Genomic DNA, 57,671 nt, shown 5'->3' with positions numbered 1-57,671 from the left:
GCCCGCCGACCGGCAGATCGCCGAGGTCCAGGGCAGCGGCGACGCCTCCCCTCTCGTGGGGCGGACCGTCCGGGTCGAGGGCGTGGTGACCGGCGGCTTCCAGGCCACGAACCAGCTCAGCGGGTTCTACTTCCAGGACCCGACGCCCGACGCCGACCCCGCGACGTCCGACGGCCTGTTCGCGTTCGCGCGGGCGTCGTTCAAGGACGTCAAGGTGGGTGACCGCGTGCTCGTCACCGGCCGGGTCACCGAGTTCAACGGGCTCACCGAGCTGTCCCCGGTCACGGCGGTGGACGTGTGCGGCACCGGGACGATCAAGCCCAAGGCCTACGACCTGCCCAGGGCCGGGGACGCGACCTTCGAGCCGTACGAGAACGTGCTCGTGACGTTCCCCGAGCCGCTGACCGTGACCGATCACTACAACCTCGGCCGGTACGGCGAGGTGACGGTCTCCGCGGGCGGCAGGCTCTTCCAGCCGACCGACCGGCCCGGCGTGAACCCCGCGCTCGACGCCCGCAGGTCGCTGCTGATCGACGACGGCTCCAGCGCCGAGAACCCCGCCACCATCCCCTACACGGCGCCGCAGGTCGTCCGGCTGGGCGACACCGCCGTGGGCGTGACCGGCGTGCTGACCTACGGCTTCGGGCAGTATCTGCTGGAGCCCACCAAGCAGATCGCCTTCCTGCGGACCAACCCGAGGCTTCCCGTGCCCCTGCCGGTGGGCGGGAACGTCCGCGTCGCGAGCCTCAACACGCTGAACTGGTTCACGACGCTCGGCTCGCGCGGAGCCGACACCGCGGAGGAGCAGCAGCGGCAGCTCAAGAAGATCGTCGCCACGCTCAAGGGCCTGAACGCCGACGTCGTCGGCCTCATGGAGGTGGAGAACAACGGCCAGACCGCCGTCAAGGCGCTGGTCGACGCCCTGAACGCCGAGGTGGGGGCGGGAACCTACGCCGCCCTGACCCATCCCTACCCGGGCTCCGACGCCATCCACGTCGCCGCGATCTACAAGCCGGCGAAGCTGACCCCTGTGGGGGAGACGCGGTCGTCCACCGATCCCGTCTTCCGGCGGCCGCCGCTGATCCAGACCTTCCGCCGGGCGGGCGGCGGGCAGCCGTTCACGCTGCTCGTCAACCACTTCAAGTCGAAGGGCTGTGACGAGGAGGCCACCGGCGGCGACGCCGACCAGGGCGACGGCCAGAGCTGCTACAACGCCGAGCGCGTACGGCAGGCCAAGGCCGTGCTCGGCCTCATCGACTCGATGGACCTGCCGAACCCCCTGGTGATCGGCGACCTCAACGCGTACGGCGAGGAGGACCCGATCCACACGCTGGAGAACGGCGGCCTGAGCAGCCTGTCCAAGCGGTTCGTCCCCGCGGCCCAGCGCTACAGCTACCTGTTCAACGGGCTGTCGGGCGAGCTCGACCACGCGATGGCCGGCAAGCAGCTCGTCAAGCGAGTGACCGGGGCGACCATCTGGCACGTCAACGCCGACGAGCCGCGCATCCTCGACTACAACCTGGAGTTCAACCCGCCGAGCCTGTACCGGCCCGACGCGTTCCGCTCCTCCGACCACGACCCGCTGCTGATCGGGCTGGACCTGCCCGGCGGCAAGCACTGACGACCCGCACGCGAAGGGGCCCCCGACGGGGGCCCCTTCTGTCCGTCAGAGGTTGGGATCGACGAAGTCCCGCTTGGTCTCCGGCGGCTCGCCCGGCTTGCCGCCCAGACGCGGATAGCGCAGGTCGAAAGCGGGCCGCTCGGAGCGGATCGGCGGGATCGACACGAAGTTGTGGCGCGGCGGCGGGCAGGAGGTCGTCCACTCCAGCGAGTTGGAGTGCCCCCAGGGGTCGTTCACCGTCACCTTCTCCCCGTGCCGTAGGGTCCACCAGACGTTGTAGAGGAACGGCAGGGTGGACAGCCCGAGCAGGAACGCCCCCACGCTCGACACCTGGTGCATCCAGGTGAAGCCGTCGTTCGGCGAGTAGTCGCCGTACCGGCGCGGCATGCCCTGCGCGCCCAGCCAGTGCTGGATGAGGAACGTCATGTGGAAGCCGATGAACAGCATCCAGAAGTGGATCTTCCCCAGCCGCTCGTTCAGCATGCGACCGGCGAACTTCGGCCACCAGAAGTAGAAGCCGGCGAACATCGCGAACACGACCGTGCCGAACACCACGTAGTGGAAGTGCGCCACGACGAAATAGGTGTCGGTCACGTGGAAGTCCAGCGGAGGCGAGGCCAGGATCACCCCGGTCAGCCCGCCGAGCAGGAACGTCACGAGGAATCCCACCGACCACAGCATCGGCGTCTCGAAGCTCAGATGGCCCCGCCACATCGTGCCGGTCCAGTTGAAGAACTTCACCCCGGTGGGCACCGCGATCAGGAACGTCATCAGCGAGAAGAACGGCAGCAGCACGCGCCCGGTGGCGAACATGTGGTGCGCCCAGACCGTGACGGACAGCGCGGTGATCGCGATGGTCGCGCCCACCATCCCGACGTACCCGAACAGCGGCTTGCGGCTGAAAACCGGGATCACCTCGGTGATGATGCCGAAGAACGGGATCGCGATGATGTACACCTCTGGATGGCCGAAGAACCAGAACAGGTGCTGCCAGAGGAGCGGGCCGCCGTACTGCGGGTCGTAGATGTGCGCGCCGAGCTTGCGGTCGATCTCCAGCGCCAGCAGCGCGGCGGCGAGCACCGGGAAGGCCAGCAGCACGAGGATCGAGGTGAAGAACACGTTCCACGTGAAGATCGGCATCCGGAACATCGTCATGCCCGGAGCGCGCATGCACATGATCGTCGTGATGAAGTTCACCGCGCCGAGGATCGTCCCGAGCCCGGACAGCGCCAGGCCCATCACCCACAGGTCCCCGCCGAGCTGCGGGGTGAACGGCGCGGTCGACAGCGGGGTGTAGGCGGTCCACCCGAACGTCGGCGCCCCGCCCGTGAGCGACGAGCCCAGGACCATCAGCCCGCCGAAGGTGAACAGCCAGTAGCTGGCCATGTTGAGCCTCGGGAACGCCACGTCGGGAGCGCCGATCTGCAGCGGCATGACCGCGTTGGCGAACCCGGCGAACAGCGGCGTCGCGAAGAACAGCAGCATGTTGGTGCCGTGGAGGGTGAACATCATGTTGTACTGCTGCAAGGTCACGAACTGCATGCCGGGCGCGAAGAGCTCCGCCCGGATGACCATGGCCTCCAGGCCGCCGACCAGGAAGAAGAAGAACGCGGTGATCATGTAGAGGTTGCCGATCACCTTGTGGTCCGTGCTCGACAACCACGAGGCGATCCGGGCACCGGGGCCCTTCGGGGCCGTCAAGTCGGTTGGCCGTACGGCGTGAGTCGTCATCCGGTCGCTCCTTCTACGTCAAAAAGGTCTCCTGCCCGACCACGCGAGGCTCATCGCGAAATGGAATGCTGGGATTGTCCGGCTGGTTATGCCCGCTGAAGAACGAGCGAAAGGAGTCGCCCATGGCGACCATCGAGGTAACCGAGAAGAACTTCAACGACATCGCCGACAACGGCATCGTACTGCTCGATTTCTGGGCCTCCTGGTGCGGCCCCTGCCGATCCTTCGCCCCGATCTTCGAGAAGGCGTCCGAGGAGCACAAGGACATCACCTTCGGCAAGATCGACACCGAGGCGCAGCCCGCCCTGTCGGAGGGCTTCGAGATCACCGCGATCCCCACGATCATGGCGATCCGCGACGGCATCGTGGTGTTCGCCCAGCCGGGCGCGCTGCCCCAGCCGGCGCTCGAGGACCTGATCAGGCAGTTGCGCGCGCTCGACATGGACGCCATCCGCGCCCAGATCGAGGCGGAGGCCAAGAACAGCTGAGACTCCGGGCCGCGCCGGGCCCGCTCCTGTGCGGACCCGCGGTGGTGCACGCGGCCTGCGTGCGCCACTGTGCGGTGCGGACCGCCTTTCGTCCGGCTGCGAAGACGAAAGCGCCGTCGCCCCGTCCGGATGATCGGGAGGGCGACGGCAGGATTCGGCGGGCCAGGATGCGGTGGGTGCGGTCTGGCGGGCGGACTCGGATGGGCGGTGCCGCTCAGCTCGAGCGGTACAGCTCCGCGACGCGGAAGGCGAGGTCGAGCGACTGACCGCGGTTGAGGCGGGGGTCGCAGGCGGTCTCGTACCGCAGCGCCAGGTCCTCCTCCACGATGGCGTGCCCGCCGCCGACGCACTCGGTGACGTCGTCGCCGGTGAACTCGATGTGGATGCCGCCCGGGTGGGTGCCGAGCGCGTGGTGGACCTCGAAGAAGCCCGCGACCTCGTCCAGCACGTCGTCGAGACGGCGGGTCTTGTGCCCGCTCGGCGCCTCGAAGGTGTTGCCGTGCATCGGGTCGCACACCCACGCCACGGTCGCGCCGCTCGCGTTGACCTTCTCCACCAGCATCGGGAGCGCGTCGCGGACCTTGTCCGCGCCCATACGGGTGATGAAGGTGAGCCGCCCGGGCTCGTTGTCCGGGTTGAGCTTGTCGATCAGCGCGATGGCCTCTTCCGGCGTGGTCGTCGGGCCGAGCTTCACGCCGATCGGGTTGCGGATGCGGCTGAAGAACTCGACGTGCGCCCCGTCGAGCTGCCGGGTGCGCTCGCCGATCCACACCATGTGCGCCGACACGTCGTACGGCTGACCCGTGCGCGAGTCGATCCGGGTGAGCGCCCGGTCGTAGTCGAGGATCAGGGACTCGTGGGAGGAGTAGAACTCGACGGTGTGGAACTCCTCGGGGTCGGCCCCGCAGGCCCGCATGAAGGCCAGCGCCTGGTCGATCTCCCGCGCCAGCTGCTCGTAGCGCCGACCCGCCGGGGACTCCGCGACGAAGTCCTGGTTCCAGGCGTGGACCTGGCGCAGGTCGGCGTAGCCGCCCTTGGTGAAGGCCCGCGCGAGGTTGAGCGTGCTCGCCGAGGAGTGGTAGGCGCGCAGGAGCCGGTTGGGGTCGGGACGGCGGGCCTCGGGAGTGAAGTCGAACCCGTTGACCATGTCGCCCCGGTAGGCCGGAAGCTCGACGCCGTCGCGGACCTCGGTGGGCTTGGACCGCGGCTTGGCGAACTGCCCGGCGAGCCGGCCGATCTTGACGACCGGGACGCGGCCCGCGTAGGTCAGCACGATCGCCATCTGCAGCAGCGTCTTGAGCTTGTTGCGCACGTTCTCGGCCGTCGCGCCCGCGAAGGTCTCGGCGCAGTCGCCGCCCTGCAGGACGAACGCCTCACCGCGAGCCACGGCCGCCATGCCGGCCTTGAGCTGGTCGCACTCGCCGGCGAACACCAGCGGGGGCAGGGATGCCAGCTCCGCGACGACCTTGTCCAGTTCGCCGCGGTCGGGCCAGTCCGGCTGCTGGGCCGCGGGCAGGTCACGCCAAGTGTCCAGGGCACTGGTCTCTGGGTTCGTTGCGCTCACGGAAACCAAGGTTATTGCACCACGTCCCGTGGGGCCTCATCCCTGTCCATTTGCTGAGATCTCTTTTCTCGCTCCGGAAGACGCACGTGCTCGGGAAGCACCCCGAGCCCGATGAACCGGGGCAGCAGCGAGCGCACCACCGGCACGCGGGTGAGGGCGGGGACGCGCCCCACGGGCCCGGAAAGGGCCGGCCGGATGAGCCGTTCCTGCACGACCCGCTGCGCGGTCTGCACGACGGCCGTGGGCACCTTCCTGCGTCGCGCCACCCTGGCGAGCAGCGCCACGGGAGCCCGGCCGCGCAGCAGGGCAGGCCCGACGATGTTGGCGGCCGCGACCGCGTCCTGCACCGCGAGGTTGATCCCGACGCCGAAGACCGGCGACATCGCGTGGGCCGCGTCGCCGATCAGCAGCAGCCCGGGCAGGTGCCAGCGCGTGAGCCGGTTCAGCTCGACGCTGAGCACGCCGGTCTCGTCGAAGCCGTGCAGCTCGGAGGTCCGGCCGCCGAGGAAGGGCAGCAGCCGTTCCACATCGCGGCGCAGAGCGTCGACGCCCTTCGCCTCGAGCGCGGCGAAGCCGCCCTTGGGGATGACGTAGGCGAGCTGCCAGTAGGTCTCCCTGTTGATGGCGACCATGAGCCGTCCTGCCGACGCCCGCAGGAACGGCTGCTCGGGATCGTCCTGCGCCCGCGGCAGCCGGAACCAGACGACGTCCATCGGCGCGCCGAACCGCCTGGGCGCCAGCCCGGCCGCCCGCCGCACGTCGGAGCGCCGGCCGTCGGCGGCGACCGTGAGCACGGCCCTGATCTCGTGCTCCTCGCCCCGTTCGTCGCGGTAGCGCACCCCGCGGATCGCCCCGTCCCGCCGTACGAGATCGACGACCGTGGCGTTCATCAGGAGGTGGAAGTTGGGATAGGCGCTCGCCTCGCGGGTGAGGAGGTCGAGGAAGTCCCACTGCGGGACGAAGGCGATGTACTGGTACTTACCCGGCAGGCGCCGCAGGTCGGCGATGGGCACCTGGCCGTCGTCGGTTTGGATGGACATCGCGTACGCCTTACGATGCGGCAGCCGATGGAAGGCCTCGGCCAGGCCGATCTCGTCCAGCACCCGAAGGGTCGAGGGGTGGATCGTGTCACCGCGGAAGTCGCGCAGGAAGTCCCCGTGCTTCTCCAGCAGAGTGACGTCGACGCCCGCGCGGGCCAGAAGCAGCCCGAGCATGACACCCGCGGGTCCGCCGCCCGCGATCACGCATGTAGTCTCCATAATTCATCACCCGCTGAAATCATCTCACGCGGAGGACGACGAGGCCAGGAGTGGGCCTACCGGAGCGTGGGCCGTACCGCTATTTTGTGATCAACAGAGTCGGTCTTGTGGGAGTCGTCATGAGTGCTCGTGTCAGCCGCCTGCCGCGCGTCGCGGCCGGGGCCATGGTCCTGTCCCTCGTGGCGTCGCTGACCGTCGGAGCCCCCGCGGCCCTCGCCGGGACCGGCGACTCCGAGCCGCACACCGGCAACGGGTGCGGCTCGCAGTCCCTCACGCTGGAGGCGTGACCTCAGACGTGCGCGTGGTTCCGGGACCCCGCGCGCAGCAGGTCCAGGCCGGCGGCCAGTGACCGCGTGGTGATGTCCCTGGTGCGGGCGTAGGCCTCCTCCGGGTACTGCCGCGGGCCGTCCTCCACCAGCATGATCAGGTAGAGGTAGACCCGGTAGAGGGCGATCCGGACGCGGGCGGCGTGGTCCAGCGTCAGCGGGCCGGCCTCCTGCCGGTAGCCCGCGAGGAGTGGATCGTCCTCGCGCAGCTCGCCGAAGATGGTGGGGGTGACGAAGTCGGCGAGCGGGTCGCCCCAGAACGCCCTCTCATGGTCGATGAGCGCCTGGACGCGCCCGTCGCCGTTCAGGAACACGTTGCCCGGCCAGACGTCGAAGTGCACCAGCGACGGGGTGGTGACCTGGTCGAGGACGTGCGCGTTCATGTGGACGAGCCCGACGATCTCCACGATCGTCGCGGGGAGCGGGGTGTTGTAGTAGACGGCGTCGTCGAGCAGGGCGCCGATCATGACGAGGAACGCCTCCCGCCACGTCCGCCCGGTCAGCCCGGCGTACTGGTAGCCGAAGGCACCCGTACCCGGGATCGCGTGCAGGCGGGCGAGGAGACGGCCCAGCTCGAACCGCAGCGTGCTCTCTTCCGCGGGGCTGACCGTCGTCCGGTTCCACGGCTTCCCGTCGAGCGCGGACAGGATGAGGTAGTCGCCGCCCACCACCGGGTCGTCGAACGACGCCCGGAGCAGGGCGGGCATCGGCAGCCCCACGGGCTGGGCGAGGTGGTAGACCATCGCCTCGGTCCGCAGCAGATGCCGCTCATAGGTCAGCAACCGCAGGCCGGGCGGAGGCCCGAGCTTGAGCACCACGTGACGGCCGTCGTCGAGGCCGAGTCGCCAGACGCTGTTCGCGAAGCCGTCGGTGAGTTCCTCCGACGAGGTCAGCCCGCAGCCCAGCGCGTCGCGGGTGATCTCCTCGAGCTGCGCGGGGGGTAACCGCCTTTTCGTCCTGCTGTCCATTCAGTCTTCCCGTGACGGAGTTACGGAGCGGTGAGCGCGATGGTCCACGTGGCCTCGTGCTTGTCCCCCGGCTGCAAAACGATCAGATCCGTGCCCGAGTTGAAGGCGTCGGGCGGGCAGGTCATCGGCTCCACGGCCAGTCCGCGATGGCCGAGCCCCGTGCCGGTGCAGATCTGGATCCACGGCATCACCGCCGGGTCCCAGGTGAGCTCCACCCCGCCCTCGGGGCCGAGCACGCGCACGCGTCCCTCCGTCACGCCGGTGAAGGCGTGGTCGACGGCGGTGTCCCCGATCACGTGCGGCGTCCTGAAGTCGTACGGCGTCCCCGCGACGTCGACCAGGTCCGTGGGGGCGAGCAGGTCGTCGGTGAGCAGCACCTTCCCGGCCGGGAGGCTCAGCTCGTAGGCGGTGACCTCCGGCCCGGCCAGCAGCCAGGGGTGCGGCCCGCAGCCGTAGGGCGCCGCAGTCTCGCCGACGTTCTGCGCCGTCAGCGTGGTCGACAGGCCCTCCTCGGACACCGAGTGCCGCACCTCCAGGGCGATCCTGTGCGGGTAGCCCTCGCTCGGCTCCACGAGGTGGGTCAGCCGTACGTGGCCGTGGTGGTCCTCGACCGACAGCAGCTCCGCGCACTTCCAGTCGAGGCCGGCGACGAGCCCGTGCAGGGAGTGCCCGCGGTCGGGCTCGTTCACCGGAAGGTGGCGGCGCTGCCCGTCGAAGACGTAGGTGCCGCCGACCACGCGGTTCGGCCAGGGAGCGAGAATGGTGCCGCTGTAGTACGGGACCGGCCCGCCCTCCGGCCAGCTCGTCACCAGATCGCGGCCCTCGTGGCGCAGCACGCGCAGCGCGCCGCCCCGCTCGCTGATCGTGGCCTGGTAACCGCCGCCGGCAAGTGTGTAATCGGGCACAGGGGAGTCCTCTCGCTTACGCGACGTCAAGAAGCGGGTCATCTGACGGTATGCAGGGACTTTATCCCGGCTCATCGCCCTTGATCCAAGCGGGGTAGCTCATTGGGAGAGCTGTGGGAGCGCTCCCATAGAGGGAAAAGCTAAGTCTTTTCGGCGGACGCGTCAACTTATTCGCGGGATTGTCGCGTAGATCGATGTAACAGCACCGATTTGCCGCAGACCGGTCATCGCATGCACGTGCATGGGCGACCGCCCACCGGTCCCCGCTGAAAGTTTCAGCCCCCGCACGACCCCCGCCCCCGTGATCTCGCAGCGTGCCGCACGCGCGGCACTCGGGCGGTTCCCGCACGTGATCTCGTAGTTCGCCGCACGCCCGGGCTCCGACCGGGCGTTTCCTGTTCGTGATCGCGCAGGGGAAGCGCGCGTGACCGCGCCGACCGGCCGGAACGCTTCCCCTGATCTCGCACTGCGAGATCAGGGGAAGCGTCCGCGCGGGTCGCGCGGCGGGGCGTCGCAGCGATCAGGTCAGGTGTGTCTGCCGGCCGGCCCGTGGCGGCGTGACAAACCGCACGATCACCCTGGGAGGCCGGTGGGGGGCTCCGTGGGCGTCAGCGCAGCTCGCCGCTCTTCACGACGTCGCGGTACCAGAGCGCGCTGTCCTTGGGGACGCGCTTTTGCGTCGTGTAGTCGACGTACACGATGCCGAACCGCTGGCTGTATCCCTCGGCCCACTCGAAGTTGTCGAGCAGCGACCAGACGTGGTAGCCCTCGACCTGCGCCCCGGCCTCCATCGCGCGGCGCATCGCGCTCAGGTGGTCGCGCAGGTACGCGATCCGCCGATCGTCGCGGACGCGACCGTCGGCGTCGACCCCGTCCACGGTGGCCAGGCCGTTCTCGGTGATGACCATCGGCACGCCGGGGTAGTCGCGCTGCACCCGGACGAGGATGTCGTGCAGGCCCTCGGGGTAGATCTCCAGCCACTCGGCCTGGGCCCGCTCGTGGACGAAGACCCGCTCGCCCTTGCCGTCCACGAAAACCGGGGTGTAGTACTGCACGCCCAGCACGTCGATGGGCTCGCTGATGACGTCGAGGTCTCCGTCGAGGATGTGGTCGGCCATCGGGCCGCGCTCGGAGATCCAGCGCAGCGTGTCCTCGGGATAGCGGCCCTTGAAGATGGGGTCGAGGTAGAGCCGGTTCTCGAGCCCGTCCTGGTGGCGGGCCGCCTCGCGTGCCTCCGGCGTGTCGTCGGCCGCGTAGGTGGGGTGCAGGTTGAGCGCGGGGCCGATGCGGCGTCCCGGGTGCCGCTCGTGCAGCACGCGGGAGGCGAGGCCGTGCGCGAGCAGCAGGTGGTGGCAGGCGACGAACGCGCGCGCGTCGTCCTTGAAGCCCGGCGCGTGCTGGCCGAACCGGTAGCCGCAGTCGACCACCGTCTTGGGCTCGTTGATCGTCAGCCAGTCCCTGATCTCCAGGGCGTCGAAGCAGATCCCGGCGTACTCGGCGAAGCGCTCGGCGGTGTCCCGATTCTCCCAGCCTCCCCGGTCCTGCAGCTCCTGCGGCAGGTCCCAGTGGAAGAGCGTGGCCATCGGCCGGACGCCGCGCTCGGCCAGCCCGTCGACGAGCCGGCGGTAGAAGTCGATGCCCTTCTGGTTGGGCTTGCCCGATCCCGTGGGCTGGATCCGCGGCCAGGCGATGGAGAAGCGGTAGCTGCCCAGGCCAAGGTCGGCGATCAGGTCCAGGTCATCGTTGTAACGGTGGTAGTGGTCGGCGGCGTGCTCCCCGCTGTCTCCGTCGCGTACGTTCCCGGGGACCGCGCAGAAGGTGTCCCACACCGATGGCCCGCGGCCGTCCTCCGTGGTCGCGCCCTCGATCTGGTAGGCCGCGGTGGAGGCGCCCCAAACGAAGTCGGCCGGAAACCGTGCGGGTGAGTTCATGGCTTCATCCCATTCTCGGTGAGGAAACGCGCGGGTGATTCGAGCGCCGTGCGGAGTTCGCCGAGGAACTCCGCGGCATCGCGACCGTTGATGAAACGGTGGTCGTACGCGAGGCCGATTGTGGCGGTCTTGCGTACGGCGAAGCCCGAGCCGTCCTGGACGACCTCCGAACGCGGCGCGGTCAGCGACAGCGCGCACGTCTGGCCGGGGAAGACGATCGGGACGGCGAACACGATGCCGTCGTGCGTGTGCAGGGTGAGCGTGATGGCGCCTCCCTGGAGGTCGCGTTCCCGGAACGACCCGGTGAGCGCCGTCTTGCGGAAGCCGACCAGGTCGGCGGCGATCTCGGCGAGCGGCCGGTTGCCGACATCGCGGACGACCGGGATGAACAGTCCCCGGCCCACGTCGACCGTCACGCCCACGTCGGCGGTGGCGGCCCTTCTCGCCCGCGGGCCGGGAGCGGGCTCCGCGAAGAACATCGGGAACCGGTCGAGCAGCCCGCCAGCCGCCTTCACCACCATCTCCGGCAGGCCGACCAGGGTCCGCAGCCGGCGGGTGAGGTCGCGGGCGAGCGACAGGACCTCGGTCACGTCGACGTTCATCGCGGTGAATGCCGCCGGAATCTCGCGCAGCGACCGCTCGACGACCTCGGCCGTCCGCTGCTGCGCCCGCGACAGCGTGATCCACTGTCCGTCGTCGTCCCCGTCGGTGCCGGTCGCGCCCGTGGTGTCGTCCGTGCCCGTGGTGTCGTCCGTGCCCGTGGTGTCGTCCGTGCCCGTGGTGTCCCCGGCGAGCAGCTCCTCGACGTCGGTCCGCCTGATCACCTTCCGGCCGAGGGCGTACACCCGCTCCATGGCGATGCCGTGCGCCTCGATCAGCTCGCGCGCGGGCGCGGTGACGACCACGCCCGAGACGTCGCCGGGCGGCGCCGGGGTCTGCGGCCCGCGCGGATTCTCGTCCGCGGCCTTCTGGACGGGCTCGTCCGCGCCGGCGGCCTCGTCCGCGGTTCCGAGCAGGCGGGCGATCACCTGCCCCGGCTCGCATTCGGCCCCCTCGTCGACCAGCCGCCGCAGGACGCCCTCCGCCGGGGCCTCGACCTCCTCGGTCGCCTTCGAGGTCTCCAGCAGCACGATCGGCTCGCCGTCCCGCACCGCCTGCCCGTCCCCGGCCAGCCACTCGACCAGGATGTAGGAGGTGTCGTTGTTGTTGAGCTTGGGTACGCGGAACTCGGTCACGACAGCGCCCCTCTCACCGCGGCCCGGATGCTGTCGGCCTGCACGAGCACCTCACGTTCCAGATGGGGGGCGGCGGGGATGACCCCGTCCGCCGAGTTTATTAGCGTGATCGGGCGGCGCAGCCGGCCCCACAGGCGCGGGTAGAGCGCCGTGGCCACCTCGGCCGCCCAGGTGCCGCCCTCGGTTCCGTCGTCGACGACGCAGACGTGCGGCGCGTCCTCCAGCCCCGGCAGGTGGGGCACGGGGTAGAGCTGGGCGGGCACCAGCAGTTCGCAGACCAGGTCGTCCTCCAGGAGCAGCGCCCGCATGGCGTCGAGCGTCCGGTGGACGAGCCCGCCATGGGTGACCAGCGTGCAGTCGGGGCGGCCCGCGCCGTCGAGGTACACCCGCGCCACGTCGTCCACCAGCTCGAACCGGAACATGTCGTCCGTGCGGTACATCTGCCGCGTGTACAGGACCTTGTCCTCGAAGAACAGGCAGGGCCGCCCGAGCCCGAACATCCGGGCGAACAGCTCGCCCGCGTCGTGGAACGGCGTCATCTCGAACAGGGACAGTCCCGGCACGCCGATGAAGTGCTTCTGCGGGTTCTGGCTGTGGGTCGGGCCGTAGCCGCGGTTGCCGCCCGTGGGGCAGCGCACCACGAGCGGCACCGGCACGGGCCTGCCGTACATCGAGGTGGACTTGGCGGCGAAGTTCGTGATCTGGTCGAACGCCAGCGCCACGAAGTCGGCGAACATGATCTCGACGATGGCCTTGTCGCCGGCCAGGGCCAGCCCGGCCCCGACCCCGGCGATCGCGCCCTCGCTCAGCGGCGTCGACCTCACGCGGGAGCCGAACCGGCCGGACAGCCCCCGAGTGATCTTGAACGCGCCGCCGTAGGGGTCGCTGACGTCCTCGCCGAGCAGGTGGACCGACGGGTCGGACTCCATCAGATCGTGCAGCGCCTGGTTGAGGTGCTCGGAGACCCTGGTCACGCCGCCCCTCCCGGCCGGGAGCAGGGCCGGGCGGAGACCTCGGCGACCACCCGCTCGACGAGCTCGCGCTGTTCCCGGTCGACCCGGGCGAACCGCTCGGGATCGGCCTCGGCGTACCGGTCGTACCAGTCGGACTCCCGGACCCGGCGGATCTCCTCCGGCGGGCGGGTGTCGTCGCCCTTGCTGTGCGGTCCGAGGCGGTGCGTGGCGAACTCGACCACCAGCGGGGACGGCTCGGCCCGCACGGCGTCGACCAGCGGGGCGAGGGCCTGCCTGATCTCGCCGACGTCGGTGGACGTGACGTGGTGGTGACGGACGCCGAAGGCCGCCGCCCTGGCGGCGATCGTGCCGGCCATCTGCGCGGACGTGGGGGTCGACTGGGCGATGCCGTTGTGCTCGACCACGACCAGCAGCGGCACCCGCCAGAGGGACGCCATGTTCAGCGCTTCGTAGACGGCGCCCTCGCCCCAGGTGCCGTCTCCGATGTACGCGCAGGCCAGCGCTCCCGTGCCGGCCAGTTTCAGGGCCACCCCGGTCGCCACGGGCAGGCTCTCGCCCTGCACCCCCGTGGACAGGAAACGCCGGTGGTAGATGTGCTGGCTGCCGCCGACACCCCCGCACAGGGCGCCCTCCCGCCCCATGATCTCGGCGAGCAGGCCGTGCGGGTCGGGGTGGCGGGCGAGGAAGTGGCCGTGGCCCCGGTGGTTGCTGAACACGAAGTCGTCGTCGCGGAGCAGGGCCGACAGCGCGACCGGGATGTACTCCTGCCCGAGGCAGGTGTGGGTGGTGCCACTGAGCACGCCCTGCTCGAACAGACGGAGCAGGGCTCGCTCGAAGTGCCGGATGAGGAGGAGTGAGCGGAGATCCCCGTCGTTGAGGGCATGCCGCGGGCTCCGGGCCGGTGCAGCGGTGACGATCACAGGTGGTCCGCTCCTGGTGCGTCTTCGGTCGAGGGCGCGCTCGACGCCGGGCCCGGCTGCCAGGGACAGGAGCGCCGGCATCCATGGACAGGAGCGCCGGCATCCATTGACAGGAGCGCCTTGTATCTGGGAGCGCTCCCACGGAGGGTAGGTGCGGTAAGAGGCCTTGTCAATCCCCGGCCATATGGCGAAATCGACGTATTACGACCGCATTGTCCGTGATCTGCGGCAATATCCTCACATTCCCCGCCTTGGGGCTAATAACGGACAGAAACTTCCATGACACTTGACGAACGAAAGCCCTGATCTCTAGCCTCCACTGCCGTGGGAGCGTTCCCACTAATGCGTCCGAAATGGGGGTTACCGGCGCGAGCGGCAGTGGATTCCGTGCCGCGCCAGGCACCAGGCAGGAAGCTCACCGGCGGTGATTCCGCCGCCGGGTCGTTGGCCGCCCGCGTCTTCGCATCGAATCGCCGGCGTACCGGGGCGCAGAGCGCACAGAGGAATGCCATGTTCTTAATGCAAATTTCAACCGAGGTGCCGGCGTCGTGACCCGGACCGGCCTCTCACCGGCCAAGCAGGCGCTGCTGGCACAGCGGCTCAGGGCCGGGAAAGCCGCGAGCGTCACCGTGCCGCCGCGCCCGGCCGGCACCCACCCGCCGCTTTCGCACGCGCAGGAGCGCCTGTGGTTCCTGGAGCAGTACGCCCCCGGCACCACCGCCTACACCGTCGCCTTCGCCGTCCGGCTGGACGGCGGTGAGATCGACGACGCGGCCCTGGAACGCGCCCTCATGGAGGTGGCCCGGCGTCACGAGACCCTGCGCACCCGGTTCGTCACCACCGATGACGGGACGCCGGAGATCGTGCTGGACGACGAGCCCCTGGTGGAGCTGCGGCTGGTGGAGCTGCGGCTGTCGGACGACCCCGCCACCGCGCGGGAGGTCGTCCAGGAGGAGCTGGGCCGGCCGTTCGACCTGACCACCGGCCCGCTGCTGCGGCTGCTCCTGGTCCGGCTCGGCGCCCTCGAGCACGTACTGCTCCTGACCATGCACCACACCGTCACCGACGGCTGGTCCTGCGACATCGTGATGGAGGAGCTGCTCGCCCTGCACGAGGCGTACCGGACCGGGACCGACGCCGGTCTCGCCGCCCCGCCCGTGCAGTACGGCGACTACGCGGTGTGGGAACGCGGACGGACCCACGAGGACGACATCCGCTACTGGCGGGAGCGGCTGGCCGGGTTGCCGCCGCTGGAGCTGCCGACCGACCTGCCGCGCCCGCCCGAGCAGGGATCGGCGGGCGCCGCCCACGACGTCGTGCTGGACCGTAAGCTGGTGGACGCGCTCACGGAGCTGGCCGCGGCGAACGGCGCGACGCTGTACATGACCCTGCTCGCCGCCTTCCAGGTGCTCCTCGGGCGTTACTCCGGTCAGGACGACTTCGCGGTCGGGTCACCCGTCTCGGGGCGCGACCTGCCGGAGCTGGAGCGGGTGGTCGGGCTCTTCATCAACTCGCTGCCGATGCGGGCCGACCTGTCCGGCGACCCGACCTTCGCCGAGCTGCTCGGCCGGGTGCGCGAGACGGCGCTGGACGCCTACACGCACCAGGAGCTGCCCTTCGACCGACTGGTCGGCGAGCTCGGCGTCGAGCGCGACGTCAGCAGGTCACCGGTGTTCCAGGTGATGTTCGCGCTGCAGAACTATCGGTCGGCGGCCCTGCGCACCCAGGGCCTGACCATGTCGGCGTACCCGTTCGAGGTGACCGCCAGCCGGTTCGACCTCGCGTTGTACCTGATGGACCAGGGCGACGCCCTCCACGGCACCATCACCTACCGCACCGAGCTGTTCCGGCCGGCCACCATCGCGCGCCTGGCGGAGTGCTTCGAGAACCTGCTGAGGTCGATCGTCGCCGACCCCCACGCCCGGGTGTCGGACCTCGAGCTGCTTCCGGCGGCCGAGCGCGACCGCGTGCTCGGGTTCGCGGGAGCGGCTCCCGAGGCCGAGGCGCCTGCGGCGGACGCGTTCGGCGGGGCGTCGGCGCTGCATGAGGTCGTCGCCGCGCAGGCGGCCCGCACCCCGTCGGCGACCGCCGTCGTCAGCGGGGACGACGCCCTCACCTACGCCGAGCTGGACGCCGCGGCCGACCGGCTCGCCCGGCGGCTGCGCGGGCTCGGCGTGCGGCGCGACGACCGCGTGGCGATCTGCCTGGAGCAGTCGACCGGGCTCGCGGTCGCGGTGCTCGGCGTGCTCAAGGCGGGCGCGGCCTACCTGCCGCTCGACCCGGAGCACCCGCGCGGCCGGCTCGAGTACGTCCTGGCCGACGCCGCGGCGTCGGTCGTCGTGACCAGCCCGGACCTGCACGACCGGCTGCCCGACGACGTGACCGCCGTGCACCTCGACAACGAGACGGACGAGGACGCGCCGGAGCCCGGTGAGCCCTGGGGACCCACGGCGCCGGGCGACCTGGCGTACGTGATCTACACCTCCGGCACCACCGGGCGGCCCAAGGGCGTCGCGGTGCAGCACCACGAGGTGATGGTCTACCTCGCCGGGGTCCGCGAGCGGCTGGGCGTGGAGCCGGGCTCGTCCTTCGCCCTGCTCCAGTCCCTCGCCTTCGACTTCGGCGTCACGGTCTTCTACCTGTGCCTGATGACCGGCGGCACGCTGCACCTGGTGCCCTCGCGCACCGCGGGCCCCGAGCTGGCGGAGATCTTCCGGCGGACCGGGATCGACTACCTCAAGATCACGCCGTCACATCTGGCCGCGCTGCTCGCCGACGCCGGGCCGGACGACCTGCTGCCGAGGAAGCTGCTGCTGCTGGGCGGCGAGGCGGCCCCGCGCGGCTGGGCGGCCGAGCTGGAGGCGCTGGGCCGCTGCCGGGTCGTCAACCACTACGGGCCGACCGAGGCCACCGTCGGCGTGACCACCTACGACGTCGCCCGGCTGCCCGCTCCCGACGGACCCGCCGAGGCGAGCGTGAGCCTGCCGATCGGCTCGCCGCTGCCCGGGGCGCGGGCGTACGTGCTGGACGAGCGGTTGCGGCCGGTGCCCGCCGGAGTGCCGGGGGAGATCTACCTCGGCGGCGACCGGCTGGCCCGCGGCTACCTGAACCGCCCCGGACTGACCGCCGACCGGTTCCTCCCCGACCCGTACGGCCCGCCCGGCGCGCGCATGTACCGCACAGGGGACCTCGGCCGGTGGTCCGGCACGGGCGATCTGGAGTTCCTGGGCCGCCGCGACCTGCAGGTGAAGATCCGCGGCTACCGAGTCGAGCTGGGTGAGGTCGAGTCGGTGCTGGCCGACCATCCGGACGTCGCCCAGGCCGTGGTCGAGCCGCGCGGCGAGCAGCTCGTCGCCTACCTCGTCCCCGCCGCCGGGAACGCGGAGAGCGGCGTGGACGGCGCACGGCCGGAGACCGCCGACGTGCGCGCGTGGCTGGCCGACCGGCTGCCCGCGTACATGGTCCCCTCGCGGTACGCCTGGCTCGACGAGCTGCCGCTCAAGTCGCACGGCAAGGTGGACCGCTCGCGGCTGCCCGAGCCGGAGGCCGACGTGGCGGCGGCAGAATACGTCGCCCCGGCGCCCGGCGCCGAGGAGGACGTGGCCCGCGTCTGGGCGGAGGTGCTGGACGTCGAGCGCGTGGGGGCGCTCGACGACTTCTTCGCCCTGGGCGGCCACTCGCTGCTCGCGATGCGGGTCATCGCCCGGCTGCGCAAGGCGCATCCGGACCGGCAGATCACGGTGCTCGACGTGTTCAAGCACCGCACCGTCCGCGAGCTGGCCCGGCTGCTCACGGCCGAGGGGGACGTGCCGCGCTCGCTGCTGCACCGGCTCACCCCCGCCGGGCCCGCCACCACCACCATGGTGTGCGTGCCGTACGGCGGGGGCAGCGCGGTCGTCTACCAGCCGCTCGCGGACGCGCTGCCGGACGACTGGGCGCTCTTCTCGGTGGCCGTGCCCGGCCACGAGCTGGGTGAGGAGGCCCGGCCGTTCGACGAGGTCGTCGTCGACTGTGTGGCCGAGATCTGCGAGATCATGGACAGGAACGGCGGCTCGCTCGTGCTGTACGGCCACTGCGGCCTCGGCGTCATGCTGTCCGCCGAGATCGCCCGGAGGCTGGAGGCGGACGGCCGCACCGTGGACGCGCTGTACCTCGGCGGCGTGTTCCCCTTCGCCCGGCCGGGCCGCGGCATGAACTGGCTCGGCACCTTCTTCGACAAGCTCACCAGCGACCAGCAGCGGGTCAACGCCCTGACCGCGGCCGGGCTCGACGTGGAGGACCTCGGCCGGGAACAGGTCAAACTGATCGTGCGCAACCGCCGCGAAGGCACCCGCGCCGCCGAGCGGTACTTCACGCGGATCTTCGAGGAGGGCGGCGGCCCGGCGCTGCGCGCGCCGGTGATCTCCGTGGTCGGCGAGCGCGACCCGGCGGCCGAGTTCTACCAGGAACGTTACAAAGAGTGGCACTGCCTGTCGGACGAGACGGCGTGCGTCGTCCTCGACGAGGCCGGGCACTTCTTCCTGCGGTATCGCAGCGACGAACTGGCCGAGATCGTCACCGGCACCCACGCCGCCCTCGCCTCCGGACGTACGGAGGGGATGGAACGGGACGAGGGCCGCACCTGGTGGTTGCAGGGCGTCTCGAGCCGGTCGGCCGAGGCCGGTGCCGAATCCGAAGCCGGAACCGGAACCGAGGCCGGCGCGGCGAAGGACGGCACGGACGGCGACGGCGGCGCGGCGGACACGCAGGTGCGCGTCGGCCCGCCGCCCAGCATGCGGCGCTTCCTCATCGTCGCGGCCGGACAGCTCGTCTCGATCACCGGCTCCGCGCTGACCGAGTTCGCCATCCCGCTGTGGATCTACCTCACCACCGGTTCGCTCGCCAGGTTCGCGCTGTTCTCCGTGCTCGGCCTGCTGCCCGGCATGCTCGTCGCCCCGCTGGCCGGCGCCCTCGTCGACCGGTTCGACCGGCGCAAGGTCATGATCGCCGGAGACGCGGCCGCCGGCGGCACCCAGCTCGTGCTCGGGCTGCTGCTGTGGACCGGCAACCTGCAGGTCTGGCACATCTATCCACTGCTGGTCTGCCTGTCCGTCGCGCTCACCTTCCAACGGCTGGCGTACGGCTCGGCGATCCCGCAGCTCGTGCCCAAACGGTTCCTCGGGCACGCCAACGGCGTCGTCCAGATGGCCACCGGCACCGCGCAGCTCATCGTGCCGCTGATCGCGGTCGGGCTGATGGCGGCGATCGGGCTGGAGGGCATCCTGGTCATCGACGTGGCCAGCTACGTCGTCGCCACGCTCACCATCGCGCTGATCCGCTTCCCGGCGACGATGGCCTGGAAGCGGCGGGAGAGCGTGCTCGCCGAGATGATGGGCGGCATCCGCCACTCCTGGGGCAACCGGGGCTTCCGCGCGATGCTGTTCTACTTCGCGGTGCTGAACATCTTCCTGTCCCCGCTGTTCATGATGATCTCGCCGCTGGTGCTGTCGTTCGGGTCGCTGGCCGAGGTCGGCCGGGTGTCGTTCGCGGGCGGGCTCGGCGCCTTCCTCGGTGGTCTCGCCATGGCCGCCTGGGGCGGCCCGCGGCGACGGCGGTTGTACGGCGTGCTGCTGTCCACGCTCGCCCTGTCGGTGTTCTGCCTGCTGACCGGGCTGAACCAGGACCTGTTCCTCATCGCCGTCGGCGCGTTCGGCATGTCGCTGTGCCTCACCCTGCTGAACGGCGTCTACGCCACGATCATCCAGGTCAAGGTGCCGCAGCGGTTCCACGGACGGGTCATCGCGCTGAACACGCTGGTCGCCTGGTCCACGCTGCCCATCGGGTTCGGCCTTGTCGCGCCGTACGGCGCGCAGGTCTTCGAGCCGCTGCTCGCCCCGGACGGGCCGCTCGCCGACACCGTGGGCGCGGTGCTCGGCACCGGCCCCGGCCGCGGAATCGGCTTCATGTACGCCTGCTTCGCCCTGGCGATCGCCGTCATCGCACTGGTCGGCATGCGGGTGCGGGTGCTGCGCCGGTTCGACACCGACGTGCCCGACGCCCTGCCGGACGACGTCGTCGGCTACCAGGCCCTGACCGAACGCATCGCGGCCGCCCGTAGGGACAAGCAGGCGGACACACGGGCGGACACACCGGCGGCCCGCGAGCCCGAGAAGGAGCACGCATGACGGGGACGACGGGGACGCGGGCGGTGCCCGCGCTCACCGTGCCGGAGCTGCTGCGGCTGCGCGCGGAGCAGGAACCGGACGGCGTGGCGATGATCGTCGAGGGACACGGGACGCTCACCTTCGCCGAGTGGGACCGCAGGTCGGCGGCGCTCGCCGCCGGCCTGGCGGACCGGGGGATCACACCGGGCGACCGGGTGGCCCTGCACTTCGGCAGCCGTGACTGGATCGACTTCGCCGTGGCGTTCTTCGGGGTGCTCAAGGCGGGCGCGGTGGCCGTGCCGATGTCGGACCGGCTGGCGCCGGCCGAGCTGCGCTACATGATCGAGCACTGCGCGGCGGCGGCGGTGCTGCTCGGCCGCGACCTCGCGGCGCCGGCGGAGCGTTCGTGGACCGCGACACCGGCGGAGCTGGAAGCCGGCGTCGAGCCGGAGACGGCGCAGGAAGGACCGCGGGTGCGGCCCGGCGACCTGGCGCAGATCCTCTACACCTCCGGCACGACCGGGCGGCCCAAGGGGGTCGGCGCGAGCCACGCCAACCTGGCCTACGGATGCGTAACCCAGCCCAAGCGCCGCAGGTTCGCCCACTCCCGCCATCTGCTGCACGCCTTCCCGATCGGCACCAACGCCGGCCAGACGATGCTGATCAACGCGCTGGACGCCCGGCCGGCCGTGCTGACCCCGGCGCGGTTCACGCCCGGCCGGTTCGCCCGGCTGATCGAGACCTACCGCCCCGGCACCGTGTTCCTGGTGCCCTCCATGGCGATCGAGCTGCTCGACGCCGGGCTGCACGAGCGGCACGACATGTCCAGCGTGGTGCTGCTGGGGTCGGCGGCGGCCGCGCTTCCTCCCGCCCTGTCGGAACGTCTGTCGGCGGCCTTCCCGAACGCGACCGTGACGAACTACTACACGTCCACCGAGGCCGCCCCCGCCCAGACGATCATGATTTACGACCGGACGCGGCCGGCCGCGCTGGGCCGGCCGGCGTTCGGCGGCTCGCTGCGCATCACCGACGAAAGCGGCACCCCGCTCCCGCCCGGGGAGACCGGCGAGGTCTGGATGCGCTCGCCCACCGCCACCCGGTCCTACTACGGCGACGCCGAGGCCAGCGCCCGGTCGTTCCGCGACGGCTGGGTGCGTATGGGCGACGTCGGTTACGTGGACGCCGACGGCTACCTCTACCTCGTCGACCGGGAGAGCGACGTGGTCAAGAGCGGCGCGTTCAAGGTGTCCACACTCCAGGTGGAGGCCGCGCTGCACGAGCACCCGGGGATCGCCGAGGCGGCCGTGTTCGGGCTCCCGCATCCGGTGCTGGGCTCCGTGCTGGGCGCCGCGGTCGTGCCCAGGTCGCAGGGGCGGCCGGAGAGCCCGGGGTTGTCGGAAAAAGAGGTGCGCGCCTTCCTGATGGACCGGCTGGCCTGGCACGAGCTGCCCGAACGGGTCCTCGTGGTCGACAGCCTGCCCAGGAACCAGTCAGGCAAGGTCATCAAGAAGGGGCTGCCCGCGCTGCTGGGCGACTCCGTGATCAGCACGACGGAAGGCAAGTGAGATGTCACCGACACTGGTCGGCGAGGGGGAGCAGGCGTCCCTCGCGCAGCACGGCATGTGGATAACGGAGCGGATGGGCTGCGGGGGCCGGGTGTACCACATGCCCCTGGCCATCCGGTTCGACGGCCCTCTCGACGTGGACCGGCTGCTGGCCGCCTGCCACGACGTGGTACGCGCGCATCCCCAGCTCGCCGCGGCCCTGGCGGAGCGGGACGGCGTGCTGCGCCTGGTGCCCGCCGCCGTTCCGCCGCCGATCGGGTTCGAGGACGCCTCCGGGTCCGAGGATGCAGGGCGTGAGCCCGGCGAGCTGGTCGAGCGCGAGACCGCGCTCGCCCTGGACCTCGGGACCGGGCCGACCGCGCGGTTCACCGTCTTCCGGCTCGCGCCGGAGCGGCACCTGCTCGTCTTCGTCGCCCACCACGCCGTCTTCGACGGCATGTCGAAGGACATCCTGGTGCGCGGCCTGGCCGACGCCTACGCCGGGCTGTCGTCGCCGGCCCTACCCGCGGCGTACGGCGAGGCCGTCGAGCGGGAGGACGCCCGGGTGGCCGAGCTGCTCGGCGACGCCGCCGCGTTCTGGCGCGACCGCTGGCGTGACCGGCAGGACCTGCGCCTCCCCGGGCTCTCCGGGGTCTCGATCCGCGCCGCGGCCGGCGAGGCCGTCGACTTCGCGCTTCCCGCCGACCTCGCCGTCGCCGCCGAGAAGATGGGCGTCTCCCGGTTCGAGCTGGTGCTCGCCGCCGTGCACACCCTGCTCGCGGCGTACGGCAACGAGGACGCCGCGGTGGCCGTCGACCTGTCGACCAGGACCGAGGAGACGCGGGGCCACATCGGCCCCTTCGTGAACGAACTGCCGGTGCCGGCTCCGGCTCCGGGCGGGACGTTCGCCGAGTTCGCCCGCTCCCTGCGCGAGGAGTTGCGGGCCGTCTACCGGTTCCGGCAGGTGCCGCTCGCGCGTGCCGTCGGCGGCGTGAGCCCCCGCACCGCGCTGACGCCGGTCTCGGTCAGCTATCGCAGGCGTGACGGGAGCGCGCCGCGGTTCCCCGGCGTGGAGGCGTCGGTGGACTGGATGTCGTTCAACCACGCGGTGCGCGGCACGCTGCACCTCCAGGTGGTGGACGCGCCGGACGGCATCGCCGCCCGGCTGCAGTTCAACCCGGCCGTCCTGAGCCGCTCCGGCTGCGAGACCGTCGCCGAGCACCTGCTCGCCCTGCTGCGCGCGGTGGCCGCCGCCCCCGACGCCGGCGTGGCCGACCTGCCGCTGCCGTCCCCGCTGGCCGGCGGCGCGGTCGAGCCGTCCTTCGCGCGGGCCGGGGAGCCGGCCGCCGCCTCCCGGGCCGGTGAGGCGGACGCCGCGCCGTACCTGGCGGAGGTGGGCGAGATCTGGCGCGAGGTGCTCGGCATGCCGGAGATCGGCCCGGACGAGGACCTGTTCGACCTCGGCGGGCACTCGCTGTCGATCACTCAGATCATCGCCAAGGTGCGCGAGCGGATGGACGTGGAGTTGTCCTTCGACGTGTTCTTCGACGAGCCGACGATCACCGGGATCGCGGCGGAGGTCGCCCGCCTGCGGGAGGAGGCATGCTGAGGGAGCGCGTCGCCGAGCTGGTGTCGAAGGCGAGCGGCGGCGACCTGGCCGTCGCCGACGTCCTGGAGGCGGACTGCAGCCTGCCCGCGCTCGGCCTCACCTCGATCGCCTACCTCCGGCTGATCGACCTGCTGGAGATTGAGTTCGACTGCGACGTCGACCTGGACGGCGGTCATCTCGACACGCTCGACGGCCTGGTCGAGCACATCGCGGGGCAGCGGACGTGACCGCGGGCCCGCCGACGGCGCAGGTCACCGGTCTCACGGCGCTGCCGCCGCGCACCGTGGAGTTCCGCGGCGCCCGGGGCGGGCAGGCCGCGCTGACCTGGGGCCAGCGGGGAATCTGGCGCTCCACCCAGTGGCTGGACGACGGCGACCCCTACTTCAACCTGGCCTGGACCCTGCCGGTGACCGGCACGGCCGGCCTGGACGCCGTGCTGCGCGCGGTGGGCCGCCTCATCGAGCGGCACGAGACGCTGCGCACGGCGTTCGTCCGGGACGGGGAGGGCGCCGGCGCCACCACCGGGGACACCGGGGACACCACGGTCCAGCGGGTGAGCAGGGAGGGCCGGCTCACGGTCGGCGTGTACGAGGCGGCGGCCAAGCCGATGAGCGCGGCCAAGGCGCTGGCCGCCGAGCTGGCCGCGACCGGGTTCGACTACGCGGCCGAGCTGCCGATCCGGTGCGCGGTGGTCTGCCAGCGGGGGCGGCCGCGCGCGCTGGCGCTCGCGTTGTCCCACCTCGCGCTCGACGGCTGGTCGCTGAACATGGTGGCCGCGGAGTGGCCCCGGCTGGTCGCCGGGGAGGACCTGCCCGGCCCGGACTGGCAGCCGCTCGACCAGGCCGCCTTCGAGCAGTCCGACCCGCCGCCCGGCGGGCAGGCGCTGCGGCACTGGCGGACCGGTCTCGCGTCCGCCCCGCGTTCGATGTTCGACTTCCCGGTTCGGGAGCCCGAGGAGCCGCGCTTCGTCCGCCACGGGATGGACTCTCCGGCGGCGGCCGTGGCCGCCGAGGCGCTCGCCGCCCGGCACGGCGTCACGACCTCCAGCGTGCTCACGGTCGCGAGCGCCGCGCTGCTCGCCGCCGTCACCGGGCACCCCACGGCGGCGATGCAGCTCATCGTGTCGAACCGGCACCACCCCGGGATGGAGGCGATGGCCGGGCCCGCCGCCCAGGACGGGCTGTGCGTCATCGACCTGGGGAACGGGACGTTCGCCGAGGCGCTGCGCCACGGACATCGCAAGACCATGGCGACGTACCGGAACGGGCACTACGACCCCGCGCTCGTGCTGGCCGCGTGGGAGGCGGAGGCGTGGGACCGCGGCGCCGACATCGACCTGGACGCGTTCTTCAACGACGTCAGGCAGGCGGGCCGCTGGCAGGGCCTGCCGCAGGTCGATCCGGGGGACGCCGCGGCGCTCGCCGCGCTGCGGGGCCGCACCAGGACGTTCTTCGTCGGCGCCTATCCCGCGGTCAAGGCGAGGATCTTCTTCGCCACCGGCCCGGCCCCGTCCAGCTGTGAGTTCTACGTGCTGGTGGACACGGCGTTCCTGCCGGGAGCCGTCGCCGAGCGGATGCTCGCCGGCCTGGAGGAGCTGCTGGTCCGGGCCGTCTCGGAGGAGGTGCCGCTGGACCAGGTCGCGAAGATCGCGGGTCTGGACCCCGTACGGCGCCCCGCCGGGTGGACGGCGATCGGCCACGACTGGGTGAGCCTGCCGGAGACCGAGGCGCTGCTCCGCCGGGTGTGCGGAGCCGAGGCCGCGGTCGTCGCGGAGAACCCCGGAGACGGCACCGGAGACGGCACCGGCGGCGGGGCGGCCAGGCTGACCGGGTATCTCGTCGCGCGTCCCGGGCTGGACACGCCCGACGCCGTCCACACCGCCTTCATGCGCGCCGCGGCCGGCCGGACCGACGTGCTCGCCCCCCACCACTACGTCCTGTGCCCGGAGCCGCCGGCCGGCCCCGCGGACTGGCCCGCCTGCCCCCGCCTTATCGAGGGCGACGGCCGGGCCCCGTCTTCCGCAATGACCCTCTTGGGAAGGTGACATGACCGACTCCCCGATGCTCGTGGTCGTCAACGACGAGGAGCAGTACTCCGTATGGTGGAGCGACCGCGAGCCGCCCGCCGGGTGGCGGTCCACCGGCTTCGCGGGCACGCGGCAGGAATGCCTGGACCACATCGAGACGGTGTGGACCGACATGCGGCCACGGAGCGTACGCGACCAGGGCACGCTGAGCGTACGCGACCGGGGCAGATGACCGCCGCCGAGCGCCGCGCCGCGCTGATCGAGAAGCTCGCCGGGCTGCCCCCCGAGCGCCGGGCGGCGCTGCTGCGCTCCCTCGGGGGCGCGTCTCGGGACCCGGGCGGGCAGGAGTGGCCGCTGTCGCCGGGCCAGGAGCGGCTGTGGTTCCTCAGCCGCTTCGACCCCGGCGACACCAGTTACAACACGCCCTGGTGCATGCGGCTGCGGGGGCCTCTCGACGTGGACGCGCTGACCGGGGCGTTCACCCGGATCGTGGCGCGGCACGAGGTGCTGCGTACCCGCTTCCGGCTGCGCGGGGACGCCCCCGTGCAGGTCGTGCTGCCGCCCGCACCGGTGCCGCTGGAGGAGATCGCGCTCGCGGCGGAGGCGGACCTCGACCGGGCGCTGAAGGAGTTCGTCGAGCGTCCGTTCGACCTGGAGAACGAGCCTCCTCTGCGGGCCGGCCTGGCCCGGCCGGGCGAGGACGACGCGGTCGTGTGCATCGTCCTGCACCACATCGTGATGGACGGCTGGTCGCTCGACGTGCTCATGCGCGAGCTCACGGAGTGTTACGCCGCCGGGCGCGAGGGACGTGAGCCCGAGCTGCCGGAGCTGCCCACGCAGTATCCCCGCTTCGCCGTGCAGGAGAGACAGCGGGACCACACCGAGGGCCTGGAATTCTGGACGCGCCGCCTGGCCGGCGCCCCCGCGCTCGACCTTCCGGCCGACCACCCCCGGCCGGCCCGGTGGTCCGGGCGCGGCGGACGCGAGCAGCTGCTGCTGCCGCCGGAGGAGATCACGCCGCTGGAGAAGGTGGCCAGGAAGCGGCGCTGCACGTCCTTCATGGCCCTGGCCGCCGCCTACCAGGCGACCCTCGCCCTGGCGTCGGGCCAGACCGGCTTCTGCGTCGGCGTGCCGGTGGCCGGCCGGTCCCGCAGCGAGCTGACGCCGTTGATCGGCTACTTCGGCAACACGATGGTGCTGCGCGCCGATCTGTCCGGCGATCCGTCGTTCCACGAGCTGCTGGACCGCGTGCGGGAGGCGACCCTGGCGGGGATGCGGCACGCGGAGGTGCCGTTCGAGCATGTCCTGGCCGCGCTTCGCGTCCCCCGCGACATCAGCAGGCCGCCGCTGTGCCAGGCCATGTTCAACCTGCACAACCTGCCCAAGGACGATCTGCTGGGGACCCGGATGGCCGACCTCGGCCGGGAGGTCTACACGGTCCCGCCCAGCCACACCAAGTCCGAAGTGTCGATGGACCTGTGGCGGGGCCCGGAGGGGCTGGGCGGCGTCCTCGACTACAGCAGCGATCTGTTCACGCCCGCGACCGCGCGCCGCCTCGTCGGCGGTTTCGCCGAGGTCGTACGGCGGGCCGGGGCGGACCCGGACATCCGGCTGTCCGCGCTGAGCGGCCCGTTCGCGAGCGTGTTCCCGAAGTGAAAGGTGCGTGAAAGTGAGTGACGCGGTGAGCGGCGTGACCATCCCTGATACGGCGCTCGCGCTGATCCGCCGGTGGCGTGACGCGAGCCCCGACGCGGTCGCGGTGAGCGGCGCCGGCGGCGTGCTGACCTACCGGGAGCTGCACGACAGGGTCGACCGGCTGGCGGCGCTGCTGCGCGCCCGCGGGGTCGGCCCGGAGGTCCCGGTCGGCCTGTGCCTGGAGCGCTGCCCCGGCATGGTCGTCGCCCTGCTCGCCGTGTGGCGGGCCGGCGGCGCCTACGTGCCGCTCGACCCGGGGTTCCCCGAGGACCGGCTCCGTTTCATGCGGGAGGACGCGGGCATCCGGCTGGTGCTGGCCGGGCAGGGGGTCGAATCCCGGCTGCTCGACGGCGTCCCCGACGTCGTCGAGCTGACGTGGGACGGCGTTCCCGCCGCGGGTGCGGCGTACGGCGACGCCGATGCGCCGGCCGACGGCGAGGTGTCGGCCGGCGGCGCCGTGGGGGACCTGGCCTACCTCATGTACACCTCGGGTTCCACCGGCAGGCCCAAGGGGGTCGCCGTGCCGCACCGCGCGGTGGTCAACCTGCTGGAGTCCTTCGCCTCCCTGCTGGAGCTCACCCCGCGCGACGCCTGGCTGGCGGTCACCACGCTGTCGTTCGACATCTCGGTGCTCGAGCTCCTCCTGCCGCTGGCGTGCGGCGCCCGGGTGGTGGTCGCGTCCGGGCACGAGACGGCGGACGGCCGCGCCCTGCGGTCGCGCGCCGTGACCGAGGCCGTCACGATCATGCAGGCGACCCCGGCGAGCTGGCGCATCCTGCTCGAATCCGGCGGGGTCCCCGCAAACGTCGCGACCCGGCTGTGCGGGGGCGAGGCGCTGCCCCGCGACCTCGCCGACGCCCTCCTCGACGGCGCCCTTCCCGACGGGGGCGCCCGGCTCTGGAACGTGTACGGCCCGACCGAGACGACGGTCTGGTCGACGGCCGGGCGGGTGGCCCCGTCACCGGCCCCCGTGGACCTGGGCGAGCCCATCGGCAACACGACGGTGCACATCCTCGGCCCCGACGGCCGTCCCGTGCCGCCCGGCGAGGCCGGTGAGCTGCACATCGGCGGCGCCGGCCTGGCCAGGGGATACCGCGGCATGCCGGGACAGACGGCGGCAAGGTTCCTGCCCGACCCGTTCTCCGCGGTGCCGGGGGCCCGCCTGTACGCCACGGGCGACCTCGCCACGATCGAGAACGGCAGGCTCCGCTACCTCGGCCGGGCCGACCAGCAGGTGAAGGTGCGCGGGTTCCGGATCGAGCTCGGCGAGATCGAGAGCGTGCTGCGGGCCGCGCCGGAGGTGGCCGGCGCCGCCGTCGGCGTCTGCGACGGTCCCGACGGGCTGCCGCGTCTGGTCGCCTACGTCGTACGCGCGGCGGGGGAGCCAGAAGGGGCCGACCTGTGGCCGTCCCTGCGCGACCGGCTGCGCCGCGACGTGCCCGAATACATGGTGCCCGCGCACCTCGTGGTGCTGGACGCCCTGCCGCTCACCCCCAACGGCAAGCTCGACCGCAAGGCCCTGCCCGTGCCGGAGTGGACCCGGGCGCGCAGCAGGCCCTACCGGCCACCGTCCACGCCGCTGGAGGAGGACCTCGCGGCGATGTGGGGGGAGGTGCTGGGCATCGCCGAGCCGGTGGGCGTCGACGACGACTTCTTCGAGCTGGGCGGGCACTCGCTGACCGCCACCCAGATCATCGCCAGGATCCAGGCGCGCTACGCGACCAGCGTGCCGATCGTGGTGCTGTTCGAGAACCCCACGGTGGCCGACCTGGCGGCGGCGATGGACCGGCTCGACGACGACGACCTGGACCTCGCCGACATCGCCGCGCTCCGCGACGAGCTCGACGGCCTCAGCGCCGAGGACCTGGCGGCCGTGCTCGACGAGATGGCGTCGGACGCATGAGGGCGCCCCTGTCGCCGGGCCAGGAACGGCTCTGGCTGCTGCAGAGGCTGGACCCCCGCGACGCCTCGTACACCATGTACACCGTCCGCCGGCTGCGCGGGCCCCTCGACGCGGACGTCCTCGAAGGAGCGCTCGCCGACGTCGTGGCCCGGCACGAGGGCCTGCGCACGCGGTTCGAGGAGGAGGACGGCGTTCCCTGGGCGGTCGCCGAGCCGCCGGGGGCGGGGTCCCTCCCGCCGGTCGAGCGCATGCGGGCCGACGACGAGGAGCACGCCCGGCGGATCGTCGCCGAGCGGGTGAACGCGCCGTTCGACCTCGCGGAAGGCGTGCCGTTGCGCGTCGCACTCATTGCGATCGGGCCGCTGGACCACGTGCTGTGCGTCACGATGCACCACATCATCGGCGACGGCTGGTCGCTGGGGATCCTGTTCGACGATCTGGCGGAGTGCTACACCGCGCGCCTGCGCGGGCGCGCGCCGAGCCTGGCGCCGCTGCCGGTCCAGCCGTCCGACTACGCCCGCTGGCAGCGCCGCCGCGCCGAGCGCGCGGTGCCGTACTGGCAGGAGCGGCTCGCCGATCCGCCGCCGCCCGACCTGCCCTGTGGAATCGGGGCCGGGGACGTCCGCGACGAGGATCGCGCGGGCTTCCAGATCGTCCGGGCGGGCCGGGAGATCGCCGGCGAGCTGGACCGGCTCGCCCGGGAGAACAGGACCACGCTGTTCACCGTGCTCATGACGGCCTACCAGGTGCTGCTGCACCGGCACACAGGCCACACCGACGTCCTCGTCGGCACGGCCGTGGCCGGCCGCGACCGGGTCGAGCTGGAGCCGTTGATCGGCTACCTCTCGCAGACCGTCGTGCTGCGCGGCGACCTCGGCGGCGATCCGTCGTTCACCGAGCTGCTCGGGCGCACCAGGCAGGAGGCGCTGACGGCGCTCAGCCGGCCCTCCGTGCCGTTCGAGCGGATCGGGTATCCCGCCGAGGCGCTGATGCCGACCATGTTCATCCTGCACAGCCAGGACCTGGGACCCACCCGGCCGTTCGGCGACCTGTCCGTCGGCTTCTTCCCCGACGGCTACCGGCAGGTCAAGCTCGGCCTGTACACCGAGGCGTGGCTCGACGGCGGCGAGATCATCGTCTCGTTCGGCCACGACGGGTCCAGCGGATCCCCGCATGAGGCGGAGGCCGTCCGCCGGCTCGCCGAGCGCTTCCTGCTCCTGCTCGAGTCGGCCGTGGCCGAGCCGCACCGCCGGATCTCCGAGCTGCGCGTGTGGACCGGCGACGACGAGGCCGACATCCGTGCGATGGCCGGGGACGGCGCCGACGACCCGGAGCCGGACGGCAGAGGACCGGCGGTCCCCGAGATGATCGCGGAGGTCGTCCGGCGCACGCCCGGCGCCGTCGCGGTGGTCTGCGGGCAGACCGAGATCACCTACGCCGAGCTGGACCGGCGGGCGGCACGGCTCGCCGCGGCGCTGCGGGCGCGGGGCGTGCTCCCCGGCGACGTGGTCGGCGTCTGCCTGCCCCGTTCGGCCGAGGCGATCACCGCGCTGCTCGCGGTCTGGCGGGCCGGCGCGGCCTACCTGCCGTTCGAGCCGGACGAGCCGGAGGAGCGGCTGGCCTTCTCGCTCGCGGACGCCGGGGCGACACATGTGATCACGACCCGGGCGCTGCCCGCCGGGCTCACCGCCGTCGACCCGCCGGCCGGTGAGGACGAGACGGCCCTCGACGGCCCGGGCGACCCCGATGACCTGGGCGAACCGGCGCGGACGCGTCCGGGTGACGTGGCCTACGTGATCTCCACCTCCGGCTCCACCGGCCGGCCCAAGGGCGTCGCCGTCGAGCACCGCGCCATCGCGGCCCGGATCCGGTGGATGCGCGAGGACTACGGCCTGGCGCCCGGCGACCACGTCGTCCAGTTCGCGTCGCTGAGCTTCGACACCCACCTCGAAGAGGTCTTCCCCACGCTCGCCGCGGGGGCGACCCTGGTGCTGCTGCCCGGCGGGGCGGCGACGCTGCCCGATCTGCTGGCCGCTCCGGGCGGGGATCGGGTCACGGTGCTCGACCTGCCCACCGCCTACTGGCATCACCTGGTGGAGGAGATCGACCAGATCGCCTGGCCGCCCGCGCTCCGCCTGGTCATCATCGGCGGCGAGCAGGCGTCCGGCGCCGCGGTGGCGCGCTGGCACGGCCGGTTCGGCGAGGGCGTCCGCCTGGCGAACACCTACGGCCCGACCGAGGGCGCGGTCATCGCGACCGCGGCCGATCTCGGAGCGACTCCGTACGGCAGGCCGCCCATCGGCCGCCCCATCGGCGCCACGACGGTCCACCTGCTCGACGCCGCCGGGGCGCCGGTCCCGAAGGGCGCGATCGGCGAGCTGGTCATCGGCGGCGCCGGGGTGGCACGCGGCTACCTGCGCCGCCCGGCGCTCACGGCCGCCGCCTTCGTCCCCGACCCGCTGGGACCGCCGGGGTCGCGCAGATACCGCACCGGGGACCGGGCGCGCTGGAACCAGGACGGCGCGCTGGAGTTCCTCGGACGGATCGACGGGCAGCTCAAGGTCCGCGGCTTCCGGATCGAGCCGGGCGAGGTCGAGGCGCGGCTGCTCGACCATCCGGGCGTCGGCCAGGCGTTCGTGACGGTCCACGCCGAGGAACTGGTGGCGTACGTCACCGGAACCGCGACGGGGGAGGAGCTCGCCGCGCACCTCGCGCGGACCCTGCCGCGTCATCTCGTCCCGACCGCCTGGGTCGTCCTCGACTCGCTGCCGCTCACCAGCCGCGGCAAGGTGGACCGGGCGGCGCTGCCCGCGCCGGTCCGGGCGCCGTCGGCCGGGCACGTCCCGCCGAGCACGGACGCGGAGGTGCTGGTGGCCGAGATCTGGGCGGAACTGCTCGGCGTCGATGCCGTCGGCGCGAACGACGACTTCTTCACCCTGGGCGGGCACTCGCTGCTCGCGACGAGGATCGCGGCCAGGCTGCGCCGGGCGACCGGGATGGAGGTCCCGGTTCGGACGATCTTCGAGCGGCGCACCGTGGCCGAGTTGGCGATCGCGCTGGAGGACCTGCTGGTGGCCGAGCTGGAGGACATGTCGGAGGAGGAGGCCGAGCGCCTGCTCTCGTCCGCCGGCGGCTGATCCGAAACGCCCGCCTGTGCTCCGGTCTCGCCCGGGCACGGGCGGGCGTGTACATCGGGCCGTGTATCGGGCGTGTAGCGGCTTGTTCCCGGCCCTGGCTAGCGTGGGCAGCGCCTGCCCGCCCCCGTCGTCGTTGAGGTGCGCCTCGATGTCCTATGTCCTCGTCGGCTGCCGCCTGCTGATCGGGCTGGTCTTCGTCCTGTCGGCGGTGAGCAAGATCCGGAGCCGGGCGGCGTACGCCAAGTTCCGGGAGGCCACCCGCTCGCTCGCGCCGGGGCTGCCTTACCGGCCGGTGGCGGCCTTCGTCGTGGCGCTGGAGCTCGCGGTCGCGCCGGCGCTGGCCTGGCCGGCCACCACCCCGATCGGGTTCGCCGCGGCGGCGGCGCTGCTGGCCGCGTTCACCGTCGCGACGGCCTCGGCGATCCGCCGCGGGTCCCGGGTCGACTGCCGGTGCTTCGGGCCGTCCGCGACCACGGCCGGAGCCGGCCACCTCGTCCGGAACGGCGTACTGCTGGCCGCCGCGACGGCCGGTGCGGGGCTGGCCGTGGCGGGGGTGCCACCGGTGGGCGCCCACCTCGCCGGGGTGGCGGTGGCGGTGGCGGCGGCCCTGCTGCTCACCACGCTGGCGGTGCTGGCCGACGACATCGCCGGCCTCTTCTCGGCTTCGCCCTGACCGGAGGTCCCGTTTCCATGCCGTTCCTGATCGCCCTCGTCGTCCTGGTCGGCGTCCTGTGCGTGCTCGACCTGTTGCTCACCCTCGGGGTGATCCGCCGGCTGCGCGTGCACGGCGAGATGCTCGCCGCGCGGCCGGCCGCCCAGCCGGAACCGATGCTCGCGGCGGGCGGGACGGCCCGGCCGTTCTCGGCCGTCACCGTGGACGGCGTGCCCCTGTCGGACACATCGCTCGCGGACCCGACCCTGCTCGGCGTCTTCTCCACGGGATGCCCGGCCTGCGTGGAGCGCCTGCCGCTCTTCGTCGAGCGCGCCCGGGCGTTCCCCGGCGGACGCGATCACGTGGTCGCCGTCGTCGTCGGTCCGGAGGACGCCGCCGCCGAGGACGTACGCGAGCTGCGGCCGGTGGCGCACGTCGTGGTCGAGGACCACGGGGGCGCGGTCGCCCGGGCCTTCCGGGTGACGGGGTTCCCGTCGTTCGCCCTGGTGAGCGGCGCGGCGGACGGCGCGGCGAAAGTGCTGGCGAGTGGCACGCTCCTCGAGGATCTCGGCGATCTCGACGCCGTCGCGGCCCGTCGATGAAGGGCGCTCCGACCGGCGGCGCCTCGGACGTGAACACGCCCCCCGGCGGCCGGGCGGCCCCGGGTTCCGGCTCCGTCACCCGCGCGGCGCTGGCGGCGGCCGGCATGGCGTGGCGGGCGGGCAGCCGCCTCATGGCCGGCTTCGCCGCGCTCACCGTGCTGACGGCGGCGGTGCCGGTGACTCTCGCCTGGCTGACGAAGCTGGCGCTCGACCGGGTCGCGGCCGGGCATGCCGCCGTCCCCTCCCTGGCCGGACTCGGCCTCGCCATGGCCGCGTGCGGCGTGCTGCTCACGCTCGCGCCGCAGGTCACCGAGTATCTCAAGGCGGAGACCGGCCGCAGGGTGGGCCTGGTCGCGCAGGACCGGCTCTTCCGGGCGACCGAACGCTTCGTCGGCCTGGCCAGGTTCGAGGATCCGCCGTTCCTCGACCGGATCCGCATGGCACAGCAGTACGGCGGCTCGACTCCCGCGATGGTCGTCTCGGCCGTGCTCGGTGTCGTGAAGGCGGTGGTGCTCGGCGCCGGATTCCTGGTGTCCCTCCTGGTCACGATGCCGTGGGCCGCGCTGGCGGTGATCGGCTCGGCGGCGCCGGCCCTGGCGGCGCAGGTGTGGCTGTCCCGGCGGCGGGTGGCGATGCTGTGGCGGATCGGCCCGGTCGAACGCCGTGAGCTGTTCTTCACCGACCTGATGCTCAACGTGCGAGCGGCCAAGGAGCTCCGGCTGTTCGGGATCTCCTCCTTCCTCAGGGAGCTCGTGAACGGGCAGCGCCGCGCCGCGAACGCGGAGCGGCGCCGGACGGACCGGCGGGAGCTGTGGGTGCAGGGCGCGTGCGGCCTGTTCAGCGCGCTGTCGGCGGGTGGCGGCCTGGTATTGGTGCTGGTCTCCACGGCCGACGGCGCCGTCGGCGTCGGAGACGTGTCGCTGTTCGTCGCCGCCGTGGCCGGGGTCCAGTCGGCTCTCGGCGGGCTCGTCACCGAGCTCGCCCTCGCGCATCGGCAGCTCCTCCTGTTCGACCACTACCTCGCGGTCCTGCGCACGGAGCCCGACCTGCCCGTCCCCGCGGTTCCCGCGGGGTCGCGGCCTCTGCGCGGCGGCATCGAGCTGCGGGACGTCTGGTTCCGCTACTCGCCCGGCCACCCCTGGGCGCTGCGCGGGGTCAGCCTCACCATCCCGTACGGCACGGCCGTCGCCCTCGTCGGGAGGAACGGAGCGGGCAAGAGCACCCTGGTCAAGCTGCTGTGCCGGATGTACGACCCGGAACGCGGCGCGATCCTGTGGGACGGCGTGGACCTGCGTGACCTGGATCCGGCGCAGCTGCGCCGCCGGATCGGCGCGGTCTTCCAGGACTACATGGAGTACGACATGACCGCGGCCGAGAACATCGGGCTGGGCGACCTGGACGCGATGCACGACCGCGACCGGATCGAGTCGGCGGCACGCCGCGCCGGTGTGCACGGGCCGGTCTCGGCGCTGCCCCGGGGCTACGACACGCTGCTTTCGAAGATCTTCTTCGAACCCGGGGACGAGGACCGCGACGTCGTGTCCGGCGCGCACCTGTCCGGCGGTCAGTGGCAGCGGCTCGCGCTGGCCCGGGCCTACCTGCGCGGTGAGCGTGACCTGCTGATCCTCGACGAGCCCAGCTCCGGCCTTGACGCCGAGGCCGAGCACGAGATCCACACGGGGCTGCGTGAGCACCGCAGGGGCCGGACCACCGTGCTGATCTCGCACCGGCTGGGGGCGGTCCGCGACGCGGACCACATCGTCGTGCTGGACGAGGGCCGGGTCGTCGAGGAGGGGACGCACGCGACGCTGACGGCGTCGGACGGCCTGTACGCCCGGCTGTTCACCATGCAGGCGCGGGGATACCAGTCCGAGCGGGTTCCGGGGTGAGCCGGATGGCCCGTGCGCGTGTCCGGTCACTCCGGCGGCCGTCGCCTACGGTGCGGGGAGGGCGGGTGGCGTGTTCGCGTTGACGACTGTGGCCCTGCTCGCAGCGGGGGCCGGGGCCGCGATCGCCCTGATACGGCGGATTTTCCTGGTGGTCGAGGTCGAGGGGCGGAGCATGGAGCCCTCCCTGTCGGCGGGAGACCGGGTGCTCGTCCGCCGGCAACCGAGACGCGGCCAGTCCGTGAGCCGCGGCGAAATCGTGGTGATCGCCCGGATCGGCCCGGGCGAGGGCTTCGTGGTCGACGGCGGTCCCCAGCGGGTGATCAAGCGGGTGGCGGCCGTGGCCGGAGACCCGGTCCCGCCGATGTTCCGGACGCTGGGGGAGGAGGCGGTGCCGCCGGGGCACATCCTCGTGCTGGGCGACAACCTGGAGCACAGCGCCGACTCGCGCCAGTGGGGGTTCCTCCCGATGCGGCGGGTCGCCGGCATCGTGGCCCGCCGTCTCCCGCCCGGGCCCTCCGAGATCGCGTGAAAACATCGCCCGGTGATAGCCGGGCCCATTTCCCGGCGCAAAAGGATCAGGCGCAAAAGGATCGGAGCGGAAAAGGCGCGGGGGAAAGGCCCGGAAAACGGAAACACGAGAAAGGCGGGACGCCCGTCGTCCGGGCGTCCCGCCATGTCCTGCCGAACGTCAGCAGGTGTACTGCCAGGACCCGCAGTACGTGCCGCCGGGGATCTCGCCGCCCCAGCAGCAGTACTGGCGCAGGCAGGTGCCGCTGTACACGTACGAGCAGTTGATGGCGCTCGCCTTGGTCTCCGGAACGAACCGGCCGAGCATCCGGTCGGCCAGGCGCTGAATCCTATTCGTCATCACAACCTCCTCGTTCGACATCTGGTATTCATAAACTAGCGACGAACGTAACAATCGGCATACCAGCCTGATACACGCGGCCTTGTATTCCCCGCATATCGAATGGCCGGCCGCCGGGGCGACATCGCGGGGAGCGCGGCTCACCCCGCGGCCGAGGTTCTCGCCATCTCCAGTGCGAACAGCCGGGTGAGGCCGTTGATCCGGTAAAGACCCTCACCGGCCGGTTCGATCAGGCGGATGTCGGCGAGCCGGCCGAGCGCCGCCGACGCCGTGTACGGGTCGCATCCGAGCAGCCAGGCGGCCGCGGCCCGGTCACACTCGGTGATCTTCCCCGTGCCCAGCCGGTGCAACAGCGCGACGGCGTTCCCGTCCGAGGCGACCTCCCCCCGGAGCAGGGACTCGTAGTCCGGACGGAGCGCGCCGCGAATCGACAGGTCGCCGTAGGTGAGAAGGTCGAGGCGGTGCCGCTCGTCGGCGAGCATCGTGGCGAAGGCCGCCGGCGACCACTCCTGCCGGACGGCGAGCCTCTTACCGGCGATGTACAGCGCCAGCGGAAGGTGATCGCACAACTCGGCCACCCAGCCCGCGTGCTCGGACTGGACACGGGAGCCCTTCCGCCCCCGCAGCCGGATCAGCAGCTCAGCCGCCGCCGAGTGCTCCAGAGGACCGAGCGGCACGTGCTCGATGTGGTCGAGCGCGGCGAGCACCCTGCGGCTGGTGATCAGGACCCGGCACTCACGGGAGGCGTCGAGCAGCGGCCGCACCTGCCGCTCCTCGGTGACGTTGTCGAGCAGGACCAGCATCCGCCGTCCCGTCGTCGCGGCGATGAACCGCTGCACGGCCTCGCTCTCGCTGGCCGGCGCATCCTCGTACGCCGGCACCCCGAGGGCGGCCAGCAGGCGGCTCAGGGTCTCGAACGCGCCGAGCCCGGCACAGGACCGCAGGTCGACGTAGAGGGTCCCGCCGGGAAACGCGTCGGCGGCCAGGTGGGCGGCGTGGATCGCGAGCGCCGACTTGCCCGTGCCCGCCGGGCCGTGCACGGCGACCGACGTTCCCGGGGGCGCCGGCGCGGTGATCCGCGCGACGAGGTCCTTCAGCTCCCCGTCCCGCCCCAGGAAGCGGGGCGGCGGAACGGGCAGCGCCGACAGGGACGGCGCCTCCGTCGGCGGGGCCGGCACGAGCCGGGCGGTGCGGGCCGCCCGGGGCGCGGCGGGCGCCGCCGGGGACGGCTCGGCGAGGTGCACGGGGTCACCGAGCGTGGGATCGCGCTGCAGGATCGCCTGGTAGAGGGACGCCAGCTCGGGGCCGGGCTCGACGCCCAGTTCCTCACGGAGGACCGCCCGCGCCTGGGCGTAGGCGGCCAGGGCCGCCGCCGCGTCACCGGTCCGGTACAACGCGAGCATCAGGTGGCCCCACAGCCGTTCCCTGGTGGCGTGCCCGCCGAGAATCTCGCGGAGCTCGACGATGACCTCGGCGTGCTCGCCCAGGGCGATCCGCGCCTCGGCCAGCGCCTCCAGAGCCAGCGCCCGCTGCTCCTCGAGGGCGTCCAGCCGCGGTCCCAGCGCCGCCGACCTCGGGACGTCCTCGGCCGGGGCGCCGCGCCAGAGGGACAGCGCCGCGGACAGGTGCCTGAGCGCCGTTCCCGGGTCACCGCAGGAAAGCGCCTCCCGGCCCCGCCGTACGGCCTCGGAGAACTCGGTGAGGTCGAGCTCGCCGGGACCGACGTCGAGCAGGTAGCCGGGTGGCCGGGCGACCAGCCGTTCCGGCGCCCCGAGGACGTCGCGCAGCCGGTTCGCGTACGTCCGCAGGTTCGCGACGGCCGAGCGTGGCGGGTCCGCGTCCCACACCGCGTCCACCAGCCGTTCCAGCGACACCGTACGGTTGGCCTCCAGCAGCAGGACGGTCAGGAGCACGCGCTGCTTGGGGGAGCCGAGCGTGATCTTCCTGTCATCCCGTCGTACCTGGACCGGGCCCAGAATGCTGAACCGCAGACTCATCAAACCTCCGTGTACCGGAAGGAAATCGAGGTCGCACAGGTTCTGCCGTGCAGCAGGTGTGGTCATGGTGCGACCGCCGCGCACGCTCGGGTGCGCGGCGGTCTGTTCGTTCGCCGCGGGCCGCGTCAGGCGGAGGCGCGGATCACCAGGTGGGTGTCGAGGATGACGACCGGCTGCTCCAGCGGCTCGCCGTTGATCCGGGCGATCAGGAGCTGGACCATCTGCCGGCCCATGGCCTCGGTCGGCTGGTGCACGCTCGTCAGCTGCGGGTCGGTGTGCAGCGCCACCTTGGAGTCCTCGAAACCGATCAGCGCGACGTCGCCGGGCACGGAAAGGCCCTGCTCCTTGAGCACCCGCAGGGCGCCGACCGCCATCGGGTCGGAGGCCGTGAACACGGCGTCCAGATCGGGGTGGCGGGCGAGCAGGTCGCGCATGCCCGCCTCCCCGCTCTCCTCGGAGAAGTCGCCGTACGCGACGCGCTCGGTCATGCCGGTGGCGAGCAACGCGTCGCGGTAACCGGCCAGACGGTCGACACCCACGCCCATGTCCTGCGGACCGGAGATGGTGGCGATCTTCGTTCTGCCCTTGGAGAGCAGGTACTTGACCGCCTGCCGGGCGCCGGCCCGGTTGTCCATGTCGACGAAGCTGAACGGGTTGAGCCCGACCGGGCGGCCACCGAGCACGGTGGGCACGCCCATCTCCTCCAGCCGCCCCGGCAGCGGGTCGGCGCCGTGCACCGAGGTCAGCAGCACGCCGTCGACGTGCTGCCCGGTCAGATAGTGCTCAAGCCGGTCGTGCTCGGCGCGGTTCTGGGCCATCGTGAGGATGAGCTGGAGTCCGGTCTCCGACAGCGCGGAGCCGATGCCGCGGATGAGCCCGGCGAAGTACGGCTCGTCGAAGACGCGCTGCTCCGACTCCGACACCACCAGCGCGATGGTGTCGGTCCGGTTGGTCACGAGGGTGCGCGCCGCCCGGTTGGGCACGTAGCCGAGCTCCTGAATCGCCAGTAACACCGCGTCGCGGGCCCGGTCGCTCACCTTGGGCGAGCCGTTGATGACCCGCGACACGGTGCCGCGGCCGACCCCGGCGCGCGCGGCGACCGCTTCCAGAGTCGGCCGGCCTCCGGAACGGCGGTCCCCGTTCATTTACACTGCCCCCTTAACGCGTCTGCGCTTATTGTGCCCGACCCAGCAAGCCGCCGTGTCTGATGGTGTCGGCATACCACAAAGCGCTCGATTTCAGTGTCCTCGCCTGGGTCTCGTAATCGACGTGAACGAGACCGAAACGCTTGCCGTACCCCCAGGCCCACTCGAAGTTGTCCATCAGGGACCAGGCGAAGTAGCCCTGGAGCGGAATGCCCGACTCGATGGCCTCGTGGCAGATGCGCAGGTGGGCGTCGATGTAGGCGACCCGGTCGGGGTCGTGCACGGTGCCGTCCTCGCCGAGCACGTCGTCGTAGGCCGCGCCGTTCTCGGAGATGTAGAGCGGGATCCGCGGGTACTCGTCGGCGATCCGCCGCAGCATCTCGTACAGGCCGCTGTCGTCGACCTCCCAGCCCATGGAGGTGACCGGGCGGCCGCCGTTGACGAAGCCCACGTGCTCGCTGCCGATCCACGGCGACCCGGAGTCGGTCGGAGCGGCGGCCGCCGAGGCGGCGCCGCCGGGCGCGCCGGACACGGTGAAGCGGCTGTAGTAGTTGATCAGCAGCATGTCGATCGGGGACGCGATCGTGGCCAGGTCGCCGTCCTGGATGAACTCCATGTCGGACAGGTGGCTGAGATCGGCCAGCACGTCCTCGGGGTAGGCCCCCTTGAGCAGCGCGTCCAGGAAGAAGCGGTTCTGCAGCCCGTCGATGCGGCGGGCCGCGTCCTGGTCGGCCTCGCTGCCCGTGGCCGGCGTGACCGGGTACACGTTGACGCAGCCGCCGATCTGTGAGTCGGCGTTCTGCGCCCGCAGCGCCTGGACGGCCAGGCCGTGCGCGAGGTTCAGGTGGTGCGCGGCGCGCAGCGCGGCGGCCGGCTCGCGCCGCCCGGGGGCGTGCTCGCCGGAGGCGTAGCCGAGGAACGCCGAGCACCAGGGCTCGTTGACCGTGCTCCAGTGCCTGACCCGGTCGCCGAGCTCGGCGTGCACGGCCGCGGCGAAGTCGGCGAAGCGCTTCGACGTGTCGCGCGACGGCCACCCGCCGGCGTCTTCCAGCGCCTGGGGGAGGTCCCAGTGGTAGAGCGTCAGCCACGGGTCGATCCCGTAGCTGAGCAGCTCGTCGACGAGCCTCTTGTAGAAGTCGAGGCCCTTGCTGTTGTACGCGCCCGAGCCGTCGGGCTGGATCCGCGGCCAGGAGACGGAGAACCGGTACGCCGTCAGGCCGAGATCGGCCATCAGCTTGACGTCCTCGCGATACCGGTTGAAGTGGTCGATCGCGATCTCGGCGTTGTCGCCGTTCACGATCCGGCCGTCCTGTGCGCAGAAGGTGTCCCAGATGGAGCGGCCCCGCCCGTCCGCGGTGAGCGCGCCCTCGATCTGGTACGCGGAGGTGGCGGCGCCCCAGACGAACCCGGTGGGGAACATCAGGCCGACCGTCTCTGCCTCGGGTCGTGTGCCTTGCGTCGTCACGCCTTGACCGCACCTTCCATGAGTCCGCCGATGATCTGTCGGCCGAACAGGATGAAAACGACGATGAGCGGGAGAATCGACATGAGCGTGCCGCTGAAGATCAGCACGTAGTCCGTTCCGTACTTCGCGTTGAGCGAGTTGATCGCGACCTGGACCGTCGGGTTGTCCGGGTTCAGCACGATCAGCGGCCACATGAACTCGTTCCAGTTCAGCATGAACGTGTTGATGCCCAGCACTCCCATGCCCGGCCGTACGGCGGGCAGGATGACGTTCCACCAGATCCGCAGGGTGGAGGCGCCGTCGACGCGGGCGGCCTCGACCAGCTCGTTGGGCACGGCCTGCTCGGTGTACTGCGTCATGAGGAAGACGCCGAAGCCGTTGAGCAGGAAGGGCAGGATCACGGCCTTGATCGAGCCGACCCATTCGAGGTTGACCATGAGCCGGTAGAGGGGGACCTGGCCCATCTGCTGCAGCGGGACCATCATCGTCAGCAGGACCAGCAGCAGCAGGATCTTGCCGCCCTTGAAGCTCAGCCGGGCGAACGCGAAACCGGCGAACGTCGAGATGATCACCACCGAGAACGTCACCGTGGCGGAGATGATCAGCGAGTTGGTGAGACCGGTCAGGTAGTGCGCGTCGGGGTTGGTCAGCACGCGCTGGATGTTCTGGCCGAGGTTGCCGCCCGGCAGGAACGGCGGCGGCATGTCGGTCGCCTCGATGTTGGTGCGCGAGGCGATGACGATCATGTAGTAGAGCGGGAACGCCGAAATGATGATCGTGACGGCCAGCACGAGCTTCGTCAACGGCGTCGCGGTCCAGAGGCCTGCGGCCCCTCCCTGCCGCTTGGCGCGCCGCCGCCGCGTCTGGGCGGGCGCGGAGAGCGTGGTCACTTGTTGCCCCCGATCCGGCGGATGAGCAGGAAGTTGATGGCCGATCCGATGAGGATGAGCAGGAACAGCAGCCAGGCGGCCGCGGAGGCGTAGCCGTAGTCGAACTCGCGGAAGCCCTGCTCGAAGATGAACATCGAGACGGTCTGGAACTGGCTGGTCGTGCCACCGTGGACGTTGCCGTTGTAGAACGTGGTCGGCTCGGCGAACAGCGTGAGGCCGCCGATGGTCGAGTTCAGCACGACGAAGATCATCGTCGGCCGGAGCATCGGAACGGTGATCTGCCAGAACTGGCGCCGCCGGGACGCGCCGTCGATCGAGGCCGCCTCGTAGAGGTCCTTCGGGATCGTCTGCATGCCGGCCAGGAAGATGATCGCGTTGTAGCCGGTCCAGCGCCAGTCGACCATGGTCGCGATGGCGAGCCAGGAGGGGAGGCGCTCGGCCTTCCAGTCGATGGGGTCGGCTCCGAACCAGCCGAGCACCCAGTTGACCATGCCCCAGTCGCGGCCGTACAGCTGGGTGAAGACGACCGCCACCGCGACGACCGAGGTGACGAGGGGGAGCAGGACGCCCAGCCGGACGAACAGCTGGCCCTTCATCCGCTTGTTCAGCGCGTTGGCCAGCAGCAGCGCCAGCAGCATCTGCGGGACCGTCGCGATGAGGAACATCGCGAGGGTGTTGACGACCGCCCTCCAGAAGGAGGAGTCGGACAGCAGGGCGGTGAAGTTGCCGAGGCCCGTCCACTCGACCGTGCCGGCGAGGTCGTAGTCGAAGAACGAGTAGTAAAGGGTGAAGGCGAGCGGGAAGAGCCCGAAAATCAGGAAGAGGATGTAGTACGGGGAGACCAGGAGGTACGGTGCGGCCTTGAGGTCCAGCCAGGTCAGGAAGGATCGCCCCGACCCCGACCGGACGTGCCTCCGGCTGGGCGGCATCGCGTCGACGTGCAGGCTCATAAGTTACCTTTCGGGTGAAAGCAGGCGACCGGCCCGCCGGCGGGGTGCCGCTGCGGCGGGCCGGTGCTCACCTGGCGGGCAGGATCAGCCCGCGGCCTTCACGGCGTCGTCGACGAGCTTCTTCCAGCCGTTCGCGTACGGCACGGAGCCGTCGTCGATGGCGGAGACGACCGACTCGATCGCGTTCTTGACCTGGGCGTGCTTCACGCCGAGGAAGACCGGCTGAAGCGCCGAGGCGGACTTGGCGAAGATCTCACCGACCGGAGCGTCGTTGAAGTACTCGTTCTTCGCGCCCTGGACGGCCGGGTCCTGCTGGGCCTGGACGTTGCTCGGCATGTTGCCGGCGTAGTTGAAGATGTTGACCTCGGCGTCCTTACCGGTCAGGTAGTCGAGGACCTGCGCGGCCTCCTTCGGGTGCTTCGACTGCTTCGGCACCGCGAGCCACGAGCCGCCCCAGTTGCCGCCGCCGCCGGGCACCGCCGCGACGTCCCACTTGCCCTTGAACTCCGGTCCGGCGCCGTCGTCACCGCTGACCGCGCCGAGCATCCAGGACGGGCAGCCGAGGGTGGCGAACTGCGACTTCTTCATGCCCGTGTTCCACTCGGGCGTGAAGTTGCGCAGCTTGGCCGTGAGGCCCTCCTGGCTGATCTTCTGGGCGAAGTCGTACGCCGTCTTGACCGCCGGGTTCTTGTCGACGATCAGGTTGTTGTCCTTGTCGAAGTAGGAGACGTTGCCGTTCTTGGCGGCCTCCTGCACCAGCACCACGTTGTAGAGCGTGTTGGTGCCGTCGACGAACTTGGTGTCCTTGATCTTGTCCTGGAACTTGTGGGCGACCTTGACGAAGTCGTCCCAGGTCGGCCAGAGCTTGCCGACCTCTTCGCGGTCGGACGGCAGGCCCGCCTTCTCGAACAGGTCCTTGCGGTAGCACAGGCTCATGCCGCCGATGTCGGTGCCGAGACCGAAGAGCTTGCCGTCGGCGGTGACGCCGTTCTCCCACTTCCAGGCGGCGAAGTCGTTCTTGCGGTTCTGCAGGCCGAACTCGCCCAGGTCGGCCCACCACTCGGGGTGCGCCTTGGCGAGGCCCATGCCGCCCTCGTCGATGCCGACGACGTCGCCGGCGCCCGCGCCGGACTGCAGCCACTGGATCATCTGCGGCCAGTAGACCTGCTCGAACTGGTCGGTGAGGTGGTCTTCCTTGATCTTAATGTCGGTGTGCTCGGCGTTCCACTTGGCGATCGCCTCTTTATAACCGAAGTTCTTGCCGCCGCCGAACGTCTGGACGGTGACGGTCACGGGGCCTGCCGCCTGCGTGGACCCGCCGCCCGCGGTGCTGGTCTTGTCGTCGTCCGTGCTGCAGGCGGCGGCGCCGAGAGCCAGCGCGGCCACCGCGGCGACCGCGAGCAGCCTGCCGCGGCGCGAGTTGCTAGTCATTCCGGACCCCTCTCAGGTGGTATCCCGAATCGTTCGTGGGAGGTGCATCCCAGGCCGGTCCCCGATCTTCACGGCCCGCGATCGAAGGTTCTGCTCTTTGCTCCCTCACCGTGGACTGAACACCGTTGGGAGCGCTCCCACGAAGGGTCCTCTATGAGCAACGCGGGCGTCAATATGCCGAAACCTAACTGTTACTCCCTGGGTGGTTAGAGCCGTTCAACGGGACATAGTAGGACATAGCACGCTTGGGAGCGCTCCCATCACCATATGGGCAGAAATAAATAGCGGGCGCCCCCAACCTGCGGGGGCGCCCGTCCTTATGGGTGTCGTTATGCGCTCCGTCGCCTCATCCGTCACTCGCCGTGGCCGTCCCCAGGGACACTCCGCCGCCCAGCGAGGCGCCGGCGCCCGCGGCGTCCGCCACCCGGCAGGCCGGCCCGGAACAGGCGCGCAGCAGCGCCAGCCGGGCCGAGAGCGCCGTGGTCAGGCCCGGATCGGCCGTCGCCACGATGTTGTGCAGCTCCGCCGGGTCGTCCCGCAGGTCGTAGAGCTGCCGTTCCCCGGTCTCGTACTCCACGTACGCGTACCGCCCGGTCCGCACCATCGCGTATGTGGGCGGCGACTGCGGCGAGTAGGAGGGGTGGTAGAACTCCGCGAGTACGGCGTCGCGCCAGGGGACGTCGTGCCCGCGCAGGAGCGGGACGAGCGAGCGCCCTTCGGCCGTGGGCGGCACGGCGGCCCCGCCCAGCTCGGCGAACGTGGGCGCGAGGTCGACCGTCGACGCGAGCGCGTCGACCGCGCCCCCGGCGGGCACGCCCGGCCCGCGCACCACCATCGGCACCCGGATGTCCTCCTCGAACGGCGTCGTCTTGCCCGGCCGCAATCGGTGCTGGCCAAGGTGGAAGCCGTTGTCGGAGGTGAAGAAGATGTAGGTGTCGTCCAGCCGGCCGGCCCGGCTCAGCGCATCGACCAGCGCGCCCACCATGTCGTCCACCCCCAGCATCGCGCGCAGCCGGTCCCGGTGGACGCGGTCGATGCGGCGGATGTCGGCGGCCGACAGCGGTGTGCGCTCGCTGAGCCAGCCGGGCTCGGCGGACAGGTCGGCCTGGTCGAACGACGCGGTCCGCGGCGCCCGCTCGCCGGCGAAGGCGGCCTCGTGGCGCGGCGCGTGGTGCGCCGGCAGATGCGGCGCGACCGGGGCGAGGTAGAGGAAGAACGGAGCGTCCCCCTCGGCGGCACCGGTGACGAAGGCCGCGGCCTTGGCGCTCAGCACGTCCTCCAGGTAGTCCTCGGGCGCGTGGCCGTACCGCCGGACCACGCCGTTCTCGTTGAGCGCGTAGCCGTACTCCTGGTACAGGCGGGTGACGGGGACCTGCCACTCGTCCCAGCCGGGCGGCACGTACGTGCGCGGCGCCCCCTCGGGATAGTTGTTGAGGTACTTGCCCATGAGCGCGGTGCGGTAGCCCGCGTCGTGCATCCATGTCCCGAGGGTGGACGCCTCCAGCGGCCGGAACTTGGGAAACCCGCCGGTCGGCGACCGGTTGCTCCACACCTGGTGGCTGTGCATGTACTGCGAGCGGAGAATCGACGAGCGGGAGGGACAGCACCAGGGATTGGTGACGAAGAAGCGGGACAGCGTGGTGCCCTGGCGCACCAGGAGGTCGGTGATGTTGGGGAACCGGCTCAGATCCGCCGCGTCCAGGTCGTCGGTGAGGATCAGCACGATGTTGGGCCGGTGGGCCGCGGGCGCGGGCTCGACGCGGGCGGCGCCGATGAGTCCGAAGCACAGCAGGAGCGCCGCCGCGAGCCCGGCCCACAGCTTTCTCGATCGTCGTGGTTGGGGCACGGCAGCAATCATTGCCGCGCCTCCGCCAGGGGAAACGTACGCCGCGTGATCGTGCGATCGCTCCGTGTCCTTATGTCTGGGCTCCGGCGAAAACTCCCCCGGGCGCGAACCCCCGGCCGGTCAGCCGAAGATCGCCGGGTCCGGGCCGAGGCGGCGGCCCTCGTCGAGGCCGTTGATCGCGGCCATGTCCTCGGGGCTCAGCTCGAAGTCGAAGACCTCGATGTTCTCCTTGATGCGCGACGGCGTCACCGACTTCGGAATCACGATGTTGCCGAGCTGGATGTGCCAGCGCAGCACCACCTGGGCGGCCGTCTTGCCATATTTATTGCCGATTTCGGCTAGGACGGGCAGGTCGAGCAGCCCCTTGCCCTGCCCGAGCGGGCTCCACGCCTCGGTGGCGATGCCGCGCTGCGCGTGTAAGCCGCGCAGTTCCCGCTGGGCGAGCTGCGGGTGCAGCTCGATCTGGTTCAGCGCGGGGATCACCTCGGTCTCTGCGAGCAGGCGCTCCAGATTGGCGACCGTGAAGTTCGACACGCCGATCGCCCGCACGCGCCTGTCGACGTACAGCATCTCCAGGGCCTTCCACGTCTCGACGTACTTGCCCTGCCGGGGCGCCGGCCAGTGGATCAGGTACAGGTCGAGGGTCTCCAGGCCGAGGCGCCGCATGCCGGCGTCGAAGGCCCGCATCGCCTCGTCGTAGCCGTGCTCGTCGTTCCAGAGCTTGGTGGTGACGAACAGCTCCTCGCGGGGGATGCCGGAGGCGCGCAGGGCGCGGCCGACCCCTTCCTCGTTGTGGTACAGCTTCGCCGTGTCGATGCTGCGATAGCCGTACTCCAGGGCCGTCGCCACGGCCTTCTCGGCCTCGTCGTCGGCCACCTGCCACACGCCGAAGCCGAGCTGCGGCATCCGGACGTTGTTGTTCAACGTGATGACGTTCATGCCTCCCATGCTGCCGCAACTCCCCCCGAAGATCCCTTCGGGGTCTGTTCACCGCGTGTTCCCGCCGCCGTAGTGTCGGACGGCTACGGTGAGCGCGTCGTGAACGTTTCTTTACGGGGCGTGGAGAACGAGGGACGGCGCCACGCCGCCGAGCAGGGGCAGGCCGTCGCGTGGGTGGAGTCCCCCCTGCAGCTGCTGTGCGTCGTCGAGGCGCACCACGCGGGGCTCCTCGGCCCCACCACCAGGGTGGTGCCGCGCGCCGGGCTGCCCGCGCTGCGGCTGACCCGCCGCGAGCTCGGGCGGCTCGGGCCGCCCGAGGGGCTGGAGCTCGCCGAGCCGTCCGAGCGGGCCCCCCGGCCGGGCCGGACATGGGTGGCCGGCGACGCCTTCTCCGGGCGGGTCCAGCTCGCCCTCGTCACGGCCGTCCCCGGCCGCACCGTGCTGGTGGACGACGGGCTGGCCACGATCCGCCTGCTGGAGCTGCTGGTCGCGCGGCGCCCGCTGCTGCGCGCCCGCGGGACGCCGGGTCTCGGCCGCAAGGTGCTCGGCGCGGTCGCGGGGTTCCGCCTGCGCACCCGCGGGCCCACGGTGTTCACGGCGCTCCCGGTGCCCGCCGGCCTCGCGGAGGCGGTGGAGGACGCGGGTGTGCGGCTCGTGCGGCACGACTTCGCCTGGCTGCGCGCCCAGCCCGCCGATCGGCCGCCGCCGGAGCGCACGGTCGTGCTCGGCACCTCGCTCGTGCGCAACGGGCTCATCCACCGCGACCGCTACCTGCGCTGGCTCGAGCGGATCGGCGAGCCCGTCGCGTACTTCCCCCACCGCCGTGAGGACCCCCGCGACCTCGACCGGGTGCGCAGGGTCGCCGGGCTGACCGTGTACGACGCCGGGGCGCCCGCCGAGATGACGCTGCGTGACCTGCGGCCGGACCAGCGGGTGCTGAGCCTGCCGTCCACCGCGGTGACCTCGCTGCGCGTCCTGCTGTCGGGCCGGGGCGTGCCGGTGGAGACGGTGGACGTGCCGGAGGACTGGTGGACGGCCTCGGCAGCCCCGTCGCTGCGCTCCCACCTCCAGCTGTTCGCGCACCAACCCCATCAGCCCGATCAGCTCCACCCGCACGATCCCGGAAAGGGTGCTCCTTGACCCGTCTGCTCGCCGTGGCCGACTCCGACTCCTATCTCAAGTGGGCCGCGGGCCTGCTCGACGCGACCCCGGAGGACTGGGTCACCGACCTGGCCGTCGTCCGCACTCCCATCGCCCCCTCGGCGGCGCAGATCGCCGCCGCGGTGAGCGGCACCCGCGCGGGCCGAGCCGGGCGGGAGCTGCCGCCCGTGCTGCCGGCCCGGCAGCTGCGGCGGGCCGCCGAACGGTTCCGGCCCGACGTCGTGCTGCTCGCCTGCACCGGACCGGTGGTGGACGCGCTGGCGGCGACGCCGGCCGGGCCGTTGTCCGGGCCGCTGCCGGGGCCCCGGCCGGTGCTGGTGTCGGGGCTGCCCGGCATCTCGGTGCCCGCGACGGAGAAGGCCTGGCTGTTCCGCAGCGGCTGTGACCTGTTCGTCGTGCACAGCGCCCGGGAGGTCGCCGAGTTCTCCGAGATCGGCGCGCGGCTCGGCGGGGGAGGCGCGGTGGCGCTGGCCCGTCTGCCCTACCTGGACCTCCTGCACCGCGAAGCGTGCGGAGACGACGCCGGAGGCGTACGCGACCGCGTCGTGTTCGCCACCCAGGCCAAGGTGCCCAGGCGGCGCGAGGAACGGGAGCGGATCCTGCTCGCGCTCGCCGAGCTGGCGCGGGCCAGGCCCGGCCTGGACGTGGTGGTCAAGCTGCGCGCCCGCGACGACGAGCGGCAGACGCACAACGAACGCCACCACTACGAGCGGCTGTGGACCGCGATGGAGGCCGAGGGCCGGGTGCCTCCCGGCGCCGTGCGCTTCGCCGCCGGTCCGATGCACGAGCACCTGAGCCGCGCCGCCGGCTTCGTCACGGTCAGCTCGACGGCCGCGCTGGAGGCGATCGCCGCGAACGTGCCGCTGCTCGTGCTGTCCGACTTCGGGGTCGGCGCGGAGATGATCAACCTCGTGTTCGAGGGCAGCGGCTGCCTGGGCACGCTCGGCGACCTCGCCGAGGCGGACTTCCGGTTCCCGGCGGAGGAGTGGTGCAGGGACAACTACTTCCACGACCGCTCGGCCGGCGACTGGACCGGCCGGGTCGCCACGCTGGTCGCCGCGGCCCGCGCGGGGACGCTGGAGCCCGCGCGCTCGCTCCTCGACGGCCCCGAGCACGCGGCCGCCCGCCGCCGCGCCCGGCTGCGCCTGGAGGTGCCGCCCAGGGTCCTGCGGTACGGCTACCGCGCCAAGCGGCGGATGCGCGGCTACCTCAAGGCTCTCTAGACGAGGGCCTACGCGGTGGCCACGTCCGGGGCCGCATCCGGCAGCGGGGCGCGCCCCCACGAGCGCGGCGCGTGCCGATCGTCATGGAACGCCTGCGAGCCGCCCGGGAAGTGACGAAACCAGCGGAACGACCATGGCGCGGGCTGTCCCTCACAGAGGGGGTGTCGCGGTGAGCAGCTCGGCGGCGTTACAGACATCGGCGTCCAGCGGGCGGTCGGGATCGACCGCGGGGATCGCCTCGACCAGGGTGTCGAGGAGCGCCGCGCAGCCCGAGGCCGTGGGGCGGCGGGCGCCGACGTGCGCCGCCTGCCGCAACCCCACCGCCAGCGACCCGCAGAGCAGCCGCAGCAGTTCGGCCATGTCGTAGGCGCGCAGGGCGGCCTGGGTGCCGAACGGCACCACGTCCTGGTTGTGCAGGTTGGTCGGCAGGCTCTGCATGCCGGCCGGCACGGCGGCGCGGCGGATCTCGGCGACGAACGCGGTCGTGGCGAGCTGCACCCCCTGCATCCCGTGCTGGCGGCCGGGTCCGGCGGCGAGCATGGGAGGCAGGCCGCCGTTGCGGGCCGGGTCGACGAGGAGGTCGAGCTGCCGCTCGGCGAGGTTGCCGAGCTGAGCGGTGACCATCGCCAGGACGTCGGCGGCGAACGCGGCCGGCTGCCCGAAGAAGTTGCCGCCGTGCACGACCAGGTCGTCGTCGGGGAAGAACAGCGGGTTGTCGCTGACGCTGGACAGGTCGGCCGCGACGACACCGTCGACGTAGCGCAGGGCGTCCTCGGCGGCGCCCAGCAGTTGCGGGGAACAGCGGATGCTGTACGGCTCCTGCAGCGGACGCGTGCCGGCCGGGAGGATCCCGGCGAGGGTCTTGCGCATGCCGTCGGCGACGTCGATCGCGCCGGGATGGCCATAGGCGCCGAGCAGGCGGGGGTGGAGGAAGCCCGGGTCGCAGCCGAGCAGATCGACCAGCAGGCAGGTGAGCGCCTGCAGGGCGCGGTGCGAGGACCGGACGCTGTCCAGGGCGAGGGCGGTCGCGGCCGTGGTGAGGGAGGTGCCGTTGACGAGCGCGAGGGCGTCCCGGCCGTCGAGCGTCAACGGGGTCAGCCCGGCATGGCGCAGCGCCTCGGCCGCGGGCATCCGCGATCCGTCGAGATACGCCTGTCCCCGGCCGCGCAGTGCCTGGGCGGCATAGGCGAGCGGGATCAGGTCCCCGCTCGCGCCGACCGAACCGTAGCGCGGGATCGCCGGGACGAACGTCGTCGCGAACATCGCGGCGAGCCCGTCGACCACGTGTGCGGAAACCCCGGACGCACCCTGGGCGAGCGACCACGTACGCACGAGGATCGCGGCCCGGCTCACGTCATGGGCCAGATCCGGCCCCTGCCCGGCGCCGAGGTGCGCCAGGGTGTTGTCACACTGGTCCGCTTCGTCCTCCCGGCCGGCGAACCCGACGAGGGCGCCGAATCCGGTGGTCGCGCCGTAGACCGGACGTTCCTCCTCCCGCACGTCGCGGAGGAAGCCACGGCCGCGCTCGACGCGGTCACGGACGGACGCGTCGACCACGACGGACACCGGCGCCGCTGCGCGGTGCAGGTCGGCTGAGCGCAGCGGAGCGCTGAGGTCGATGGTGTCTTCGACGGCGGGCATGTCCGGACTGTAGGCGGCGGATTCTCAGAATCCTATGAGAATCCGTCCGTAGCTTTCGGCTCATGGCGCATGACTACCTGATAATCGGGGCCGGACCGGCCGGGCTGCAGCTCGCCGCGGAGCTCGAACACGCCGGTCACGACTATGTCGTCCTGGAGCGCGGAGCCGGCCCGGGCACCTCCTTCACCCGGTTCCCGCGGCACCGCCGGCTGATCTCCATCAACAAGGTGCACACGGGGTACGACGACCCGGAGCTGCGGCTGCGGATGGACTGGAACTCGCTGCTGAGCGACGATCCCGACCTGCTGTTCACCCGCTACAGCGAGGAGTACTTCCCGCAGGCCGACGATTTCGTGCGTTACCTGTCCGACTACGCGGCGGCGACCGGCGTCAAGGTGCGCTACGACGTCGACGTCTTCCGGATCGGCCGGAACGACGACGGCTTCACCGCCACCGATCGCAGCGGACGCATCTGGCGGGGGCGGCGGCTGGTCGTGGCCACCGGGGTCTCCCAACTGCACGTCCCGCCGATCCCGGGCGTCGAGCACGCCGAACGCTACGACACGTTCGAAACCGATTCGGCGTCCTTCGCCGACCAGCGGGTCCTGGTGATCGGCAAGGGCAACTCGGGATTCGAGACCGCCGACGCGCTCATGGCCCAGGCCGCGGTCATCCACGTCGCCGGGCCGCACTCGGTCAGGATGGCCTGGCAGTCGCACTACGTCGGGCACCTGCGCGCGGTGAACAACAACTTCCTCGACAGCTACCAGCTGAAGTCCCAGAACACGATCCTCGACGGCACGGTGGAGAGCATCGAACGCCGCGCCGACGGCGGCTACCGGGTGATGTTCCGCTACGCCCGCACCGTGGAGGCGCTGCGCGAGCTGTTCTACGACCGGGTGGTCGTGTGCACCGGTTTCCGGTTCGACGCCTCGGTGTTCGACGACGGTTGCCGGCCCGCGCTGGTCATCGACGACCGTTTCCCCGAGCAGACGCCGGCGTACGAGTCCGTCAACGTGCCTGATATGTACTTCGCCGGCACGCTCACCCAGCAACGCGACTTCAAGAAGGGCACCAGCGGGTTCATCCACGGTTTCCGGTACGGGGTGCGCGCGCTCTACCGGATCCTGACCACCCGGTACCACGGCGGGACCTGGCCGGCCGAGCGGGTCGAGCCCACCCCGGACGCGATCAGTGACGCGATCATCGCCCGGGTAAGCCGCTCGTCGGCGCTGTGGCAGCAGTTCGGCGTGCTCGGCGACGTCGTCACCGTGACCGGAGGCACCGCGCTGTACCAGGAGGAGGTCCCGGTGGCGTACGTGGCCGACGGCGGCCTCGGCGGCGCCCGGCACACCTTCGTCGTCACCCTGGAGTACGGCCAGGGCCACGACGCCGTCGACCCGTTCGACATCTCGATCCCGAGGGTCGTCGAGAACGACGCCGTCAACGCCCACGACGCGAGCTACCTGCACCCGGTGGTGCGGCACTACCGGGACGGCGCGCCGGCCGGCGTCCACCACCTCGCGGAGAACCTGGAGAACCAGTGGAACCTGCCGGAGGTGCACCAGCAGCCACTGGCCGTGTTCGTCAAGGAGTGCCTTGCCGACGCCGGCTGAGCCGTACCCGCGTGCCGTTCTGGACCTCCTGGAGGCGGCCGGGGACCGGCCCGTCTTCGAGCACGGCGCCCGTGCCGTCACCGGCGCGCGGATGCTCGGCCTCGTCCGGCGGATCGCGGCCGGGCTGCGCGCCGCGGCCGTCGGACCCGGGGACGGCCTCGCCATGATGCTCGGCGTCACCCCGGAGGCGTTCGCCGCGATCATCGCCGCCTACGTCGTGGGAGCCCGGGCCGTCGGTGTGCGGCCAGGACTGCCCGACGGCCAGTTGCGCCACGTGCTCCACCAGGACATCACCGCGGTCGTGACCGACGCGGCCACCGGTCCGGAACACGCGCGGCGCACGCTGACCGTCTCCGAGCTGCTGGCCGCGCCCGGCGAGGACGGTCCGCTGCGCCTGTCCGGCCGGCCGGAGGACGTCGCCCGGCTCGTCTACACCAGCGGCAGCACCGGCACACCCAAGGCCTGCGCGCAGACCTACGCCGCGATGAACGCGGCGTGGACGGCCCGCCCGGAGGCGTGGCCGCCGGCGATCCGCGAACTGGCCTCCCGGCTGCGGCGCTACCTGGTGTTCGGGTCGCTGAGCAGCCAGGTGATGATGGAGTACGGCATAATCACGCTCGCCGCGGGCGGGACCATGGTCGTCGCCGACCCGCCCGCGCTCCCCGAAGCGATCACCAGGTATCGGGCGACCGCCAGCGTCATCACCGTGCCCCGCCTGTACAAACTCGTCGCCGCCCAGCGCACCGCCCCGGCCGACCTGAGCAGCCTCCGGGCGCTCATGGTGTCCGGGTCGCCGCTGGAGGCGTCCCGGCTCCGCGAGGCACTCGACGTGCTCGGCCCGGTCGTGTTCCATGGCTACGGGCAGACCGAGACCGGCACGATCTCCATGGCCACGCCGCAGGACGTCCCCCCGTCGGTCGGATTCCCGCCCGACGTCGTCGACGTCGAAGTCCGGGACGCGGACGGCCGGCCCGTCCCGCCCGGCGTCGACGGCGAGCTGTACGTCCGCACGCCGGCTCAGGCCATCGGGTACTGGGCCGAGCCGGCGGAGACCGCCGAGGTGTTCGTCGACGGGTGGGTGCGCACCCGCGACCTGGGCCACTTCGACGAGGACGGACGACTGCACCTGGCCGGGCGGACACGGGACGTCGTCATCGTCAACGCCAACCTCTACTACACAGGCCCGATCGAGCGGGTCCTGGCCGCCTCCCCCGACATCGCGGAGGCGTACGTGGTCGGCGCCCCGGACGAGGACACCGGCGAGGCGGTGCACGCGTTCGTGGTACCGGTGGCGGGCCGGAACCCCGACCTCGGCTCGCTGCGGGCGCTGGTCGGTGAGCGGCTCGGCGAGGCATGCGTTCCCGCGACCGTCACCGTCCTCGACGAGGTGCCGCTGACGCCGAACGGCAAACCGGACAAGCGCCTTCTGACGACCGCGGTCCCCCGAGCCGGGAACGGCGCTCCTCGACGGCCGTCCGGCGACTCGGAGGGATGAGCGGGCGCCCGGTATGTCAGTGAAGGAGTGGTCGGGCCGGCCGCTCGCTCCCCGACGGCCCCGAGCCCGCCGATCGCCCGGCCGCCGCCGTATGCCGGTGCTCGCGTGGTGAGATGCCGTAGGCGGCGCGGAAGGCGCGGCTGAAGGTCGAGGCGTCGGTGAAGCCCCAGCGGGCGGCGACGGCCTGGATGGGAAGGGAGCGCTGCCGGGGGTCGGCGAGATCGCGGTGGCACTGTTCCAGCCGGCATCGGCGGATCCAGGCGGCCACGGTGAGGCCCTGTTCCCGGAAGAGCGTGTACAGGTGCCGGACGGAGATCTGGTGTGCCGCGGCGATCGTCTCAGGGGTGAGGTCAGGGTCGCCGAGCCGCTGCCGGATGAAATCGTGGATCAGCGACAGCAGGGCCTGACGCCGCGATTCGGGTGACAGCAGGGCGGTGGCCTCGACCCGGTCGGCGCAGGCGGCGGCGATCAGGTCGAGGGTGACGGCGGCCACCGCCTGCGCGCTGTGAGGGGTGAGGCTCTCGGCGTTGTCCGCCAGGTGCCGGAGGTGTCCGGCCAGTACGCCGGTGATGCCCTGCCGGACGGGAAACGGCGTCGCGGCGAGCCGCCCGACGACGTCGGACCGCAGGCCGAGGGCGTCCCGGGGGAACTGGACGACCAGGGCCTCGGCCGGATCGCCGTCCGGTCCTCGCCATCCCTGGTACGGCCGGGAGGAGTCGATGGTGAGGAACTGCCCGGCGCGGAAGGCCGCGTCGCGCCCGGCCTGCCTCAGGCCGCCGGCGCCGCCGAGGAGGAGGTGCAGCTGGAAGACCTCGGGATCCGACTGCCTGATGAGCTTGGCGGTCCGATTCACCCGCAGCGTGTGGTGGCTCATCATCGAAAGCTGCACCGTGCCGAGATCGAACACCCGCGCCGACGCGTGGAAACGGGCGGGATGGTCGGTGGCCAGCCACGCGTGCACGTGCGCCTGCGACATCGTGTCGTACCAGTAGGGAAATCGATCCCGAACGGCCAGGTTCCTGGTGTCCCACTCCAGAATTTTCATGACGTTTCCTCGGCGAGTGGTCGTACGGGGAAGCGCGTTCCGCCGTGAAGTGCTTCCCGGTCACTGTTGTCGTGAGTACGCCGGAGCGAGAGCCACGCCGGGGAGATCGCATCGGCGGCGTGCACGAATTGCCAGCAATCGTGCAGAGGAAGTCAAGACATTCGCGACGGCTCCCGGCACCCTGACTGCAGGGAGCCCATTCTGCGCCGCAACGACCCTCAGCACGCCTCGGAGGAAGCCCCATGGCAACACCGCGCGAGATCGCCCTCCCACATCGAGCGCCGGCGGTTCTGTTCGACGAAGCACGGCAGCAGCCGCGGGCGCAGTGCCCCATGCTGACCGGCGCCGACGCCGGAGCCCGGCCGCTCCCATGCCTGCTCGTCATCCCCGAACCTCTCGTCACCGGCCGCGGCGCCCGCACTCCGCGGTGTGGCCGGATGGCGTCACCACCCCCGGCCTCGGCGGCGGAGGTCGCGACCACGGTCGCCATGTGCTGCTGATCGCCGCGGAAGCCCCAGCATGGCGCACAGCCCGAGAAATCACCACAAGCATGTCCCGCTGGGAGGCGAGGGCTCAGCGGGACAGCAGGCGGCGCAGGCGGGAGGCCGGGCCGGGAGCAGGCGCGGCCGGGCGCGGCCGGTCGATCAGGCCCAGCGACTCCAGCCTGCGCTTCTTGAAGTAGCGCGCCGGTCCGTGGGCGCGCACGTAGGCCGTCGCGGCCTCACGCAGCCCGGGGTGGGCTTCGCTTTGCATGCAGTAGCCCACGGCCGCGACCAGGGCGGGCAGGTCGGCGGCGGGCGGCTCGACGAGCGTGCCGTCGGCCTGCAGCCGGGGCAGCGCGGCGTCCGCGATCGTCGCCGGGATCCGGTTGCTGTTCTCGTACGGCGTGAGCCGTTCGAGCACGAGGTCGCAGCCGATGGTCGCGACCGGCAGGCCGAACAGCCGGCGCGCGGTCACCAGCGCGGTGGAGAAGCACCCGGCGACCAGTTCGGGCCGGTGCGCGGCGAAGCACGCCTCGGCGGGCGTCGTCTCGGCGGCCACGAGGAGCTCGACGCCCAGCTCCGCGGCGACCGGCCGCAGCTCGCGGGCGTGCCGCCGCCCGGCGGCGGGGTGCGGCTTGAACAGCACGCTCCGGTGGCCGCGCGCCGCCAGGCCGCGCAGCATGCGCGCGTGCAGCCCGGCCTCCTCCTCGGCCGTGAGCAGGCCGAGCGCGGACAGGTACTGGCCGAGGATCACCGCGCCGGCGCGCGGCGCCGCCTCGGCCGCCTCCGCCACCCGGCCTGCCACGCGTGCGAACGACGCGTCCGTCAGGGCCTCGGCCGGCACGCCGTGCTCGGCCAGGAGCAGAGGCGCGAGGCCGGGGACGAGATCGAGGTGGAGCAGCCGGGTGATCCGCCCGGCGATCTCCTGGGGGAGCGGGTCGCGGGTCGGCCCGTAGCTCATGAGGCCGTCGGAGTAGACGGTGATCGGGCAGTCCCTGATCAGGCCCGCGAGCGTACGCGACGGGGACACCGCGACCGACTCCAGCACCAGCTCGTCCGGCTCGCCGACCAGGTCGCGCAGCAGGCGGCCGAGCATGGGCGTCTCGATCGAACGGGGTTTCCAGTCCGAGGGGTGCAGCGGCGCGATGATCTCGTTCCAGGACAGGACGCGGTCGAACCTGTCGCGCAGCGCGGCGAACCCCGGCGCCTCGTCCAGCGCCGGGGTGACCTCCGGGATCGCCGCGTTGTTCGACACGAGGAGGACCCGGCCGCGGTCGCGGAACCGTCCCTCGTCGATCGCCGCCGCGATCGTCATCGCGCCGAACAGGGTGGAGGCGTAGAACAGCGTGGAGTCAGGCACGCGGCCCTCCCGGCAGATAGGGACCCAGCAGGGTGGCCCGCTCGGGCTCCAGCCCGCCGATCGCCTCGGTCAGCGTCTCGCGCGGCAGCCGGGCGAGTGCCGTACGCGCCCGCTCGTCGAACCGGGCGCGTACGGCCGGGGTGAACCGGCCGGCGAGCTCCACGTGGTGGGCGAGCAGCGCGCACAGGTTGCGGGCCGCCTTGGGCAGGAAGAGCGGCTCGGCCTCGTCGAGCACGATGTCGTAGGCGTCGAAGAAGTGGAGCTGGCGCTCGTCGCCGATCCGCGTGAGCGAGGCCGTGACCCCCCGCCGGTAGTACACGCCGGCGAGGGAGACCACGGCGTACGACCGGGCCAGGCGGTGCAGCCGCCAGATCCACGGGCGGTCCTCGGCGGTGTGCAGCCCGGCGGGGAAGGTGAGCAGGTCGCCCAGCTCGCGCCGGTAGATCCCGGCCCAGGCGTAGGGGTAGTCGACCATGGTCGTGCGATCGGCCGGCAGGATGCCGTCACGGGGGTCGAGCACGACGCCGCGGCGCGGCTGCGGCGCCCGGTGCGTCTCCCGCCTGCGCCCCTCGACCTGGACGTGGTCGACCCGGACGAAGTCGCACCGCAGCCCGTCGGCGGCGGCGACGAGGCGGGACAGGTAGCCGGGCGCGAGCCAGTCGTCGGCGTCGAGGAAGGTGACGTAGCGGCCGGCGGCCAGCTTCAGCCCGGCGTTGCGGGCGCCGGCCAGCCCGGCCGGCGCCGGGTTGCGGACGACCGTGAGCCCCGGCAGGTCGCGCCGGAAGTCCTCGATCACCTCCGGCGTCGCGTCGGCCGACCCGTCGTCCACGACGATCACCTCGGTGTCGAACTCGGGCGTCCGGTTGCGCGCCAGCGACGTCAGCGCGTCGCCGAGGTAGGCCGCGCCGTCCCGGACCGGCACGACGACGGACAGAGTGATCATGCCGTGGCGCGGCGCAGGCGGGCCCGGGGGGCCTCCTCGCCCGGGTAGACGC

At 72.0% G+C, this 57,671-nt stretch carries 44 protein-coding genes (2 of these 44 cut by a window edge); 21 read left to right on the top strand and 23 right to left on the bottom strand.

Annotated features, from left to right (window positions below; translation table 11 throughout):
* Window positions 1-1,621: the 3' portion of an ExeM/NucH family extracellular endonuclease gene (locus AB0O28_RS28095; RefSeq protein ID WP_363645230.1), read on the top strand. The gene continues 827 nt to the left of window position 1, outside the view; only the last 1,621 of its 2,448 coding nucleotides appear in the window; its start codon lies beyond the left edge, outside the window; its stop codon occupies window positions 1,619-1,621.
* Window positions 1,622-1,666: 45 nt separating this feature from the next.
* Here AB0O28_RS28095 and ctaD read toward each other — a convergent pair whose 3' ends face one another.
* Complete coding sequence (gene ctaD / locus AB0O28_RS28090; RefSeq protein ID WP_363645228.1) at window positions 1,667-3,352, bottom strand: cytochrome c oxidase subunit I; 1,686 nt, start codon at window positions 3,350-3,352, stop codon at window positions 1,667-1,669.
* A gap of 122 nt (window positions 3,353-3,474) precedes the next feature.
* Between ctaD and trxA the strand changes: the two genes are divergently transcribed.
* Entirely contained in the window at window positions 3,475-3,840 is a 366-nt protein-coding gene (gene trxA, locus AB0O28_RS28085) for a thioredoxin (protein ID WP_363645226.1), read from the top strand.
* A gap of 214 nt (window positions 3,841-4,054) precedes the next feature.
* Here trxA and AB0O28_RS28080 read toward each other — a convergent pair whose 3' ends face one another.
* Window positions 4,055-5,404, bottom strand: coding sequence for a class II 3-deoxy-7-phosphoheptulonate synthase (locus AB0O28_RS28080; protein WP_363645224.1), 1,350 nt, complete (start codon window positions 5,402-5,404; stop codon window positions 4,055-4,057).
* Between the two features lie 11 nt (window positions 5,405-5,415).
* A complete protein-coding gene (locus tag AB0O28_RS28075; RefSeq protein WP_363645222.1) occupies window positions 5,416-6,663 on the bottom strand; it encodes an FAD-dependent oxidoreductase in 1,248 nt (415 codons plus the stop codon).
* 119 nt (window positions 6,664-6,782) lie between these two features.
* On the opposite strand from AB0O28_RS28075, the gene AB0O28_RS28070 reads away from it, so the two are divergent.
* On the top strand, window positions 6,783-6,950 hold the full coding sequence (locus tag AB0O28_RS28070) for a hypothetical protein (RefSeq protein ID WP_363645220.1): 168 nt from the start codon (window positions 6,783-6,785) through the stop codon (window positions 6,948-6,950).
* A 2-nt stretch (window positions 6,951-6,952) separates the two neighbouring features.
* Here the strand turns inward: AB0O28_RS28070 and AB0O28_RS28065 are convergent, their stop codons facing one another.
* From AB0O28_RS28065 to AB0O28_RS28040, 6 genes are all read right to left on the bottom strand, one after another.
* Window positions 6,953-7,957 (bottom strand): aminoglycoside phosphotransferase family protein, encoded by a 1,005-nt coding sequence (locus AB0O28_RS28065; protein WP_363645218.1) that lies wholly within the window; start codon window positions 7,955-7,957, stop codon window positions 6,953-6,955.
* A gap of 20 nt (window positions 7,958-7,977) precedes the next feature.
* Window positions 7,978-8,862: an aldose 1-epimerase family protein gene (locus AB0O28_RS28060; protein WP_363645216.1), complete on the bottom strand. Its 885-nt coding sequence runs from the start codon at window positions 8,860-8,862 to the stop codon at window positions 7,978-7,980.
* A gap of 608 nt (window positions 8,863-9,470) precedes the next feature.
* Entirely contained in the window at window positions 9,471-10,793 is a 1,323-nt protein-coding gene (locus AB0O28_RS28055; RefSeq protein WP_363645214.1) for a GH1 family beta-glucosidase, read from the bottom strand.
* Window positions 10,790-12,028 (bottom strand): 2-oxo acid dehydrogenase subunit E2, encoded by a 1,239-nt coding sequence (locus tag AB0O28_RS28050; protein ID WP_363645212.1) that lies wholly within the window; start codon window positions 12,026-12,028, stop codon window positions 10,790-10,792. Before AB0O28_RS28050 ends, AB0O28_RS28055 begins: the two co-directional genes overlap by 4 nt.
* The gene (locus tag AB0O28_RS28045) at window positions 12,025-13,002 is read right to left on the bottom strand and encodes a transketolase C-terminal domain-containing protein (RefSeq protein ID WP_363645210.1); all 978 of its coding nucleotides are present in this window, start codon (window positions 13,000-13,002) and stop codon (window positions 12,025-12,027) included. The genes AB0O28_RS28050 and AB0O28_RS28045 overlap by 4 nt, the downstream gene beginning before the upstream one ends.
* Window positions 12,999-13,922: a thiamine pyrophosphate-dependent dehydrogenase E1 component subunit alpha gene (locus tag AB0O28_RS28040; protein WP_363645208.1), complete on the bottom strand. Its 924-nt coding sequence runs from the start codon at window positions 13,920-13,922 to the stop codon at window positions 12,999-13,001. The genes AB0O28_RS28045 and AB0O28_RS28040 overlap by 4 nt, the downstream gene beginning before the upstream one ends.
* 548 nt (window positions 13,923-14,470) lie before the next feature.
* On the opposite strand from AB0O28_RS28040, the gene AB0O28_RS28035 reads away from it, so the two are divergent.
* The 13 genes from AB0O28_RS28035 to AB0O28_RS27975 all read left to right on the top strand — a co-directional run bounded on the left by AB0O28_RS28035 (window position 14,471) and on the right by AB0O28_RS27975 (window position 35,651).
* The gene (locus AB0O28_RS28035; protein ID WP_363645206.1) at window positions 14,471-20,086 is read left to right on the top strand and encodes an amino acid adenylation domain-containing protein; all 5,616 of its coding nucleotides are present in this window, start codon (window positions 14,471-14,473) and stop codon (window positions 20,084-20,086) included.
* Window positions 20,083-21,630, top strand: coding sequence for an AMP-binding protein (locus AB0O28_RS28030; protein ID WP_363645204.1), 1,548 nt, complete (start codon window positions 20,083-20,085; stop codon window positions 21,628-21,630). The genes AB0O28_RS28035 and AB0O28_RS28030 overlap by 4 nt, the downstream gene beginning before the upstream one ends.
* Window position 21,631: 1 nt before the next feature.
* Window positions 21,632-23,218: a condensation domain-containing protein gene (locus tag AB0O28_RS28025; RefSeq protein ID WP_363645202.1), complete on the top strand. Its 1,587-nt coding sequence runs from the start codon at window positions 21,632-21,634 to the stop codon at window positions 23,216-23,218.
* Window positions 23,212-23,445 carry a hypothetical protein gene (locus AB0O28_RS28020; RefSeq protein ID WP_363645200.1) on the top strand — a complete coding sequence of 78 codons (234 nt, stop codon included), beginning with the start codon at window positions 23,212-23,214 and terminating at the stop codon, window positions 23,443-23,445. Before AB0O28_RS28025 ends, AB0O28_RS28020 begins: the two co-directional genes overlap by 7 nt.
* Window positions 23,442-25,262, top strand: a complete 1,821-nt coding sequence (locus tag AB0O28_RS28015; RefSeq protein WP_363645198.1) for a condensation domain-containing protein — start codon at window positions 23,442-23,444, stop codon at window positions 25,260-25,262. Before AB0O28_RS28020 ends, AB0O28_RS28015 begins: the two co-directional genes overlap by 4 nt.
* A gap of 1 nt (window position 25,263) precedes the next feature.
* Window positions 25,264-25,476, top strand: coding sequence for an MbtH family NRPS accessory protein (locus tag AB0O28_RS28010; protein WP_363645196.1), 213 nt, complete (start codon window positions 25,264-25,266; stop codon window positions 25,474-25,476).
* Entirely contained in the window at window positions 25,473-26,900 is a 1,428-nt protein-coding gene (locus AB0O28_RS28005; protein WP_363645194.1) for a condensation domain-containing protein, read from the top strand. Before AB0O28_RS28010 ends, AB0O28_RS28005 begins: the two co-directional genes overlap by 4 nt.
* Window positions 26,901-26,913: 13 nt before the next feature.
* Window positions 26,914-28,842, top strand: a complete 1,929-nt coding sequence (locus tag AB0O28_RS28000; protein WP_363645192.1) for a non-ribosomal peptide synthetase — start codon at window positions 26,914-26,916, stop codon at window positions 28,840-28,842.
* Window positions 28,839-31,979: an amino acid adenylation domain-containing protein gene (locus AB0O28_RS27995; RefSeq protein ID WP_363645190.1), complete on the top strand. Its 3,141-nt coding sequence runs from the start codon at window positions 28,839-28,841 to the stop codon at window positions 31,977-31,979. Before AB0O28_RS28000 ends, AB0O28_RS27995 begins: the two co-directional genes overlap by 4 nt.
* A 148-nt stretch (window positions 31,980-32,127) precedes the next feature.
* On the top strand, window positions 32,128-32,652 hold the full coding sequence (locus tag AB0O28_RS27990) for a MauE/DoxX family redox-associated membrane protein (protein WP_363645188.1): 525 nt from the start codon (window positions 32,128-32,130) through the stop codon (window positions 32,650-32,652).
* A 17-nt stretch (window positions 32,653-32,669) separates the two neighbouring features.
* On the top strand, window positions 32,670-33,233 hold the full coding sequence (locus AB0O28_RS27985) for a TlpA disulfide reductase family protein (RefSeq protein WP_363645186.1): 564 nt from the start codon (window positions 32,670-32,672) through the stop codon (window positions 33,231-33,233).
* Window positions 33,230-35,122, top strand: a complete 1,893-nt coding sequence (locus tag AB0O28_RS27980) for an ABC transporter ATP-binding protein (protein WP_363645184.1) — start codon at window positions 33,230-33,232, stop codon at window positions 35,120-35,122. The genes AB0O28_RS27985 and AB0O28_RS27980 overlap by 4 nt, the downstream gene beginning before the upstream one ends.
* Before the next feature lie 70 nt (window positions 35,123-35,192).
* Window positions 35,193-35,651, top strand: a complete 459-nt coding sequence (locus tag AB0O28_RS27975; protein WP_363645182.1) for a S26 family signal peptidase — start codon at window positions 35,193-35,195, stop codon at window positions 35,649-35,651.
* A 159-nt stretch (window positions 35,652-35,810) separates the two neighbouring features.
* Here AB0O28_RS27975 and AB0O28_RS27970 read toward each other — a convergent pair whose 3' ends face one another.
* The 9 genes from AB0O28_RS27970 to AB0O28_RS27930 form a co-directional block, all read right to left on the bottom strand.
* On the bottom strand, window positions 35,811-35,990 hold the full coding sequence (locus AB0O28_RS27970) for a hypothetical protein (protein WP_363645180.1): 180 nt from the start codon (window positions 35,988-35,990) through the stop codon (window positions 35,811-35,813).
* 140 nt (window positions 35,991-36,130) lie between these two features.
* Entirely contained in the window at window positions 36,131-37,987 is a 1,857-nt protein-coding gene (locus AB0O28_RS27965) for a BTAD domain-containing putative transcriptional regulator (protein WP_363645178.1), read from the bottom strand.
* A gap of 125 nt (window positions 37,988-38,112) precedes the next feature.
* Window positions 38,113-39,132: a LacI family DNA-binding transcriptional regulator gene (locus AB0O28_RS27960; RefSeq protein ID WP_363645176.1), complete on the bottom strand. Its 1,020-nt coding sequence runs from the start codon at window positions 39,130-39,132 to the stop codon at window positions 38,113-38,115.
* Between the two features lie 28 nt (window positions 39,133-39,160).
* Entirely contained in the window at window positions 39,161-40,552 is a 1,392-nt protein-coding gene (locus AB0O28_RS27955; protein ID WP_363645298.1) for a GH1 family beta-glucosidase, read from the bottom strand.
* Between the two features lie 41 nt (window positions 40,553-40,593).
* A complete protein-coding gene (locus AB0O28_RS27950) occupies window positions 40,594-41,487 on the bottom strand; it encodes a carbohydrate ABC transporter permease (protein WP_363645174.1) in 894 nt (297 codons plus the stop codon).
* A complete protein-coding gene (locus tag AB0O28_RS27945; protein ID WP_363645172.1) occupies window positions 41,484-42,437 on the bottom strand; it encodes a sugar ABC transporter permease in 954 nt (317 codons plus the stop codon). The genes AB0O28_RS27950 and AB0O28_RS27945 overlap by 4 nt, the downstream gene beginning before the upstream one ends.
* 84 nt (window positions 42,438-42,521) lie before the next feature.
* Entirely contained in the window at window positions 42,522-43,868 is a 1,347-nt protein-coding gene (locus AB0O28_RS27940; RefSeq protein WP_363645170.1) for an extracellular solute-binding protein, read from the bottom strand.
* Between the two features lie 346 nt (window positions 43,869-44,214).
* Window positions 44,215-45,726, bottom strand: coding sequence for a sulfatase (locus AB0O28_RS27935; protein WP_363645168.1), 1,512 nt, complete (start codon window positions 45,724-45,726; stop codon window positions 44,215-44,217).
* A 108-nt stretch (window positions 45,727-45,834) separates the two neighbouring features.
* Window positions 45,835-46,653 (bottom strand): aldo/keto reductase, encoded by an 819-nt coding sequence (locus AB0O28_RS27930; protein WP_363645166.1) that lies wholly within the window; start codon window positions 46,651-46,653, stop codon window positions 45,835-45,837.
* A 99-nt stretch (window positions 46,654-46,752) separates the two neighbouring features.
* On the opposite strand from AB0O28_RS27930, the gene AB0O28_RS27925 reads away from it, so the two are divergent.
* Entirely contained in the window at window positions 46,753-47,793 is a 1,041-nt protein-coding gene (locus AB0O28_RS27925) for a hypothetical protein (protein ID WP_363645164.1), read from the top strand.
* On the top strand, window positions 47,790-49,037 hold the full coding sequence (locus tag AB0O28_RS27920; RefSeq protein WP_363645162.1) for a DUF6716 putative glycosyltransferase: 1,248 nt from the start codon (window positions 47,790-47,792) through the stop codon (window positions 49,035-49,037). Before AB0O28_RS27925 ends, AB0O28_RS27920 begins: the two co-directional genes overlap by 4 nt.
* 150 nt (window positions 49,038-49,187) lie before the next feature.
* On the opposite strand, the gene AB0O28_RS27915 is transcribed toward AB0O28_RS27920, so the two are convergent.
* Window positions 49,188-50,678, bottom strand: a complete 1,491-nt coding sequence (locus AB0O28_RS27915; RefSeq protein ID WP_363645160.1) for an aromatic amino acid ammonia-lyase — start codon at window positions 50,676-50,678, stop codon at window positions 49,188-49,190.
* A gap of 62 nt (window positions 50,679-50,740) precedes the next feature.
* On the opposite strand from AB0O28_RS27915, the gene AB0O28_RS27910 reads away from it, so the two are divergent.
* Together AB0O28_RS27910 and AB0O28_RS27905 are read left to right on the top strand one after the other, a co-directional pair.
* Window positions 50,741-52,294: an NAD(P)-binding domain-containing protein gene (locus tag AB0O28_RS27910; RefSeq protein ID WP_363645158.1), complete on the top strand. Its 1,554-nt coding sequence runs from the start codon at window positions 50,741-50,743 to the stop codon at window positions 52,292-52,294.
* Window positions 52,278-53,789 carry an AMP-binding protein gene (locus AB0O28_RS27905; RefSeq protein ID WP_363645156.1) on the top strand — a complete coding sequence of 504 codons (1,512 nt, stop codon included), beginning with the start codon at window positions 52,278-52,280 and terminating at the stop codon, window positions 53,787-53,789. The genes AB0O28_RS27910 and AB0O28_RS27905 overlap by 17 nt, the downstream gene beginning before the upstream one ends.
* 16 nt (window positions 53,790-53,805) lie before the next feature.
* Here AB0O28_RS27905 and AB0O28_RS27900 read toward each other — a convergent pair whose 3' ends face one another.
* Entirely contained in the window at window positions 53,806-54,834 is a 1,029-nt protein-coding gene (locus AB0O28_RS27900) for a helix-turn-helix domain-containing protein (RefSeq protein WP_363645154.1), read from the bottom strand.
* A gap of 242 nt (window positions 54,835-55,076) precedes the next feature.
* Here AB0O28_RS27900 and AB0O28_RS27895 point away from each other — a divergent pair, with 242 nt between their 5' ends.
* Window positions 55,077-55,334 (top strand): hypothetical protein, encoded by a 258-nt coding sequence (locus AB0O28_RS27895; RefSeq protein ID WP_363645152.1) that lies wholly within the window; start codon window positions 55,077-55,079, stop codon window positions 55,332-55,334.
* Between the two features lie 73 nt (window positions 55,335-55,407).
* On the opposite strand, the gene AB0O28_RS27890 is transcribed toward AB0O28_RS27895, so the two are convergent.
* The 3 genes in view from AB0O28_RS27890 to AB0O28_RS27880 are tightly spaced (each overlapping or abutting the next) and all read right to left on the bottom strand, a layout consistent with a single transcriptional unit that may run on beyond the window.
* Window positions 55,408-56,676: a polysialyltransferase family glycosyltransferase gene (locus AB0O28_RS27890; RefSeq protein ID WP_363645150.1), complete on the bottom strand. Its 1,269-nt coding sequence runs from the start codon at window positions 56,674-56,676 to the stop codon at window positions 55,408-55,410.
* Window positions 56,669-57,619: a glycosyltransferase family 2 protein gene (locus AB0O28_RS27885; protein WP_363645148.1), complete on the bottom strand. Its 951-nt coding sequence runs from the start codon at window positions 57,617-57,619 to the stop codon at window positions 56,669-56,671. The genes AB0O28_RS27890 and AB0O28_RS27885 overlap by 8 nt, the downstream gene beginning before the upstream one ends.
* A protein-coding gene (locus AB0O28_RS27880) for an N-acetylneuraminate synthase family protein (RefSeq protein ID WP_363645146.1) crosses the window boundary here: on the bottom strand, window positions 57,616-57,671 show its end. Its footprint extends 2,023 nt past the window's final position; 56 of the gene's 2,079 nt are visible here — the last part of the coding sequence; its start codon lies beyond the right edge, outside the window — the gene reads right to left on this strand; its stop codon occupies window positions 57,616-57,618. The genes AB0O28_RS27885 and AB0O28_RS27880 overlap by 4 nt, the downstream gene beginning before the upstream one ends.

This window comes from Microbispora sp. NPDC088329 (assembly GCF_040685655.1).
Lineage (GTDB): Bacteria > Actinomycetota > Actinomycetes > Streptosporangiales > Streptosporangiaceae > Microbispora.
The sequence above is the reverse complement of the archived record's forward strand: the minus strand, read 5'-3'. Positions and strand labels throughout refer to the sequence as shown.

Bases quoted from the DNA above. Each gene is read 5' to 3' on its own strand.
- AB0O28_RS27955 (WP_363645298.1), bottom strand. From the start codon at position 40,552: ATGTTCCCCACCGGGTTCGTCTGGGGCGCCGCCACCTCCGCGTACCAG.
- AB0O28_RS28005 (WP_363645194.1), top strand. From the start codon at position 25,473: ATGACCGCCGCCGAGCGCCGCGCCGCGCTGATCGAGAAGCTCGCCGGG.
- AB0O28_RS27900 (WP_363645154.1), bottom strand. From the start codon at position 54,834: ATGAAAATTCTGGAGTGGGACACCAGGAACCTGGCCGTTCGGGATCGA.
- AB0O28_RS27990 (WP_363645188.1), top strand. From the start codon at position 32,128: ATGTCCTATGTCCTCGTCGGCTGCCGCCTGCTGATCGGGCTGGTCTTC.
- AB0O28_RS28070 (WP_363645220.1), top strand. From the start codon at position 6,783: ATGAGTGCTCGTGTCAGCCGCCTGCCGCGCGTCGCGGCCGGGGCCATG.
- AB0O28_RS28065 (WP_363645218.1), bottom strand. From the start codon at position 7,957: ATGGACAGCAGGACGAAAAGGCGGTTACCCCCCGCGCAGCTCGAGGAG.
- AB0O28_RS27945 (WP_363645172.1), bottom strand. From the start codon at position 42,437: ATGAGCCTGCACGTCGACGCGATGCCGCCCAGCCGGAGGCACGTCCGG.
- AB0O28_RS27915 (WP_363645160.1), bottom strand. From the start codon at position 50,678: ATGCCCGCCGTCGAAGACACCATCGACCTCAGCGCTCCGCTGCGCTCA.
- AB0O28_RS27985 (WP_363645186.1), top strand. From the start codon at position 32,670: ATGCCGTTCCTGATCGCCCTCGTCGTCCTGGTCGGCGTCCTGTGCGTG.
- AB0O28_RS28030 (WP_363645204.1), top strand. From the start codon at position 20,083: ATGACGGGGACGACGGGGACGCGGGCGGTGCCCGCGCTCACCGTGCCG.
- AB0O28_RS27960 (WP_363645176.1), bottom strand. From the start codon at position 39,132: ATGAACGGGGACCGCCGTTCCGGAGGCCGGCCGACTCTGGAAGCGGTC.
- AB0O28_RS27995 (WP_363645190.1), top strand. From the start codon at position 28,839: ATGAGGGCGCCCCTGTCGCCGGGCCAGGAACGGCTCTGGCTGCTGCAG.
- AB0O28_RS27965 (WP_363645178.1), bottom strand. From the start codon at position 37,987: ATGAGTCTGCGGTTCAGCATTCTGGGCCCGGTCCAGGTACGACGGGAT.
- ctaD (WP_363645228.1), bottom strand. From the start codon at position 3,352: ATGACGACTCACGCCGTACGGCCAACCGACTTGACGGCCCCGAAGGGC.
- trxA (WP_363645226.1), top strand. From the start codon at position 3,475: ATGGCGACCATCGAGGTAACCGAGAAGAACTTCAACGACATCGCCGAC.
- AB0O28_RS27885 (WP_363645148.1), bottom strand. From the start codon at position 57,619: ATGATCACTCTGTCCGTCGTCGTGCCGGTCCGGGACGGCGCGGCCTAC.
- AB0O28_RS28055 (WP_363645214.1), bottom strand. From the start codon at position 10,793: ATGAACTCACCCGCACGGTTTCCGGCCGACTTCGTTTGGGGCGCCTCC.
- AB0O28_RS27935 (WP_363645168.1), bottom strand. From the start codon at position 45,726: ATGATTGCTGCCGTGCCCCAACCACGACGATCGAGAAAGCTGTGGGCC.
- AB0O28_RS28075 (WP_363645222.1), bottom strand. From the start codon at position 6,663: ATGGAGACTACATGCGTGATCGCGGGCGGCGGACCCGCGGGTGTCATG.
- AB0O28_RS27930 (WP_363645166.1), bottom strand. From the start codon at position 46,653: ATGAACGTCATCACGTTGAACAACAACGTCCGGATGCCGCAGCTCGGC.
- AB0O28_RS27980 (WP_363645184.1), top strand. From the start codon at position 33,230: ATGAAGGGCGCTCCGACCGGCGGCGCCTCGGACGTGAACACGCCCCCC.
- AB0O28_RS27940 (WP_363645170.1), bottom strand. From the start codon at position 43,868: ATGACTAGCAACTCGCGCCGCGGCAGGCTGCTCGCGGTCGCCGCGGTG.
- AB0O28_RS28010 (WP_363645196.1), top strand. From the start codon at position 25,264: ATGACCGACTCCCCGATGCTCGTGGTCGTCAACGACGAGGAGCAGTAC.
- AB0O28_RS27895 (WP_363645152.1), top strand. From the start codon at position 55,077: ATGGCAACACCGCGCGAGATCGCCCTCCCACATCGAGCGCCGGCGGTT.
- AB0O28_RS28020 (WP_363645200.1), top strand. From the start codon at position 23,212: ATGCTGAGGGAGCGCGTCGCCGAGCTGGTGTCGAAGGCGAGCGGCGGC.
- AB0O28_RS28025 (WP_363645202.1), top strand. From the start codon at position 21,632: ATGTCACCGACACTGGTCGGCGAGGGGGAGCAGGCGTCCCTCGCGCAG.
- AB0O28_RS27910 (WP_363645158.1), top strand. From the start codon at position 50,741: ATGGCGCATGACTACCTGATAATCGGGGCCGGACCGGCCGGGCTGCAG.
- AB0O28_RS27970 (WP_363645180.1), bottom strand. From the start codon at position 35,990: ATGACGAATAGGATTCAGCGCCTGGCCGACCGGATGCTCGGCCGGTTC.